General features: G+C 65.0%; 51 protein-coding genes and 1 tRNA gene (2 of these 52 only partly in view). 33 read left to right on the top strand and 19 right to left on the bottom strand.

What is annotated here, in order from left to right; genetic code table 11:
• Positions 1–429: the 5' portion of a cupin domain-containing protein gene (locus tag QFZ40_RS03970; protein ID WP_306902975.1), read on the bottom strand. It extends 63 nt beyond the left edge of the window; the window shows 429 of its 492 coding nt (coding positions 1–429); its start codon is at positions 427–429; its stop codon lies off the left edge, out of view.
• A gap of 74 nt (positions 430–503) precedes the next feature.
• On the opposite strand from QFZ40_RS03970, the gene QFZ40_RS03975 reads away from it, so the two are divergent.
• The 3 genes from QFZ40_RS03975 to QFZ40_RS03985 all read left to right on the top strand — a co-directional run bounded on the left by QFZ40_RS03975 (position 504) and on the right by QFZ40_RS03985 (position 4,196).
• A complete protein-coding gene (locus QFZ40_RS03975; protein WP_306902978.1) occupies positions 504–1,115 on the top strand; it encodes a TetR/AcrR family transcriptional regulator in 612 nt (203 codons plus the stop codon).
• A 238-nt stretch (positions 1,116–1,353) separates the two neighbouring features.
• A complete protein-coding gene (gene cobA / locus QFZ40_RS03980; RefSeq protein ID WP_306902980.1) occupies positions 1,354–2,631 on the top strand; it encodes a uroporphyrinogen-III C-methyltransferase in 1,278 nt (425 codons plus the stop codon).
• Positions 2,632–2,729: 98 nt separating this feature from the next.
• Positions 2,730–4,196, top strand: coding sequence for an FAD-dependent oxidoreductase (locus tag QFZ40_RS03985; RefSeq protein WP_306902982.1), 1,467 nt, complete (start codon positions 2,730–2,732; stop codon positions 4,194–4,196).
• A 93-nt stretch (positions 4,197–4,289) separates the two neighbouring features.
• Here the strand turns inward: QFZ40_RS03985 and QFZ40_RS03990 are convergent, their stop codons facing one another.
• Entirely contained in the window at positions 4,290–5,117 is an 828-nt protein-coding gene (locus QFZ40_RS03990) for a DUF1206 domain-containing protein (protein ID WP_306902984.1), read from the bottom strand.
• Between the two features lie 3 nt (positions 5,118–5,120).
• Positions 5,121–5,411 carry a hypothetical protein gene (locus QFZ40_RS03995; protein ID WP_306902985.1) on the bottom strand — a complete coding sequence of 97 codons (291 nt, stop codon included), beginning with the start codon at positions 5,409–5,411 and terminating at the stop codon, positions 5,121–5,123.
• A 151-nt stretch (positions 5,412–5,562) separates the two neighbouring features.
• Between QFZ40_RS03995 and QFZ40_RS04000 the strand changes: the two genes are divergently transcribed.
• Positions 5,563–6,099, top strand: a complete 537-nt coding sequence (locus QFZ40_RS04000; RefSeq protein WP_306902986.1) for a hypothetical protein — start codon at positions 5,563–5,565, stop codon at positions 6,097–6,099.
• Between the two features lie 117 nt (positions 6,100–6,216).
• Here the strand turns inward: QFZ40_RS04000 and QFZ40_RS04005 are convergent, their stop codons facing one another.
• Complete coding sequence (locus QFZ40_RS04005) at positions 6,217–6,897, bottom strand: FadR/GntR family transcriptional regulator (RefSeq protein WP_306902987.1); 681 nt, start codon at positions 6,895–6,897, stop codon at positions 6,217–6,219.
• Positions 6,894–8,117 (bottom strand): MFS transporter, encoded by a 1,224-nt coding sequence (locus QFZ40_RS04010; protein WP_306902989.1) that lies wholly within the window; start codon positions 8,115–8,117, stop codon positions 6,894–6,896. The genes QFZ40_RS04005 and QFZ40_RS04010 overlap by 4 nt, the downstream gene beginning before the upstream one ends.
• Positions 8,118–8,281: 164 nt before the next feature.
• On the opposite strand from QFZ40_RS04010, the gene QFZ40_RS04015 reads away from it, so the two are divergent.
• Positions 8,282–9,910, top strand: coding sequence for a CYTH and CHAD domain-containing protein (locus QFZ40_RS04015; RefSeq protein ID WP_306902991.1), 1,629 nt, complete (start codon positions 8,282–8,284; stop codon positions 9,908–9,910).
• Positions 9,911–9,971: 61 nt separating this feature from the next.
• Here the strand turns inward: QFZ40_RS04015 and QFZ40_RS04020 are convergent, their stop codons facing one another.
• Positions 9,972–11,411: a PucR family transcriptional regulator gene (locus QFZ40_RS04020; RefSeq protein WP_306902993.1), complete on the bottom strand. Its 1,440-nt coding sequence runs from the start codon at positions 11,409–11,411 to the stop codon at positions 9,972–9,974.
• A gap of 157 nt (positions 11,412–11,568) precedes the next feature.
• On the opposite strand from QFZ40_RS04020, the gene QFZ40_RS04025 reads away from it, so the two are divergent.
• Positions 11,569–12,999, top strand: a complete 1,431-nt coding sequence (locus QFZ40_RS04025) for a gamma-aminobutyraldehyde dehydrogenase (protein ID WP_306902995.1) — start codon at positions 11,569–11,571, stop codon at positions 12,997–12,999.
• 49 nt (positions 13,000–13,048) lie between these two features.
• The gene (gene gabT, locus QFZ40_RS04030) at positions 13,049–14,410 is read left to right on the top strand and encodes a 4-aminobutyrate--2-oxoglutarate transaminase (RefSeq protein WP_306902997.1); all 1,362 of its coding nucleotides are present in this window, start codon (positions 13,049–13,051) and stop codon (positions 14,408–14,410) included.
• A 118-nt stretch (positions 14,411–14,528) separates the two neighbouring features.
• On the opposite strand, the gene rarD is transcribed toward gabT, so the two are convergent.
• Positions 14,529–15,581 (bottom strand): EamA family transporter RarD, encoded by a 1,053-nt coding sequence (gene rarD, locus QFZ40_RS04035; RefSeq protein WP_373427461.1) that lies wholly within the window; start codon positions 15,579–15,581, stop codon positions 14,529–14,531.
• A gap of 86 nt (positions 15,582–15,667) precedes the next feature.
• Between rarD and QFZ40_RS04040 the strand changes: the two genes are divergently transcribed.
• The 5 genes from QFZ40_RS04040 (at position 15,668) to QFZ40_RS04060 (ending at position 21,863) form a co-directional block, all read left to right on the top strand.
• Positions 15,668–16,666: a DNA topoisomerase IB gene (locus QFZ40_RS04040; protein ID WP_306902998.1), complete on the top strand. Its 999-nt coding sequence runs from the start codon at positions 15,668–15,670 to the stop codon at positions 16,664–16,666.
• A gap of 144 nt (positions 16,667–16,810) precedes the next feature.
• Complete coding sequence (locus QFZ40_RS04045; RefSeq protein WP_306903000.1) at positions 16,811–18,244, top strand: FAD-dependent oxidoreductase; 1,434 nt, start codon at positions 16,811–16,813, stop codon at positions 18,242–18,244.
• Between the two features lie 57 nt (positions 18,245–18,301).
• A complete protein-coding gene (locus QFZ40_RS04050; RefSeq protein WP_306903001.1) occupies positions 18,302–18,913 on the top strand; it encodes a TetR/AcrR family transcriptional regulator in 612 nt (203 codons plus the stop codon).
• Complete coding sequence (locus tag QFZ40_RS04055) at positions 18,913–20,226, top strand: glycosyltransferase (protein ID WP_306903003.1); 1,314 nt, start codon at positions 18,913–18,915, stop codon at positions 20,224–20,226. The genes QFZ40_RS04050 and QFZ40_RS04055 overlap by 1 nt, the downstream gene beginning before the upstream one ends.
• Before the next feature lie 68 nt (positions 20,227–20,294).
• Entirely contained in the window at positions 20,295–21,863 is a 1,569-nt protein-coding gene (locus QFZ40_RS04060; RefSeq protein ID WP_306903004.1) for an amino acid permease, read from the top strand.
• Here the strand turns inward: QFZ40_RS04060 and QFZ40_RS04065 are convergent.
• Entirely contained in the window at positions 21,860–24,034 is a 2,175-nt protein-coding gene (locus tag QFZ40_RS04065; RefSeq protein WP_306903006.1) for an alpha-galactosidase, read from the bottom strand. The genes QFZ40_RS04060 and QFZ40_RS04065 overlap by 4 nt on opposite strands.
• Positions 24,035–24,206: 172 nt before the next feature.
• Positions 24,207–25,208, bottom strand: coding sequence for a LacI family DNA-binding transcriptional regulator (locus QFZ40_RS04070; RefSeq protein ID WP_306903007.1), 1,002 nt, complete (start codon positions 25,206–25,208; stop codon positions 24,207–24,209).
• 298 nt (positions 25,209–25,506) lie between these two features.
• Between QFZ40_RS04070 and QFZ40_RS04075 the strand changes: the two genes are divergently transcribed.
• The 5 genes from QFZ40_RS04075 to QFZ40_RS04095 all read left to right on the top strand — a co-directional run bounded on the left by QFZ40_RS04075 (position 25,507) and on the right by QFZ40_RS04095 (position 31,798).
• A complete protein-coding gene (locus QFZ40_RS04075; protein ID WP_306903008.1) occupies positions 25,507–26,778 on the top strand; it encodes an extracellular solute-binding protein in 1,272 nt (423 codons plus the stop codon).
• A gap of 69 nt (positions 26,779–26,847) precedes the next feature.
• Positions 26,848–27,807, top strand: a complete 960-nt coding sequence (locus QFZ40_RS04080; RefSeq protein WP_306903009.1) for a carbohydrate ABC transporter permease — start codon at positions 26,848–26,850, stop codon at positions 27,805–27,807.
• The gene (locus QFZ40_RS04085; protein ID WP_306903010.1) at positions 27,807–28,712 is read left to right on the top strand and encodes a carbohydrate ABC transporter permease; all 906 of its coding nucleotides are present in this window, start codon (positions 27,807–27,809) and stop codon (positions 28,710–28,712) included. The genes QFZ40_RS04080 and QFZ40_RS04085 overlap by 1 nt, the downstream gene beginning before the upstream one ends.
• Complete coding sequence (locus tag QFZ40_RS04090) at positions 28,712–31,060, top strand: beta-glucosidase family protein (protein ID WP_306903011.1); 2,349 nt, start codon at positions 28,712–28,714, stop codon at positions 31,058–31,060. Before QFZ40_RS04085 ends, QFZ40_RS04090 begins: the two co-directional genes overlap by 1 nt.
• A gap of 84 nt (positions 31,061–31,144) precedes the next feature.
• The gene (locus QFZ40_RS04095; protein WP_306903013.1) at positions 31,145–31,798 is read left to right on the top strand and encodes a TetR/AcrR family transcriptional regulator; all 654 of its coding nucleotides are present in this window, start codon (positions 31,145–31,147) and stop codon (positions 31,796–31,798) included.
• Here QFZ40_RS04095 and QFZ40_RS04100 read toward each other — a convergent pair.
• From QFZ40_RS04100 to QFZ40_RS04110, 3 genes are all read right to left on the bottom strand, one after another.
• A complete protein-coding gene (locus tag QFZ40_RS04100; RefSeq protein ID WP_306903014.1) occupies positions 31,783–32,418 on the bottom strand; it encodes a DUF2461 domain-containing protein in 636 nt (211 codons plus the stop codon). The two genes, QFZ40_RS04095 and QFZ40_RS04100, sit on opposite strands and share 16 nt — an antisense overlap.
• Before the next feature lie 139 nt (positions 32,419–32,557).
• Entirely contained in the window at positions 32,558–34,045 is a 1,488-nt protein-coding gene (locus tag QFZ40_RS04105; protein WP_306903016.1) for a catalase, read from the bottom strand.
• A 7-nt stretch (positions 34,046–34,052) separates the two neighbouring features.
• Entirely contained in the window at positions 34,053–34,538 is a 486-nt protein-coding gene (locus QFZ40_RS04110; RefSeq protein WP_306903017.1) for a Fur family transcriptional regulator, read from the bottom strand.
• A gap of 106 nt (positions 34,539–34,644) precedes the next feature.
• On the opposite strand from QFZ40_RS04110, the gene htpX reads away from it, so the two are divergent.
• A complete protein-coding gene (gene htpX, locus QFZ40_RS04115; RefSeq protein WP_306903018.1) occupies positions 34,645–35,511 on the top strand; it encodes a zinc metalloprotease HtpX in 867 nt (288 codons plus the stop codon).
• Positions 35,512–35,571: 60 nt separating this feature from the next.
• On the opposite strand, the gene QFZ40_RS04120 is transcribed toward htpX, so the two are convergent.
• Positions 35,572–36,063 carry a YajQ family cyclic di-GMP-binding protein gene (locus QFZ40_RS04120; protein WP_306903019.1) on the bottom strand — a complete coding sequence of 164 codons (492 nt, stop codon included), beginning with the start codon at positions 36,061–36,063 and terminating at the stop codon, positions 35,572–35,574.
• Positions 36,064–36,290: 227 nt separating this feature from the next.
• Between QFZ40_RS04120 and QFZ40_RS04125 the strand changes: the two genes are divergently transcribed.
• Both QFZ40_RS04125 and QFZ40_RS04130 read left to right on the top strand, forming a co-directional pair.
• The gene (locus tag QFZ40_RS04125; RefSeq protein ID WP_306903020.1) at positions 36,291–36,545 is read left to right on the top strand and encodes a hypothetical protein; all 255 of its coding nucleotides are present in this window, start codon (positions 36,291–36,293) and stop codon (positions 36,543–36,545) included.
• Positions 36,546–36,706: 161 nt separating this feature from the next.
• Positions 36,707–36,788 (top strand) — tRNA-Tyr (locus QFZ40_RS04130).
• 181 nt (positions 36,789–36,969) lie between these two features.
• Here QFZ40_RS04130 and QFZ40_RS04135 read toward each other — a convergent pair.
• Positions 36,970–37,938 carry a LysM peptidoglycan-binding domain-containing protein gene (locus tag QFZ40_RS04135; protein WP_306903021.1) on the bottom strand — a complete coding sequence of 323 codons (969 nt, stop codon included), beginning with the start codon at positions 37,936–37,938 and terminating at the stop codon, positions 36,970–36,972.
• Between the two features lie 471 nt (positions 37,939–38,409).
• Here QFZ40_RS04135 and QFZ40_RS04140 point away from each other — a divergent pair, with 471 nt between their 5' ends.
• The 3 genes from QFZ40_RS04140 to trxA all read left to right on the top strand — a co-directional run bounded on the left by QFZ40_RS04140 (position 38,410) and on the right by trxA (position 41,534).
• Positions 38,410–40,392, top strand: coding sequence for a beta-N-acetylhexosaminidase family protein (locus QFZ40_RS04140; RefSeq protein ID WP_306903022.1), 1,983 nt, complete (start codon positions 38,410–38,412; stop codon positions 40,390–40,392).
• Positions 40,393–40,449: 57 nt separating this feature from the next.
• The gene (locus QFZ40_RS04145; protein WP_306903023.1) at positions 40,450–41,004 is read left to right on the top strand and encodes an acyl-CoA thioesterase; all 555 of its coding nucleotides are present in this window, start codon (positions 40,450–40,452) and stop codon (positions 41,002–41,004) included.
• A 101-nt stretch (positions 41,005–41,105) separates the two neighbouring features.
• On the top strand, positions 41,106–41,534 hold the full coding sequence (gene trxA / locus QFZ40_RS04150; RefSeq protein ID WP_306903024.1) for a thioredoxin: 429 nt from the start codon (positions 41,106–41,108) through the stop codon (positions 41,532–41,534).
• Between the two features lie 90 nt (positions 41,535–41,624).
• On the opposite strand, the gene QFZ40_RS04155 is transcribed toward trxA, so the two are convergent.
• Positions 41,625–41,903 (bottom strand): putative quinol monooxygenase, encoded by a 279-nt coding sequence (locus QFZ40_RS04155; RefSeq protein ID WP_306903025.1) that lies wholly within the window; start codon positions 41,901–41,903, stop codon positions 41,625–41,627.
• A 114-nt stretch (positions 41,904–42,017) separates the two neighbouring features.
• Here QFZ40_RS04155 and QFZ40_RS04160 point away from each other — a divergent pair, with 114 nt between their 5' ends.
• A complete protein-coding gene (locus QFZ40_RS04160; RefSeq protein ID WP_306903026.1) occupies positions 42,018–43,694 on the top strand; it encodes an AMP-binding protein in 1,677 nt (558 codons plus the stop codon).
• Between the two features lie 132 nt (positions 43,695–43,826).
• Complete coding sequence (locus tag QFZ40_RS04165; protein ID WP_306903027.1) at positions 43,827–44,738, top strand: hypothetical protein; 912 nt, start codon at positions 43,827–43,829, stop codon at positions 44,736–44,738.
• Between the two features lie 72 nt (positions 44,739–44,810).
• Here the strand turns inward: QFZ40_RS04165 and QFZ40_RS04170 are convergent, their stop codons facing one another.
• Positions 44,811–46,286 carry a multicopper oxidase family protein gene (locus QFZ40_RS04170; protein ID WP_306903028.1) on the bottom strand — a complete coding sequence of 492 codons (1,476 nt, stop codon included), beginning with the start codon at positions 46,284–46,286 and terminating at the stop codon, positions 44,811–44,813.
• A complete protein-coding gene (locus QFZ40_RS04175; protein ID WP_306903029.1) occupies positions 46,270–46,737 on the bottom strand; it encodes a hypothetical protein in 468 nt (155 codons plus the stop codon). The genes QFZ40_RS04170 and QFZ40_RS04175 overlap by 17 nt, the downstream gene beginning before the upstream one ends.
• Before the next feature lie 172 nt (positions 46,738–46,909).
• Between QFZ40_RS04175 and QFZ40_RS04180 the strand changes: the two genes are divergently transcribed.
• Both QFZ40_RS04180 and QFZ40_RS04185 read left to right on the top strand, forming a co-directional pair.
• Entirely contained in the window at positions 46,910–48,955 is a 2,046-nt protein-coding gene (locus tag QFZ40_RS04180) for a sensor histidine kinase (protein ID WP_306903030.1), read from the top strand.
• Positions 48,945–49,652: a response regulator transcription factor gene (locus QFZ40_RS04185; RefSeq protein ID WP_306903032.1), complete on the top strand. Its 708-nt coding sequence runs from the start codon at positions 48,945–48,947 to the stop codon at positions 49,650–49,652. The genes QFZ40_RS04180 and QFZ40_RS04185 overlap by 11 nt, the downstream gene beginning before the upstream one ends.
• Before the next feature lie 37 nt (positions 49,653–49,689).
• Here QFZ40_RS04185 and QFZ40_RS04190 read toward each other — a convergent pair whose 3' ends face one another.
• Positions 49,690–50,697, bottom strand: coding sequence for a DNA-3-methyladenine glycosylase family protein (locus tag QFZ40_RS04190; protein ID WP_306903033.1), 1,008 nt, complete (start codon positions 50,695–50,697; stop codon positions 49,690–49,692).
• 165 nt (positions 50,698–50,862) lie between these two features.
• Between QFZ40_RS04190 and QFZ40_RS04195 the strand changes: the two genes are divergently transcribed.
• Positions 50,863–51,252: a VOC family protein gene (locus QFZ40_RS04195; protein ID WP_306903034.1), complete on the top strand. Its 390-nt coding sequence runs from the start codon at positions 50,863–50,865 to the stop codon at positions 51,250–51,252.
• Between the two features lie 42 nt (positions 51,253–51,294).
• On the opposite strand, the gene QFZ40_RS04200 is transcribed toward QFZ40_RS04195, so the two are convergent.
• Positions 51,295–51,726, bottom strand: a complete 432-nt coding sequence (locus QFZ40_RS04200) for a VOC family protein (protein WP_306903035.1) — start codon at positions 51,724–51,726, stop codon at positions 51,295–51,297.
• 123 nt (positions 51,727–51,849) lie between these two features.
• Here QFZ40_RS04200 and QFZ40_RS04205 point away from each other — a divergent pair, with 123 nt between their 5' ends.
• The 5 genes in view from QFZ40_RS04205 to QFZ40_RS04225 are tightly spaced (at most 32 nt apart) and all read left to right on the top strand, a layout consistent with a single transcriptional unit that may run on beyond the window.
• Entirely contained in the window at positions 51,850–53,235 is a 1,386-nt protein-coding gene (locus QFZ40_RS04205; RefSeq protein ID WP_306903036.1) for a cystathionine beta-synthase, read from the top strand.
• A gap of 23 nt (positions 53,236–53,258) precedes the next feature.
• Positions 53,259–54,422, top strand: coding sequence for a cystathionine gamma-synthase (locus QFZ40_RS04210; protein WP_306903037.1), 1,164 nt, complete (start codon positions 53,259–53,261; stop codon positions 54,420–54,422).
• Entirely contained in the window at positions 54,419–55,726 is a 1,308-nt protein-coding gene (locus QFZ40_RS04215) for a glycosyltransferase 87 family protein (protein ID WP_306903038.1), read from the top strand. The genes QFZ40_RS04210 and QFZ40_RS04215 overlap by 4 nt, the downstream gene beginning before the upstream one ends.
• Before the next feature lie 32 nt (positions 55,727–55,758).
• A complete protein-coding gene (locus QFZ40_RS04220) occupies positions 55,759–56,301 on the top strand; it encodes a winged helix-turn-helix transcriptional regulator (protein ID WP_306903039.1) in 543 nt (180 codons plus the stop codon).
• Positions 56,298–56,700, top strand: the start of a protein-coding gene (locus tag QFZ40_RS04225; protein WP_306903040.1) for an MFS transporter. 950 nt of this gene lie beyond the right edge of the window; 403 of the gene's 1,353 nt are visible here — the first part of the coding sequence; the start codon lies at positions 56,298–56,300; the stop codon falls past the right edge of the window. The genes QFZ40_RS04220 and QFZ40_RS04225 overlap by 4 nt, the downstream gene beginning before the upstream one ends.

Consider the following 56,700-nt stretch of genomic DNA (forward strand, 5'->3'; position numbering starts at 1 on the left):
GCGAATGCGGTCGAAGTCCACCTTCCCGACGCCGTTCCCGAGGGCAGGTTCACTGGCGCCGAAGTAGAATTCCTGGGCACTGCCGGGGGTGTGCAGACACAGCACCCGGGTCCCCTCCTGAAGGACCTTGAAGGCGTGCGGAACACCTCTCGGTGCGATGGTCACACCGCCCGCCGCGACCCGGTGCTCCGTGCCGTCCATGTGCATCAGGATTTCCCCGGCCAGGATGTACATGGTTTCGTCCGAATCCGGGTGGGTGTGCAGGGGAGTGACCTTGTTGAGGCCCATCTCGTCTTCGAATAGCAGGAACGCGCCCGCCGTCTCCTCCGCTGTGGCCTTCCACGTATGCACCCCGCCCCCGAAGAACCAGCGCCTGGCGCCTTCGCCTGGCTGTCGGATGATTGCTGTTGCTGAATTCTTCGTCTCCATGGTGCTCGCCTCGATGCGTTTGATGGACTTATGGGACTGGAATCCCATAACAAGACTGGTGTACCATGAAGCGCATGTCAAGGACTTATGCGGACGTTGGGCGGACGGGTCAGAAGCGCCGGACGCTGGATGCCCTGGTGGCTGCCGCGCGACAGCTCGTTGCTTCCGGTGCCACGCCTACGGTGGACGAGGCTGCGCTGCTAGCCGGGGTTGCCCGGAGCACCGCTTACCGGTATTTCCCTGGCCAGCGCGAGTTGCTGGGGGCGGCGCATCCGGAAACCGCCCGGACGTCGCTGCTGCCCGCGTCACCTCCTGAGGACGTGGCCGAGCGGCTGGATGCAGTGGTAGCGGAGTTCACTGCCATGATCATCCAAACCGAAGCCCAGCAGCGGACCATGCTGCGGCTTTCGCTCGAGCCCGCCGAGGGGCAACAGGACTTGCCCCTGAGGCAGGGCCGGGCGATCGGCTGGATTGCCGAGGCCCTCTCCCCGCTCCGGGGAAAGATGGACGAGAAGGACATCCACCGGCTGGTCCTGACCATCCGGAGCGCCATCGGAATCGAGGCACTGGTGTGGCTGACGGATATCGGCGGCCTCAGTAGGGAAGGGGCCGTTGCCTCCATGCGCTGGACGGCGGCTGCGCTCCTGTCGCACGCGCTGACGCACGGACTTCCGCCCAAGACCTGACCGCAAGCTCCGCCGTCGGGCTCCCGCTGTTCTGTTTGGCAGCCGCGCAGCAGCCGAAACGGGGCACTTTGACACGGACACGCCGGGTTTTTGCCCCTGAAGGGCCTGATGCACGCCAAAGTGCCCCACGGCGGCGTCCCGCCACGCCCTGGCCGCTAAGTTACGCCGGGTTACCTTACGTGAACTGGTGTTGCTGCCCCCGTTGGTGGGTAATGTGACGCGGCCCTACCGTTGATTCATGGCAATTCAGGATATTTACCCCACAGCACTGCGGCTGCTCGGCCGCCCCGTGCTGGTGGTGGGTGGCGGTCCCGTGGCTGCGCGCCGCGCCAAGGGACTGCTCGACGCCGGTGCCCGGGTCACGGTTGTCGCGCCTGTTGCCTGCCAGGCCTTGGCTGAACTGTCCGACGCCGGCCTCCTCAGTTGGGAGCCGCGCACCTACCGTACGGAAGACGTCGACGGCGTCTGGTTCGTCCAGACGGCCACCGGGGATTCCGCCGTGGACGCCCAAGTCTCCGAGGACGCCGAGGCGCAGCGCATCTGGTGCGTCAACGCCTCGGACCATGAAGCCTCCGCGGCTTGGACGCCCGCCGTCGCCGTCGTTGACGACGTTAAGATTGCCATCAACGCCGGGGGAGACCCGCGCCGCGCGATGGCACTGCGCGACGCCGTCGCCACCGCCTTGGAGACCGGTGACCTGCCGCTGCGCCGCCGCCGCGCTCCGAAAGACAGCGGATCCGTTGCCCTCGTGGGCGGCGGGCCCGGCGACACCGGCCTCATCACCGTCCGCGGACGCCGCCTCCTGGGCCAGGCCGACGTCGTCGTCGCAGACCGCCTCGGTCCCCGTGAACTCCTCAAAGAACTGGCTCCCGACGTCCGTGTCATCGAGGTGGGCAAGACTCCCGGCCACCACCCGGTACCGCAGTCCGAGATCAACCGGGTACTCGTCGAGGAAGCCCTCAAGGGCAACCGCGTGGTCCGGCTGAAGGGCGGCGACCCCTACGTCCTGGGCCGCGGCGGCGAGGAAGCCGAATACTGCCGGCAGCACGGCGTCGAGGTCGAAGTTGTTTCCGGCGTCACCTCCGCCATCTCAGTACCCGCCGCCGCCGGCATCCCGGTGACCCACCGGGGCCTGGCCAAGGGCTTCAGCGTGGTGACCGGCCACGAGGAACTGTCCGAGGTCCCGGCAAGGGCCGATCACACCATCGTCCTGCTGATGGGCGTGGGCCAGTTGCGCGAATCAGCCGCTGCGCTGGCAGGTGCCGGTTTGCCTCAGGACACTCCAGTTGGCATCGTTGAGAACGGGTATCTGCCGGACCAGCGCGTGACAATCGGCACGCTCGGTTCCATCGCCGATCAGGCGGAAGCCATCGGCGTCGCCAATCCGGCCGTAATTGTCATCGGTGACGTCGTGCGCGTGAGCCCGTTCGCGCCGTCGCACTTCAAAACCGCCGACTACGGCACCACCACCCCGAACAGCCCGCGCAGTACCAAGCCCCGAGTCCTCACCACCTAGCCTCCACCCAACTAGGTAGCAGCAGATGTCGTTATCAGCTCTCAAAACGGCATCTACTGCTACCTAGTTGGGCCGGAACGAAGAAAAGGAACACAGCCGTGTCATCAAGCACCACCGTAGGTTCTGCCGAACGTCCGCTGCGCGTCGCCGTCGTGGGCTCCGGCCCGGCCGGCGTCTACGCCGCGGACATTCTCACCAAGAGTGAGGCCGTCAAGAGCGGCGAGCTGACAGTCAGCATCGACCTCTTCGATCGCTACCCGGCACCCTACGGCCTGATTCGCTATGGCGTGGCCCCGGACCATCCCCGCATCAAGGGCATCGTAAACGCCCTGCACAAGGTCCTGGACCGGGGAGATATCCGCTTCTTTGGCAACGTGGACTATGGCACCGACCTCTCCATCGAGGACCTCCGCACCCACTACGACGCCGTCATCTTCGCCACCGGCGCCATCAAGGACGCGGACCTGAACATCCCGGGCATCGAACTGGACGGCTCCTACGGCGGCGCGGACTTCGTCTCCTGGTACGACGGCCACCCGGACGTTTCCCGCGAATGGCCGCTGGACGCCAAGGAGATCGCGGTGATCGGCAACGGCAACGTGGCGCTCGACGTGGCCCGCGTCCTGTCCAAGCACGCCGATGACCTGCTGGTCTCCGAAATCCCGGACAACGTCTACGCCGGCCTGAAGGCGTCCCCGGTCACCGATGTGCACGTCTTCGGCCGCCGCGGCCCCGCCCAGGTCAAGTTCACGCCGCTGGAGCTGCGCGAGCTGTCCCACTCCAAGGACGTGGACATCATCCTGTACCCGGAGGACTTCGAGTTCGACGAGGAATCGGACCGCCAGATCCAGACCAACAACCAGACCAAGACCATGGTGGGCACGCTCACCAACTGGATCGCCGAGCAGCCCGAGGACCTCTCCGAGCTCACGGCCTCCCGCCGCCTGCACCTGCACTTCCTGCACAGTCCGGTGGAAATTTACGACGACGCCGAGACGCCAGGTCGCGTCGCCGGCATGCGGTTCGAGCGCACCGAGCTGGACGGCACGGGCAACGCCCGCGGCACTGGCGAGTTCGTCGACTACCCGGTTCAGGCCGTGTACCGCGCTATCGGCTACTTCGGTTCCGCTCTGCCCGAGGTCGAGTTCGACCACAAGAAGGGTGTCATCCCGAACGACGGCGGCCGCGTCCTGGATGCCGCCGGCACCCACGTTCCGGGTATCTACGCCACCGGCTGGATCAAGCGCGGACCGGTTGGCCTGATCGGCCACACCAAGGGCGACGCCCTTGAGACTGTGACCTACCTGCTGGAAGACCGCGAAAACCTTCCGGTGGCCAGCGTTCCCGAGGCGGACGCCGTCGTCGAACTCCTGGACGCCCGCGGCGTGAAGTTCACCAGCTGGGAAGGTTGGCTGGCCCTGGACGCGCATGAACTCGCCCTGGGCGCTGCAGCCACCGAGGCCGGCGGCTCTCACGGCGTCGAGGTCAAGCGTGAGCGCATCAAGGTAGTGCCGCGCGAGGATATGGTTGACATCTCCCGCGACGGTGTAGCCGCCGAGGTCTAAGCAACAGCAACGCGGGGTCACTTTTCGCCCAATAAACTCGATTTATTGGGCGAAAAGTGACCCCGCGTTGCATTTAACCCGGCACTGGGGAACCTACATCCGTCCGAACCGCGCCCGGACCAGCGCGAAAATGCCGTAGCAGATGAACCCGGCGCCGATGGCGAGGAGCAGGTACGGGCCGAACGGGTGGTCGCGGAGCGCCTTCAGGCTTCCGTCCAGGCCGGTGGACTCTTCCGGCCTGTGCTTGGCTGCGGCGATCACAAAGAGCAGTCCCGTCAGGTTAAGCGCTATGCCCTTGGCCGCATGCCCCGTGATCGCCAGCGAGTCGATGATCCTTCCGCGGCGCGTGCCGTCGAAGTGGAAGAGTTCCTCCTTGAATCCGCGTCGCACGCCCTTCACCACAAAGTAGACCCCCACCCCCATGACGGTGAGGCCGAGGGCTACCAGGACCCACAACCCGTACGGGGAGCCCACGAGTGCAGCAGTGAAATCCCGGGTGGAGTCCCCTGAGTCGCCACGGAGCCCAAGAGCGAAGCCGGCGAAGGTGAGTCCCACGCTTCCATAGGCCAGTCCCAGGAAGCCGGAGGAGACTAGTTTTCCAAGCCGTTGCTTGCGCGGAAGATGACGCGCCCGCAGCGTGGCTTCACTTAGCTGCCAGAGCGCCAGGCCGCTGCAGGCGATCACGCAGGCCCACATGACAACTGGACCCCAGGGGCTGGCGTCCAGTTGTTCGATGGCGCCGGTAGGTTCCGCCTCCCCGGGCTGACCGAGGGCTAGGGCGATGGAAATGGCGCCGACAATGATGTGCAGCAGGGCCATGACGGCGAAACCTGAACGTGCGACGACGTCGAGCGCCTTGGCATTTGATGCCTCCTCGACAGCGTCGGCGGCGTCGCTGATGGGGGATTCCCCGTCTGACATGGGCTAGCCGTTCATGGGTCCTTCGGCGTGGAGCTTGTCGGCTCCGGGACCTTCAACGTGCACCGTGGCCCGGACAACCAGGCTGTTCGGTGCCGTATCCAGCTCCACCAGGGTTTCGCGGGCGTTCAGGATAGCGAAGGCCTCCGAGCCGGTTTCGACGGTCAGGCCCCTGGCCTCCGCCGTTTGCCGGGCGTTTTCCAGCGCCTCATGCTGAAGCTCTTGCACGTACCCGGCGTCGGCTTCCCGGGCGGCGTCTCCAAAGGCCCAGCCGAACAGGGTCCCTGTGTTTTCCATGGCAGCGATACTACGCGTAAAGGCCTACTAAGACGGGGTTCCGTAACATTAGTAAGTGTGCTTACCATAGCCTGACCATGACCTCGATGGGACACAGTGAAGTCCGCAGATGCGGCATTTTCGGAACCAGTTCAACGTTAGGAAGCACATCATGGCAGGAAATCTCATTGCCCGGTCAGTTCACGATCTCACGGCCGGAGCCTGGTTCGGCGGGTCGCTGATGGGCGCTATTGGACTCAACGGTGCGGCAGCGGAAGCGACGAATCCGGCCGAACGCACCCGGCTCTCCAGTTCCGGCTGGATGAAGTGGGCACCGATCCAGACGGCCGCTTTCGTGTCGCACCTGCTGGCCGATCTCGCCATTGCCTGGGAAAACAAGGAGCGCATCGCCAAGCAGGACGGGGTGGCGCGGGACACCGCAATCAAAACGGTGGTGACTGTGGCGGGTGCCGCTGTGACTCTTTACGCGGGCGTTCTGGGCAAGAAGGTGGAGAAGCTGGCGGACCAAGGAGCCCGCGGTGCAACCGAACCAAGCCCCGAGGCGTCGGAGGAGCTGAAAACCGCCCAGCAGCAGCTGAAGATGCTGCAGTGGGCCATCCCCGCTTTCGCCGGCCTGGTCATCATCCTCGGCGCCAAACACGGTGAGATGCAGCGGCCCAAGAATGTGTTCGCCGGTTTGAAGTCATAGGCGGTTTGAGGTCATAAGCAGCAGCCCCACCTAGGAACAGGCAGGGGCTGGCAAACGCCCGACGGCGGTCGGCACCAAAGTGCCGGGCCGCCGTCGTCCGTGTCTGCGCCAGGCGGCCTAGGACCGCAGCCACTCCGCGCAGGAGTTGAGGTTCTTGTTGACGCTGGCCACCGCAGCTTCAATGTCGTGGGCCTCGAGGGCGTCCACCAGGGCGCCGTGTCCTTCGTGCGGAAGCCCGTCAAAGCCTGGTCGGTCCTGCTGCCTGAGCAGGTCTGTATGGAACACCTCGCCGAAACTGATGTAGAGCTCATGCAGCAGCGGATTCCCGGAGGCCTGCGCCACCCGTTCATGGAAGCCCCAGTCGGCGCGGGCCCAGGCAGGGTAGTCGCCGGCGTTCCAGGCCGCGTCGCGCTTACTGAGCAGCGCGCGCAAGGCCTTGACGTCGTCGGGCGTGGCGTTTTTGGCCGCCAGCCGTGCCGCCTGCGTGTCCAGGCCTACCCGGACCTCCAGGATGTGCACCTCCGTGTGGTCCCGGTAGAGGCGGCGGGCGGCGCCGGACATCTCGCTGGTGGCCCGGACATAGGTGCCGTCCCCGCGCCGGACTTCCAGCATGCCGCTGTGGGCCAGGGCCTTGACGGCCTCCCGGAGGGTCCCGCGGGACACCCCCAGGCGGGCCATCAGCTCAGTCTCGGAAGGAATCCGCTGCTGCAGCGGCCACTCACCCGACTGGATCATGTCCCGCAGCTTGCCCGTGACTTCGTCGGCGAGCGGCTGGCGGTGCGAGGTGCTCAGGGTCATGGCTGCTTCCTTCCGGCCGGGCGGCCGGTGATCAGGTGCGCCACGACAATCTGGACCAGCGCGAGGGCCAGAAGTATGCCGAGCGGCAAGGTCCAGCCGCCGGTGGCACTGTGCAGCAGCCCGGTGCCGAAGGGTCCCGCTGTGGCCAGGAGGTACCCGGTGGACTGCGCCAGCGTGGACAGCGCCGTGGTCTCCGCGGTGTTCGCCCCGCTGCGGCTGATCATCACCATCACCAGCGGGAAGATGCCCAGCCCGAATCCCAGGAGCACGGCAGGAATCAGCGCGAGGCCCACCGGCAGGAACAGCAGCGAGGCGACCCCCGCGGCCATGGCCACGGACACCAGGTAAAAGGCAGGCCGCAGCATCCGGGGCCGGGAGCCGATGGCGATGAGAATCATCCCGGACGGGACGGATACCAGCTGCATCAGCCCGTACATCAGGCCACTGTCGGAGGCGCTGAGGCCCATGGTGGTCAGCATGTACGGGAACCAACTCAGCAGGGCGTAGGCGAGCAGCGCCTGGAGCGTAAAGATGGCCGTGAGGAGCTGGCCTTTGCGCGTGCGCAGCAGGGGCCAGGGGGAGATGCGGAGGGCTGCGGCCCGGGCACTATTGCGGTGTGCGTGCAGGGCGACGGGCAGGAAACCCAGGAACGCGGCCAGGGCCATGATGCCGATGGCGCCAACGGCGGCAGAAGGCGAGCCGAGCGCCTGCGCCAGCGGGACCACGGCCACGGCTGTGGCTGTGGCGCCGGTGGTCATGGTCACCGTATACAGCGCCGTCATGAGTGACGTCCGCGCCGCGAAATGCTCGCGGATGAAGGAAGGCATGGCCACGTTGCACACGGCCAGGCCGGACATCCCCAACACGGTCCCCGCCACCAGTGCGCCCGTGGCAGGAATGCCCCGGACCAGGAGCCCGGCCGCGAGCATCGCCAGGGACAGCAGGATGGACTTCTCGACGCCGAGCCGTCCCGTGAGCCACGACGTCGCCGCTCCCGCCACCGCGAAGCAGAGCGTCGGAATCGACGGGATGATGGCCGCCACCAGCGGCCCGTATCCCAGCACCATCTGCAAATCGTGGAGCAGGGCAGAAGCCCCCGTGATTCCGGCGCGAAGGTTCAGTCCGATCAGCACGAGCGCAATGACGGCCAGCACGACGGCGGCGCGCGGTTTGGGCGGAGCGGTATCAACTGTAGGGGGAGCGGAGGTTGCGGCGGTCATCCGTTAACGTTAGACGTTAGACGTTTGATGTTTCTAGTTTTGTGGCCAACCTCTCCCCGTGCCAGGGGAGCTGGCCATAGACTCGGGGCCACGGAAGGTTTCCGGCACCAGGGCTTAAGTGGTCTCTACGCCGGTGCTGCGCTGATGTGGAAGGACGGCCTGCCATGGCATCCCAGGGGATTGAGATCGAGAAGAAGTACGACGTCGATGATGCCGCCGTAGTGCCTTCGCTGGCGGAACTGCCAGGTGTTGCCCGGGTGGGCGAGCCGCATGTGGCCACCCTGGAAGCTGTCTACTTCGACACGGACCGCCACACTCTCGCGTCCCGGCACATCACCCTGCGGCGGCGGACGGGCGGCGCCGACGCGGGCTGGCACCTGAAGCTGCCGGCCGTCGTCGGCGACTCAACTGCCGGCGACTCTACTGCCAGCGATTCCACTTCCAGCCACAACGGGGCAGCCCCGCAGCGCCGTGAAATCCACGCGCCGCTGGGCCAACCCGCCGTCGTGCCTGAAAGACTGCTCGCGCACCTGCAGGCCTACCTCCGGGGTGCTGGGCTGATTCCGGTAGTCCGGCTGGAAACCCGGCGCACCACGTACCCTCTCTACGGGGAGGACGGAGTGCACCTGGCGGACCTGGCCGACGACAGGGTGCAGGCGTCTGCACTGAATGGAGACGGCCTCTCTGCCAACGAGCAGAGCCAGCAGTGGCGTGAGTGGGAACTGGAGCTCGTCCACGGCAGCCCCGATCTTTTCCCCGCTGCTGAGGAAGCCCTGGCCGCAGCCGGAGCCCGCCCGGCGAGGCACGGGTCCAAACTTGCCCGCGCGCTGGGTGACGCGGTAACCGGAGACGCCCAGGATGCCGGGGATGAGGCCGATGCCACCGGGCTGCCGACGGCGGAGCCGGGCAAGAAGTCCCCCGCCACCGCCGTCGTGACCTTTTACCTCGCCGCGCAGATCCGGGAGATCCTGGCGCATGATCCCGGGGTGAGGCTGGAAGAGCCGGATGCGGTGCATGCCATGCGCTCGGCTGTGCGCAGGACCCGGTCGGCACTGGCGGCCTACCGCCGGTTGTACAGTGCGGTGGCGGTGCGGCGGCTGCTGGACGAGCTCAAGTGGCTTGGCCGGATCCTCGGGGCGCCGCGTGATGCCGAAGTCATTCTGGAGCGCCTGCGCGGGCAGGCGGACGAGTTGCCGGAAGGGCCTGCTGCGGCGGCGGTGAAGAGCAGCGTCGAGCATGAACTTGGCGGCAGGTTCGACTCTGGTTACCGGAAAATGCAGGAAGTGCTGATGTCCGGCAGGTACTTCCGGCTCCTGGATGACCTCGAGGCCTTCCGGGATCATCCTCCGGTGCGGCCGCAGGCGGAAGCACCTGGCCGGAAGGTTGCCGCCAAACTGGTGGACAAGGCCGCCAAGAGGCTGCGCCGGTCGCACAAGGCCGCGAAAGGTGCCCGGCTGGGAGCGCCGCATGAAACCGCCCTGCACCAGGTGCGCAAGGATGCCAAACGGCTGCGGCATGTGGCGGAGGCCGCCGCACCCGTCCATGGCAAGCCGGCCGCAAAAATCGCCAAGGCCGCCCGCCGGCAGCAGAAGATCCTCGGCGAGCTGCACGACAGCGTGCTGGCGAGGGATCTGCTGGCCCGGCTCGGCGCCGCGCCTGACCTTCCGGAGGCTGTTGCTTCGGCCTATGCCACTCTCGGGGAACGGCAGGAGGAGCTCGGCGCGGCGGCAGAGTCCAAGTATCGGAAGGCGTGGAAGAAATCTCGCAAGTTCCTGCAACGCGGGGTCATTTAACGCCCCTTCCGGCCGCCAACATGGGCGTTAAGTGACCCCGCGTTGCGGTCAGGAGTTGCGGTCAGGAGGAGGGCTGGCGGGCGCTGAGCCGGGAAACCGCCAGCGCCAGCCACAGCTGCACACGGTCGGCGGTGACGGCGGGATCGTAGCCTGTCAGTTCGGTGATCTGGGCCAGCCGGTACCGCACGGTGTTCCGGTGCAGGGTCAGGGCTTCGGCGACGGCGGCGACGGAGCCGTTGTTGTTGAGGTAGCTTTCCAGCGTGGTCATCAGTTCGGAGCCGTGCGCGGCATCGAAGGCCCGGAGCGGGTTCAGGGACTCGTTGGCCATGTCGGCGAGGGGCACATCCTCGCTGGCCAGCAGCAGCGAGGTCAGGCTGAGCCGTTCGGGCTCGTTGACGGGCAGGCCGTGGTTTGCGGCCTCCCTCGCCTCGAAGTAGCTCCAACGAAGGCCGTTCGGCTTGGTGTAGGCCCCGCCGATGCCGATCGTCGCGTGGATTCCGGCCTCCGCCAGGTGATCACTCAGCTTCCGCGCCAGCGCCGCCGCGCCGCTCCCGTCGTCGTTGATCACCACCACCAGATCCTTCCCGACGGCGGCGGCCACCGCGCCCTCCAGCTGCTGCGGTACTGAGGTGCTCGCCAGGGCCTTATGATGCGCGGCGGAAACGGCCAGCAGCACGACGTTCTTGCGCGTGCTGTTGATGCCCACGCCCGCCAGCCGGCGCTGCGCCTCGCTGGTCTCCAGTGCGCCGTGGATGACGTCCTCCAGCACCTGGCCGCACAGCGCCCGCTCTGCCTGCCGCTGCTTGACCATGTTGTTCAGCTCCACGCTGATCAGGTTCTGGGCATAGCCCACGATGCCCGAGTCCTCGAAAGGCTGGCGGACCCAGAGCGTGCAGGCATCCCGGCGTCCGGTGGGGATCGGATAGGAAGCCCAGGTGTCAGCGGAGGGGTGGTCCTTGGCGCTGTTGTACAGCTGCGCCGCGAATTGGGTGAGTGCAATGTCGGTCCGGAGCATGCTGCCCAGATGTTTGAGGAGCTCAGTCAGGCCGCCGCCGGTCAGGAGTGCGCGGGCCAGGACCTGGTGCCCGGCTATTAGGCGCTCCAGCTTGGAGTAATGGTCAGCGGACTGGGCGTCGGCCACGAGTTTGCCGATAGCGATGAACGGGGTCTCGTAGGGGACCTCGACTACCGGAAGTCCCCAGCGGTTGGCCTCGGCGATCATGGCTGGCGGGACGACGTCGTGCGACAGTCCCACGCCGAAGCCGATGCCCACTGCGCCTGCCCGCTGGACCTGGCGGACGAAACGGCGCTGCTCCGGTGCCGAGCGAAGGCGCAGCCCGGTGGTGAGCACCAGTTCGCCGCCGTTGATGAAGCGCTGCGGATCCTCCAGTTCGGTGACCGCAACCCAGTTAATGTCCTGGTGCGACGTGGTCTCGGCGAGGCCCGCCTTGGACAGGTTCAGGGAGTTCACACCCAGGAGGGCAGCGAGGGAAATGGCCATGAGCCAAGGATAGTCCGGTACTGGGCAACCGCACTAAACCATTCCGGTCTGGGTGTGCAGGTGGCTATTCCCTGGGTAAGGGTGCTGGCATAGGCTCGAGGCAGTCGCATCCATCCGCTTCACGGCTGATGGTTCCCTATGAAAGAGGTTGCACACCGTGGTTCAAACCTTGCAGAACTTCATTAACGGTGAGTTCGTCACGCCCTCCGGCACCGGCCTGCTGGACATCGTCAATCCGACGAACGGCGAGGTGGTGGCGCATTCGCCCATCTCCGGCCAGGCCGACGTAGACGCCGCCATGACCGCCGCCAAGGCTGCCTTCAAAACCTGGAAGCACGTCACCCCCAGCCAGCGCCAGCTGATGCTGCTCAAGCTCGCCGATGCCATCGAAGCGAACAGCGACGAACTGGTGGAGGCCCAGCACCGGAACACCGGCCAGGTCCGCTCGCTGATCGCCTCCGAGGAAGTGGCGGCAGGCGCGGACCAGCTCCGTTTCTTTGCCGGCGCCGCGCGTATCCTCGAGGGCAAGTCCGCCGGGGAATACTTCGAGGGCCACACGTCATACGTCCGCCGTGAACCGATCGGCGTCGTCGCCCAGGTTGCTCCGTGGAACTACCCCTTCCTCATGGCCATTTGGAAGATCGGCCCCGCGCTCGCCGCCGGCAACACCGTGGTCCTCAAGCCGTCCGACACCACGCCGGAATCCACCCTGGTCCTGGCCCGGCTGGCAGGCGAAATCCTCCCGGCCGGTGTGCTGAACGTCGTCCTGGGCACCGGGGAAACCGGCGCCCTGATGGTCGAGCACAAGGTCCCGGGCCTCGTCTCCATCACCGGCTCGGTCCGCGCCGGTATCGCGGTCGCATCGGGTGCGGCCAAGGGCCTCAAGCGGGCCCACCTGGAGCTCGGCGGCAAGGCCCCGGCCATCGTGTTCAAGGACGCCGACATTAAGAAGAGCGCCGCGGCCATCGCAGAATTCGCCTTCTTCAACGCCGGCCAGGACTGCACTGCCATCACGCGCGTGCTGGTGGAGGACTCAGTCCACGACGACGTCGTGGCGGCCATGGTGGAGCACACCAAGACGCTCCACACCGGTTCCCAGAACGACGAGGAAAACTACTTTGGCCCGCTGAACAACGTCAACCACTTCAACCAGGTGACTTCCGTCGTCGAGCACCTGCCGGCGAACTGCAGGATCGAAACCGGGGGCCACCGCGCGGGGGACAAGGGCTTCTTCTTCGAGCCGACCATCATTACCGGCGCCAAGCAGACCGACGACATCGTGCAGCAGGAGACGTTCGGCCCGGTCATCACCGTGCAGAAGTTCAGCTCGGAGGAGGAGGCTGTGGAGCTGGCGAACGACGTCGACTACGCCCTCGCTTCCAGCGTCTGGACCAGTGACCACGGCACGGCCATGAGGCTGAGCCGGGACCTCGACTTCGGGGCCGTCTGGATCAACACCCACATCCTCCTGACCGCCGAAATGCCCCACGGCGGCTTCAAGCAGTCCGGCTACGGCAAGGACCTGTCCATGTACGGCGTCGAGGACTACACGCGCATCAAGCACGTGATGAGTGCCCTCGATGCGTAACCAGACTTCCGGTCTCCTCGTCCCAGGTTTTCAAGAAAGGCTTTCACCCATGACCACCACCGCAAACGAAATCACTTACCGCCTGGAGCAGAAGCGCCGCGTCCAGGCTGACTTCCCGGGTCCCAAGTCCGTAGCCCTGGGCGACCGCCGGCGGGCCGTCGTCGCCGCCGGTGTCGCCTCCACCGTGCCCGTCTATGTTGCGGACGCCGACGGCGGCATCATCCACGACGTCGACGGCAACGCCTTCATTGACTTCGGCTCGGGCATCGCGGTGACCAGCGTCGGCGCGTCCGATCCCGCCGTCGTCGGCGCCGTGAAGGAAGCTGTAGAGCACTTCACCCACACCTGTTTCATGGTGACGCCCTACGAAAGCTATGTGGCGCTGGCAGAGCAGCTCAACCGCCTCACCCCGGGCGACCACGAGAAGCGCACCGTGCTCTTCAACTCCGGCGCCGAGGCTGTGGAGAACGCCGTCAAGGTGGCGCGCCTGGCAACCGGCCGCGACGCCGTCGTCGCCTTCGACCACGCCTACCACGGCCGCACCAACCTGACCATGGCGCTCACCGCCAAGGCCATGCCGTACAAAACCAACTTCGGCCCCTTTGCGCCCGAGGTCTATCGCATGCCCATGAGCTACCCCTACCGCGAGGAAAACTCCTCCATCACGGGCGCCGAGGCGGCCAAGCGGGCCATCACCATGATCGAAAAGCAGATCGGCGGCGACCAGGTCGCTGCGATCATCATCGAGCCCATCCAGGGCGAGGGCGGCTTCATCGTTCCGGCCGAGGGCTTCCTGCCGGCGCTGGCTGACTGGGCCAAGGAAAACGGCGTCGTCTTCATCGCCGACGAGGTTCAGTCCGGCTTCTGCCGCACCGGCGAATGGTTCGCGGTGAACCACGAAGGCGTTGTCCCCGACATCATCACCATGGCCAAGGGCATCGCCGGCGGCATGCCGCTGTCCGCCATCACCGGCCGCGCCGACCTGCTCGACGCCGTCCACCCCGGCGGCCTGGGCGGCACCTACGGAGGAAACCCCGTAGCGTGCTCCGCAGCTCTCGCCGCCATCGGTTCCATGGAGGAATACGACCTCATCGGCCGTGCCCGGCACATCGAGGAAATTGCTATCGCCCGGCTGACCGAGCTGCAGAGCCAGCTCTCCTCCGGTGTGATCGGTGACGTCCGCGGCCGGGGCGCCATGCTGGCCATCGAGCTGGTGAAGCCGGGAACCACGGAGCCCAATCCCGAACTCACCAAGGCCGTGGCTGCCGCCTGCCTGAAGGAGGGTGTCATCATCCTCACCTGTGGCACCTACGGCAACGTCATCCGCCTCCTGCCGCCGCTAGTCATCACCGACGACCTGCTGAACGACGGCCTGGACGTCCTGGCCGCGGCGATCAAGGCCAACGCCTAGGAGTTCCTCCCGGAACCGGGATCACCCCACAACACCGCGCGAACTGGCAGCAGATACCCTGAAATTCAGAATTTGGGGTCATCAGCTGCCGGTTCGCGCTGGTTTAAGAGGGGTCGCGCTAGGCGCGGGCCAGCTTCTTCGCCACCGAGTTCTTCCGTGCGGCGCTGAGCATGTCCACCGTGAGGACCAGCAGTGCCAGCCACACCACGCCGAATCCGATCCAGCGGTCCAGCGTCATGGCCTCCCGGAAGACAGCCACGGCCACGACGAACTGCAGGACCGGGGCGAAGTACTGCAGCAGCCCGATGGTGGTCATCGGCAGCCGGCGGGCGGAGGCGCCAAAGGAAAGCAGCGGTACGGCGGTGATGACGCCGGAGGCAACCAGGAGCCAGAAATGGCCAGGTCCTTGGCTGGTCAAGGTGGCAGAACCCGTCAGACCCAGGAAAACCATGGTGGCGGCCGCGAGCGGGGCAAGGACCATCGTTTCCACGCTGAGGCTTGTCACGGCGTCGACCTTCGGACCCACGCGCTTCTTCACAAAGCCGTACAGGCCAAAGCTGACGGCCAGGGTCAGGGCGATCCACGGCAGTTTGCCGTAGGACACAGTTAGCACCACAACTGCCACGAAACCGATTCCGACGGCGGCCCACTGGAGCGGACGCAGCTTCTCCTTGAGGACAAACACGCCCAGCAGGACGGACACGAGCGGGTTGATGAAATAGCCCAGTGACGCTTCAACGGCCTGCCCGGTGGTCACGCCGTACGTGTAGGTCAGCCAGTTAACCGCAATGAGGGCGGCGGCGATGGTAAGGGTGCCAAAGACCGAACGGTCCCGGAAGGCTGCCCGCAGCAGGGGCCAGGAGCGGGTGGCAGTGATCAGCAGGACGCAGAACAGCAACGACCAGACCACGCGGTTCGCCACGATCTCGACGGCGTTGGCCGGCATCAGCGCAAGGAAATACAAGGGCAGCAGCCCCCAGGCACTGTAGGCCGCGACGCCGAACAGGATTCCCGCCGTCGTCTCTTTGTCTACCGGCTTAAGGCCGGCCTGGCCGCCATTCGCAGCCTTGCCCGGCTTCCCTGTTCCAGGGGCCGGTTCGCCGGACAACCCGGGAGCGGCGCCGGCGGCAGTGGAGGAGACGGATCCATGGGGAGTAGGCACGAAACCAATAACACCAGTTCCAGGATCTCTATTCCAACGTTCGGGCAAATAGTCAGTAGGCTTTCTTTTATGTGTAGGAAGCAGGATGCCGGGCCATGAGGCTCCGGCGCAGCAACGCCTCAGGCCGGGGCTACCGCAGGGTACGCGTCGGCCGGGGTTTCAGCTACCGTGACCTGGATGGTTCCACCCTGCCCCCGGGGCCCGTCCGGGACAGACTGGAAAGCATCGCCATCCCGCCCGCCTGGACTGACGTGTGGATATCCCCTTTCGAAAACGGGCACATCCAGGCGACGGGCCTTGACGCGGTGGGGCGGCGGCAGTACATCTACCACCCGGAATGGCGCGAGCGGAAGGACCGGGTGAAGTTCGACCGCGCCCTCCAGCTGGCCGAGTCGCTTCCCACGGCCCGCCGGCTCGTGACGCTCGACCTTCGAAGTGACGGCATCTCGCGGGAGCGTGTGCTCGCTGCGGCTTTCAGGATGCTGGACAGCGCGTCCCTCCGGGTGGGATCGGAACGCTACACCAACGAGAACGGCAGCCACGGCCTGGCTACCCTGCTGTGCGCCCACGTCCAGGTGCGGAAGGACTACTTGTTTTTGAGCTTTCCGGCCAAGAGCGGAAAGGACTGGGAATCGGTCATCCGCGATGCCGATCTCGCCCCGCTGGTGCGCGTGCTCAAACGCCGCGGAGGCAACGCGCGGCTCCTGGCTTACAAGGACGGCCGGAGGTGGAGGCCGGTCACCAGCGCCGACATCAACGCCTACGTCAAGGAGCGCACGGGATCGGACTTCACCGCGAAGGACTTCCGCACGCTCCGTGGAACTGTCGCCGCGGCAGTGAGCCTGGCCCGCAGCGGCCCGCAACGAACCGAGGCTAAACGGAAGCGGGCCATCAGCGTGGCGATGCAGGAGGCCGCCGTCGTCCTGGGAAACACGCCCTCGATCGCACGCAAGAGCTACGTGGATCCAAGGCTCCTGGACCATTTCGCGGCCGGAGAGACCATCGATCCCAAGCGGCTGGATTCGGCAGAGGCGGAGCTCCGCGCACTGCTCTATCGCGAGGGGGACGTGGTTCCGTTGCGGAAAAGCGGCTGACGTTGCGTCACCGTTACCGACTCCCTCACATCAGCCAATTAGAATGGAACACTGCGCGCTACCTGCATTTTGTGCGCTATTGCACTGAGCGCCACTGCATAGTGCGCCTCCGGCACATTTATCCACGTTCCAGAAGGGCTCCCGGTGTCCAACCCAGGCGAAACCACCTCCAAGCGTCCGCTCCGTGTTGCCATAGTCGGCGCAGGACCGGCGGGGGTCTATGCTGCGGATATCCTCACCAAGTCCAACGAGGTCAAGGACGGCGACTTCGAGGTCAGCATCGATCTCTTCGAGGCCTACCCGGCGCCCTATGGCCTGATCCGTTACGGCGTGGCCCCGGATCACCCGCGCATCAAGGGGATCGTCAACGCGCTGCACAAGGTCCTGGACCGCGGCGATATCCGCTTCCTGGGCAATGTCACCTACGGCCGGGACCTCACCCTCCACGACTTCCGCGCGTTCTACGACGCCGTCATCTTCTCCACTGGAGCCATCAAGGACGCCGACCTTCCCATCCCCGGGATCGACCTGGAAGGGTCCTTCGGCGGTGCTGACTTTGTTTCCTGGTACGACGGCCATCCGGACGTTCCCCGCGAGTGGCCGCTGGACGCCAAGGAAATAGCCGTCATCGGCAACGGGAACGTGGCTCTGGACGTTGCCCGGATGCTGGTCAAGCATCCGGAAGAACTGCTCAGCACCGAGATCCCGGATAACGTCTACCGCTGCCTGAAGAGCTCCCCGGTCACGGACGTGCACGTCTTCGGCCGCCGCGGGCCCGCCCAGGTGAAGTTCACGCCCCTTGAACTGCGTGAGCTGAGCCACATGAACGACGTGGACATTGTGCTGTACCCGGAGGACTTCGAATTCGATGACGCCTCCGATGATGCCATCCGCAGCAACAACCAGATCAAGACCATGGTGAACACGCTGACCAACTGGCTGGTGGAGGAACACGCGGAGTCGGATCAGCCGTCGTCCCGCCGGCTGCACCTGCACTTCCTGCACAGCCCTGTCGAGATATACGACGACGGCGGGTCCGGGAAGGTGGCAGGGATCAAGTTTGAGCGGATGCAGCTTGACGGTACCGGGAACGTCAAGGGGACCGGCGAGTTCGTCGACTATCCCGTCGAGGCTGTCTACCGGGCCATCGGCTACCACGGCTCCCCGTTGGATGAACTGGAATACGACGCCAAGCGCGGAGTGGTTCCCAATGAAGGCGGCCGGGTGCTGGACCCCGAGGGCAATCCGGTTCCGGGGATCTATGCCACGGGCTGGATCAAGCGCGGGCCGGTCGGACTGATCGGCCACACCAAGGGCGACGCCTTGGAGACCATCGGCTTCCTGCTGGAGGACCGGCTGACCCTTCCCCCGGCGCAGAACCCGGATCCGCAGGCGATCATCCGCCTCCTCGAGGAACGGGGGATCGAGTACACCACGTGGCAGGGCTGGATCAAGCTGGACGCCCACGAGGCTGCGCTGGGCGCCGAATGGACGGACTCGGATGAGACTGACGGCGTGGTCCGGGAACGCATCAAGGTTGTGCCTCGCGAGGAAATGATCAACATCTCCCGCGGCTAGAGGAGTCCCAGACAGACCTCTAGACCTGCCCTCCATATTCGGGTTAATCTGGTTAACATGAATGTGGAGGGGGGAACAACCCGACGCTATGACAACCGGAGACGGGCTTCCACCGCCGCTGACACCGGGCGTCGGATCCTCGAGGCGACACGAGACCTTTTCGCGGAAAGACCGCTCTCGGATATCACCCTGATCGCGGTGGCTGACCATGCCGGAGTCACGGTGCAGACGGTTATCCGCCGCTTCGGCGACCGCAGTGGGCTTATCGATGCGACCGTCGAGCACGCCGCTGCGCAGGTGATGGCCCAGCGCGATGCCGCGCCCGTCGGCAACGTCCCCGCCGCCGTCGACAACCTGCTGGAACACTATGAGACCACCGGCGCCCTTGTCTTGAAGATGCTGGCCGAGGAGGAAACCTCCCCGGCCGTGGCGGAAATGACGGAAACCGGCAGGCGCCTGCACCGCCGGTGGTGCGAGCGGGTTTTCGCCCCGTTCCTTGAGGGCGAATTCCTGCCGGACGGGGCGGATCGGGACCGCCGTCTTGCCCAGTTCGTCGCTCTCTGCGACGTCTACACCTGGAAACTGCTCCGCCTGGACGCGGGCCTGAGCCGTGACCAGGTGGCCCTTTCCTTAACCGAAATGCTTGAGTCCTTCACCCGGAGGCCATGATGTCCACCGTTCTCGCCTACACCTCGCCCGCCATCGGGCATCTCTTTCCCATGGTTCCCCTCTTGCTCGAATTGAAGGCGCGCGGACATGACATCCACGTGCGGACGATTCCCCAACAGCTCCCGGCGCTGCGCAGTGCCGGCCTCCGCGCCGAATCCGTCGACCCGCGGCTCCTGGAGATCAGGCACCGGGACTATCTGGCGAAATCGATCAAGGACGGGCTGGCCGCGAGCACAGAGACCTTCACGGCGCGTGCACGCTTCGACGGCCCTGACCTTCGGCGGGCCATCGGTGAGGTCAGCCCGGACCTCCTGCTCGTGGACATCAATGCGTGGGGCGCCCGTATCGTGGCTGAGGATATCGGGCTGCCGTGGGCAAGCTTCTGCCCCTACACCCCGCCACTCACGTCCAGGGGAACCCCGCCGTTCGGACCGGGGCTGGATCCGATGCCGGGCCCGCTGGGAAGGCTCCGGGACGCGCTCATCCGCCCCCTGGTGACTGGCGCCGTCGAAAAGCTGATGATGCCAGGGATAAACAGGGCCCGGGCCGGAATCTCCGGCGGCAAACTTCCGCCGTCCCGGAACGTGGATGAATTCTTCAGCACCGCCCCGCTCCTCCTCGTCAGCAGCGCCGAGCCGTTTGAATACCCGCACCCGGACTGGGGACCAGGCGTCCGGATGATCGGGGCGCTGTCATGGGACCCGCCGCTCCCTCCGCCGGATTGGCTTGAGACCGTCAGGGAGCCGATCATCCTGGTGACCACGTCGTCCGAGTACCAGGCCGACGAGGACTTGGTGCGTACAGCGCTCCAGGGCCTGGCCAACGAACCCTTCACCGTCGTCGCCACGCTGCCGGCAGCGGTGACCGGACAGGAAGGAGACCAGCGGGCCGCCGGACCGGGGGATTTTGGCCCCCTTCCCGCGAATGCGCGGCTGGAACGGTTCGTGCCCCACGGAGAGGTGCTGGAGCGCGCCGCTGTTGCCATTACCCACGGCGGTATGGGAGCCACCCAAAAGGCACTGTCCAAGGGAGTTCCTGTGGTGGTGGTTCCCTTCGGCCGGGACCAGCATGAGGTTGCGGCGCGGGTGGTGGCCGCAGGCGCGGGTGTGCGGCTCAGCCGGAAGAAGCTCACTCCGGAGAAGCTTCGTGCCGCAGTTCACGAAGCCCTGACAAAGAAGGAAGGAGCCCGGCGGGTTGCAGTTGGTTACGCGGCTGCCGGGGGTGCTGCGGCGGGCGCCGACGCCCTCGAGGAGCTTCTCCGGATTCCGCACCCGACGGACCCTTCTTCGTCTCACGATGCGGGACAAATATGAGGGTCCGGGTGGTGGACACTACGGTTGATAGGTCTGTTTCCATCACCAACCAGGATTGTGGATCCCCTATGAACCTCCTCCGGACCAAATCAATCGAGCAGTCAATCGCCGACGCCGATGAACCCGGACGCAAGCTCAAACGGTCGCTGAGCACCTGGGACCTGATGATTATGGGAGTTGCCGTCGCCGTCGGCGCCGGCATCTTCTCTGTCGGAGCCAAGGCAGCGGCCAACTTCGCCGGTCCCGCCGTCACCGTGTCCTTCGCGATCGCCGCCGTCACCTGTGCCCTGGCCATCATGTGCTACGCCGAGTTTGCCACCGCCATCCCCGTCGCGGGTTCGGCCTACGTGTTCACGTACGCCACCATGGGAGAGGTGCTGGCCTGGATCATCGGGTGGAACCTGATCCTCGAGCTATTCACCGCCGCTGCCGTGATCGCCAAATACTGGGGGATCTACCTCAGCAAGGTCTTCGCCCTGATGGGTGCCGACGTCCCGCCCGCCCTGTCCTTGGGCGGGGTGGACCTCTACTGGGGCGCGTTCCTGATCGTGGCAATCTTCACCGTGCTCCTGGTGCTGGGAACCAAGCTCTCCGCGCGCGTCGGCAACATCTTTACCCTCATCAAGATCGCCGTTGTCCTTTTCGTGATCGTGGTGGGCTTTACCTACGTGAAGTTCGAAAACTACACTCCCTTCGTCCCGGCGGCTGAACCGACCGGCACCGGCGGAACCGGAGATGTCCTCAAGCAGTCGTTCTTCGGCTTCCTGACCGGAGCGGCTCCGGCCCAGTACGGGACGCTCGGCATCTTTGCCGGCGCTGCGCTGGTCTTCTTCGCCTTTATCGGTTTCGACGTCGTGGCAACCTCCGCGGAGGAGGTCAAGAATCCGCAGAAGACACTGCCGCGAGGCATCTTCGGTGGCCTGGCCGTGGTGACGGTGCTGTACATCCTGGTGTCCCTCGCGCTGACCGGTATGGTGTCCTACACGGAGCTGGCCTCCGCCAAGAACCCGACGCTGACCACCGCCTTCGAGGCCGTCGGCGACACGTCAGCGGCCAAGGTCATAGCCTTCGGATCGCTGGTGGGCCTGACCACCGTGATCATGGTGCTCCTGATGGGCCTGTCGCGTGTGGTGCTGGCCATGAGCCGCGACGGCCTGCTGCCGCGCGCCCTGTCGAAGACCAGTGAAAAGCGTTCGACGCCGGCACGCCTCCAGGTGATTTGCGGTGCCGCCGTCGCACTCGTCGCGGGCCTGACCAACGTGGACCTGCTCGAAGAAATGATCAACATCGGCACTCTCTCGGCGTTTGTCATGGTGAGCCTGGGCATCCTGGTGCTGCGCAGGAAGCGCCCGGACCTCAAGCCTGCCTTCCGTGTGCCGTTCGGCAAGGTCCTGCCGGCGGTCTCCGCTGTGCTCTGCCTCTACCTGATGACCAACCTGGCTGTTGAAACCTTGATCTTCTTCGCCATCTGGCTGGTCATCGGCATTGTCATCTACTTCGCCTACGGCCAGCGCCACTCACGCCTCAACGAGCGCTTCCTTGAGGCCAAGGAAGCTGTCAACGGACCCGCGGACGCAGCCGTCTCCCCTGAAGCCGCAAAATCCGCCTACGACGAGGACGAATTCACCCACGCCTAGCAGAACCCCTGTTCCGCGGTCAGGCGTCGATGCGGACAAGCCTCAATACGAGCGCCCGGTCCGGGTGGAATGTCAGCAGGTCCAGACCCGCCTCCCGGAGAAGGCTCCCGGAGTAGGACGGCACGTCGGCGTCGGAGTCGAGACCTGCTGACTGGTCCAGCCAGCGGGCTGAGCCACGAGGGGCCGAGCGAGCCGGGGCGGCCGGACTCGATGCGGTACCGGGCCTCTGCCAAAAGCCCTGGCAGGCGGATTCGACGTCGCGAATCCGGGGACAGCGGCGGCGTCACGATCGTGTAGATCGCCTCCGAGCAGTCGGCGGCTACGACGCCCCGCAAGGTTGGTGCGTCTGGATCAAAGTCGCCGTCGTTGACGACGCGGCCGGTGCTGATGAGTTGCCGATGCTCCTGATACGAGGAGATCCATTGGGAAAGGATGACCGCCTCCGCGTCGTTTAGCTCTCGGATATCCCACTCGATGCCGAAATGACCGAGGAAAGCGATGGCGCAGCGGGTGTGCAGGTCACTCGTCCGCCCGGTGACGGAGGAGACCGCTGAGGCGACGTGAGAACCGAGCATCTCGGGCGGGACGAGGAGCCCGGTCCACCGGAGCATCCGGGAGCGGTCGAGGGGGTCGTGATTGTCGGAGGTGTGCACGCGGTCGGTGCGCTCAAGGATCCCGAGGTCGACGCGACCGCCTCCCGACGCGCAACTCTCGATCTCGAGCTCAGGGTGCAGCTGGCGTAGCTGATCGATCAGGTCGTACACAGCGAGTGTTTGATCGTGCACGGCCGACGCTCCTGTCGCCGGGTGGCCCGCATCGATCAGGTCGCGGTTGTGATCCCACTTGAGGTAGGTCACGGAGTGGTCGGTCACCAGCCCGTCGAGGACGCGGAGAATATGCGCGAAGGCCTCGGGGTTGGTCAGATCGAGCACCTGCTGATTGCGGAAACGCGGTGGCAGTTCTGGACGGGCCTGAAGGATCCAGTCGGGGTGCGCGCGGGCGAGGTCTGAGTCCTCATTGATCATCTCAGGCTCGACCCACAGGCCGAACTCCATTCCAAGGCTGCGGACGTGCTCCGCGAGAGGGGCGAGACCGTCCGGCCAGGCCACCGGGTCCGGGATCCAATCGCCCAAACCGGCGGTATCGTCGGCACGGCCCAGGAACCAGCCGTCGTCGAGCACGTAGCGTTCGACCCCGAGGCTGGCGGCGCGGGTCGCAAGCTCTGACAGCGTGTCGAAGTCCTGGTCGAAGTACACGGCCTCCCACACGTTGAGCGTGACGGGGCGGGGACGACGGGAAGAACGTGAGCGCTCCCGTAAGAAGCCGTGGTAGCGGGCGGCGGCAGCGTCCAGGCCCACTCCGAAGCTGCCGTAAACCCAGGGGGATACGTAGCTCTCACCGCTGGCAAGGCGCACTTCACCGGGCAGGAGCAGTTCGCCGCCGCGGAAGGCCAGATAACCGTCGCTCCGCTCGACTGCGTGCTGGTGGTTACCGCCGATGCCGACATGGCAAAGCCATACGCGGCCGGCGCCGGCGTCGAAGCCTGGCGTTCCGATGGCGATGACCGTCGTTGCATCCAGACCGGTGCGGCCGCGGCGGGACTCGCGTGTGTGGGAGCCGAAGACGACAGGGTGACGCTGCGGGATCTTCTCGGTGCCCCAGCGGCCCGAGAAATCCAGTATTTCGCGCGCATCGTTGGGCACGCGCAGGGCAGGGTCTACTCCGACTACATCAAGATGTTCGCGGTTATCGCCATCATTGCGCAGGGTCACCCTCGTCCCAAGCAGGCCAGAATCGGAGAGATCGATCTCCAATGTGACTCGAATTCCCGCCCATTCGTCGTTCGCATCAATGATTACCAAGGCGCTCTCCCGCTGCACCCCACCACCCTCGGCAAGCGTTTCGCCGTCCACAGCCACCGAGACAACATCCAGCCGCGGTGACCACGCGCTGCCCCCGCGATGGACCCTAATACCCGGAAGACCGCCCCAGCCGTGCGAATGCTCGGGCAGGATGCCGGCCTCGTAGGGCACGTCAGATAGCACGTTCATTCCTGTCCTGGCGCCGGTTCCCGCGTATTCGACGAGGTCATGGTCACTCGCGTGGATCCGAGGGCCCCAGTGCGCAATCACGGGCAGCGCACCCTCCGTCTGGGTTAGGAGAACTGACACGTCATCAGTGGCGAGGTGAATCACCCGGGGGGATCGCATAGGGATATTCATACCGTCAATCGGCATGTGAGTAAAGTCGGAGATCGATATCTGATATGAAGGCAAGTTCCTGTGGATGACCCAGCTCGCAGCGCAATGCGGAGCCGGCGCGAGGTGGAGGCACCTCCTCCGGTCAGGCCGACTCTCGCTGAACGAGGGTGGTCGTGAGAATCGGCTGCCGGTCTACTTCGCGCCCCTGCACGACCGCGAGGATGGTCTCTGCGGCGACCCGCCCCATGTCCTCCAGTGGCTGGCGGACTGTTGTGAGTGTCGGATCCATGGTCGTGGCGATTGCGACGTCGTCGAAGCCAATCACGGCGACGTCGGACGGGACGCTCCGGCCGGCAGCCTGGAGGACCCGAATCGCTCCGTTCGCCATCAGGTCGGAGGAGGCGAAGACGCCGTCGAGGTCCGGATATCGCTTGAGGAGGCGTGCCATCGCTGCTGAACCGCTCACAAGAGTGAACTCGCCATGCACGATCGGGCTGGGGTCGATGCCGAGCTGCGCGAGCTCGTCCCGCCAGCCCCTGATGCGGTCGCGGGCGGGCTCCATATCGCGCGGCCCGGCGATGATGCCAAGCCGGCGCCGTCCGGCGTCAGCCAGCGCCCGCGCCGCGAGCCTGCCGCCTCCATAGTTGTCGGAGTCGATGACGATCGCGTCGGGGGCGAGAGCGACGCGGGGGCGCCCAACCCACGCGATCGGCACGGGGGAGTCGACGAGCGCCTCCGCGAGATGGGTGATCTCGTGCTGAAGGATGATGATCGCACCGTCTATCGCCCCCGAGCGCAGAAACCGCGGGATGCGGTCTCCCTCATCGTGGTCGGCCGGCAACAGGACGGGTTGGACCTCGCCGGCGTAAAGGCCTTTCGCAGCGCCCTTGAGCACCGAAGTGAAGAACGTACCCGTCAGGCTGTCCAACTCATTGAAGGCGACGATGAGCGCGATCGCCCCCGCGCGTCCGCCTCGCAGCATACGGGCGGCGCTGTTGGTCTCATAGCCGAGCTCCTTGGCGGCATGCTCGACAGCCGCCGACATCCTGGCGTCGACTTTCGTCTCGCCCGCGAGTACCCGCGCGGCGGTGGCGCGGGACACGCCCGCAACCCGGGCAACATCCACCAGCGTGGGTCTTGTCATTGCGCATCCTTCTGAGGGGTTGTCGACGATGGGGCTCGTGGGTCGACGGCAGGCCCGGGAGCTTCATGCTTCGATCTCCGGATTTCTGCGAGAACCAGCACTCGTCTGCCGAGCCCTTCCAATTGACGAAACTTTCCAGTCTCAGTATAGAGATCGATACTCCGGGTCAGCCAAAGGCGGCCTGATCCGCTATTGCATGGCGGCGACCCGCAGGCTACCGTTGTCGCCAGAGATCGTTCTCTAGGCTGGAGTTTGAAGCTCTGGATCCCCTTGCAAGTCCCGACGTAGAGGAATTGTCGTGAAAAGAAGCTTGACGGCGATAGTCGCCACAGCAGCAGCACTTGCCGTCGCTCTGACCGGATGCTCGTCCGGCGGCGGTGGCACACCGAAAGACCCGAACGCCGAAGTCTCGTTCTGGTCCTTCACAGGGATCAACGCGAAGGACGGCGTCAACGAGTACGTCAAAAAGGTGCCCGACGCGAAGGTCAAGCTGACCGAGGTTGGCAGCACGACCGAGACCGCGACCGCCCTCACAGCCGCGTTGGCCGGGGGAAAGGTCCCCGACCTCGTCATGATCCAGAATGACGACTTGCCCAAGTTCGTCGAGAACAGCTCCAACTTCCTCGACCTGCGCACCCTCGGCGGCGACGACATCGCCGATGACTACCTCGGCTGGGCCGCCGATGCCGCGACCGCGACGGACGGCTCGGTCATCGGCATCCCGACGGACGTCGGTGGACTGGGCTTCGCGTACCGCGCCGACCTTTTCAAGCAGGCCGGTCTGCCCACAGAGCCCGACGAGGTGGCTGCCATGTGGAAAGACTGGCCCTCATTCATCGCAATGGGCGAGAAATACACGGCAGCCACCGGCAAGCCGTTCGTCGACAATATCGAGACCAGCGTCTTCTTTTCGACCGTCAACCAGGTTAGCGAGAAGTACTATTCCCCTAAAGGCGACCTCGTCTACGACACGAACCCCCAGGTGAAAGAAGCATTTGACGTTGCCGTGAAAACCCATGACGCCGGCATCAGTGCGGGCATTGCCGCGTGGTCCTCGGGCTGGGCTCCAGGGCGGGCGAACGGTGCCTTCGCTGTGACCATCGCACCCTCATGGATCCTCTCGGGCATCAAGACCGACGCTCCCGACACCGCGGGCAAGTGGCGCATCGCCAGTGTGCCCGGCATTGGCGGCAACTGGGGTGGCAGCGTTATCGCAATCCCGGCCCGCGCCGAGCACCCCGAGGCCGCCTGGCAGTACATCAAAACGATGATGTCGGCCGAGGGCCAGGCGGACCACTTCGCGAAGTCGGGCACCTTCCCGGCCGCGACCTCCGCTGTCGAAAGCCAGGCGGTCCTCGACTATACCGACCCCTTCTTCGGAGACTCGAAGATTGGAAAGGTCATGGCCACTTCCGTCCAGAAGTTCCCGTCGTTCTACAACGGCCCCGACACGACCCCGATCAACGGCGCGCTCCTGAACACCCTTGTCCAGCTGGAAGCCGGCGGTGTCACCTCGGATAAGGCCTGGACGACCGCCCTCGACACGGCCAAGCAGGCCATCGGCGGCTGACCGTCCCACCCACCTGAGTGGCCCGGCGCGGACAGCGCCGGGCCGCACCCATCGACGGAGGTACCACCCGTGTCAACGGCGACAGCCACTCGTTCCCGCAAACAGCGCAAAGCCCCGATTCAGGAAGCCATGCGGATCCGCTACTCGCTCTCAGAGCGAGTCGCTCCGTACGCGTACGTCGCGCCCTTCTTCATCATCTTCATTGTCTTCGGACTTTTCCCGCTTCTCTTCACCTTCTACGTTTCGCTGTTCGACTGGAATCCCATCGGAAAGCAGACCTTCGTCGGCCTCGCGAACTTTGAGAAGCTCTTCGCCGACGGACGTTTCTGGAATGCGCTCCTCAACACATTCGGGATTTTCCTGATCTCGACGATCCCGCAGCTGATCCTCGCGCTCTTTCTCGCGCACCTGCTCAACCACGCGCGTCTCCGCTGGGCGAACTTCTTTCGCATGGCCCTGCTGGTGCCATACATCACCTCAGTCGCAGCGACAGCGATCGTTTTCGCGCAGATCTTCGACAGGAACTTTGGCCTCATCAACTGGGTCCTGGGGCTGTTCGGGCTCCCGTCGGTGAACTTTCTTGCGACCAACTACGGTTCCTGGATCCTCATCTCCGCGATGGTCATGTGGCGCTGGTTCGGATACAACACGCTGCTCTACCTGGCCGGGCTGCAGTCGATGCCCCGGGAGATGTTCGAGGCGGCCTCCGTCGACGGCGCCACGAGCTGGCAGCAGTTCAGGCACCTGACGATCCCGTCGCTGCGCCCCATCATCGTCTTCACGGTCATCATGTCGACCATCGGCGGACTGCAAATCTTCACGGAGCCGCTTCTCGCATCGCCCGAATCAGGCCTCACTTGCGGCGCGGGCCGACAGTGCCAGACGCTGGCCCTCTTCCTCTACGAGCAGGGCTTCGGCCTATATAAGTTCGGTTACGGTTCAGCGATCGGCGTCGTCCTGTTCGTGATCGTCGTTCTGGTATCGCTCCTTAACTTCTTCCTGTCCACACGTACGAGAAAGGCCAGCTGATGTCCGATGTGATCGATCAGGTTATCCCGCAGGCGCCGACCACACGCGGAGCCAAGCCGGCCCGCCTCCCCAAGCGTTCCGGCACAGGCGGTAGAGTCGGCTGGCCCGTGTACGTGTTCCTCGCACTCGCCGTCGTCGTGTCAGTGTTCCCGCTGTACTACATGTTCGTCATTGCGTCCGCCGGAGCCACGGCCGTGACCTCGATCCCGCCACGAATGTATCCGGGCACGCAGTTCTTCGACATCGCGGCCAAGGTGTTCGACACCGTCCCGTTCTTCGCCTCGCTGATCAACAGCGTATTCGTCTCGCTCACGATCGCCGTCGTTTCGGCGATCATGTGCTCTATGGCGGGTTTCGCTTTCGCCAAACTGCAGTTCCCCGGCCGGAATCTGTTGTTCCTCATCGTCCTGCTGACCATGACCGTCCCTGCGCAGCTCAGTGTGATTCCGCAGTATCTGATCGTCTCCGGGCTCGGCTGGGTCGACACGCTGCAAGCAATCATCGTGCCCGGGCTGGCCAGCGCGTTCGGCATCTTCTGGATGCGCCAACACATGGCGACCACCGTCAGCGACGAGCTCATCCAGTCAGCCCGCCTCGACGGTGCCAATTCGTGGCAGCTGTTCTGGGCGATCGCGTTCCCGGTTGTTCGCCCGGCAGCGTTCGTCCTGGGCCTGATCACGTTCACCGGGGTGTGGAATGACTTCATGTGGCCGTTCATTGTCCTCAAATCACCGGAGCTGTTCACTGTGCAGATCGCCCTGAAGCAACTCCAGGCCAACCGCACGATCGACGTGGCTCTGGCCATGGGCGGATCATTCCTGGCTACACTGCCTCTGCTGGTCGTGTTCTTTTTCGTCGGCCGGCGCATGGTGTCGGGGATCATGGACGGGGCGTTCAAGGGCTGATGCCGCACGACACCTCCACCACACCAACCGATACTCCCGGCGAGGGCTGGCGGGACCGGTCGCTCCCTCCCGGGGAACGTGCTCGCCTGCTCACCGCCGAGCTGACCCTTGAAGAGAAAGCGGCCCAGCTCGGATCCGTCTGGCTTACCGATTCGGCAGACGACTTCGCGCCAAAACTGGAGGGTGGTCCCGAGACCGCCGCCGATCCGTTCGAGGGCGGCCTTGGCCAGCTCACTCGGGTCTTCGGCACGGAACCGGTCACCGTCGCGGAGGGAGTGCGCCGCCTTCGCGAACTGCAGGAGCGTGTCGTCGCCTCCAACCGCTTTGGCATTCCTGCGATCGCGCACGAAGAGTGCCTCACCGGGCTTGCAGCCTACGGCGCGACGGCGTTCCCCACGCCCCTCGCCTGGGCGGCGACGTTCGACGAGGAACTGGTCCGCCAGATGGCGGAAGCCATCGGCTCCGACATGCGCGCACTCGGCATCCACCAGGGACTCGCCCCCGTGGTCGATGTTGTGAAGGACTACCGCTGGGGCCGTGTTGAGGAGACCCTCGGTGAGGATCCCTACGTCGTTTCGCAGCTCGGTGCCGCGTACGTCGCCGGGTTGGAGAGCGCGGGGATCATTTCGACGCTGAAGCACTTCGCCGGATACGCTGCATCCCGCGGAGCACGCAACCACGGCCCCGTCAGTATGGGTATGCGCGAGTTCGAAGACACAGTACTGCCTCCATTTGAGGCCGCACTGCGGTACGGCGGAGCCCGCAGTGTCATGACGTCCTATACAGATATCGACGGGGTCCCCAGCAGTTCAAACCGCTATCTGCTGACGACCTTGCTGCGCGAGCGATGGGGCTTCGAGGGCACGGTGGTTGCTGACTACTGGGCCGTGCCCTTCCTTTCCGCGATGCATCACGTCGCGGTGGACACGGCCGACGCCGGCCGGCTTGCCCTGCGAGCAGGAGTCGACGTCGAGCTTCCGCGGACGGCAGCCTACGCCGAGTTGCCGCGTCTGATCCGGGAGGGCGTAGTCGATGAGCGCGACCTTGACCGCTCGGTGCAGCGCCACCTTCGGCACAAGTTCGAGGTGGGACTGTTCGATGACTCGCCGCTTGTCCCAGCCGAGGCTGAACGCGTCGATCTGGACAGCAGCCCTAATCGGGAAATCTCCTCCCGCATCGCCGAGGAGTCGGTAGTGCTGCTCCGCGATGAGGAGGCGCTGGCGCTTCTCAACTCGGGGAAAATCGCGGTCCTCGGCCCGGCGGCGGACCAGTTCCGCAGCCTCGTCGGATGCTATGCGTTCCCCAACCATGTGCTGTCGAAACACCCCGGACACGACCTCGGCATCAAGATTCCGACGGTGCTGACCGCTATCCGCGAGGAGTTCGGCACGGACCGCGTACGATTCGAGGCCGGTGCTGACATCACCTCCGCCTCCGCCTCCGCCTCGGCCACCGCCTCGGCCACCGCCTCGGCCACTCGCGCCGCAGCCGTTGCGCTCGCTCGCGACTGTGACGTGGCAGTTGTGGTCGTCGGTGACATTGCCGGGCTGTTCGGCGATGGTACTTCAGGTGAAGGCTGCGACGCCGCGGACCTTCGGTTGCCCGGCGGACAGGACGCTCTCGTCTCGGCCGTCCTCGACACCGGAGTGCCGACCATTTTGGTCGTCTTGTCCGGTCGCCCGTATGCCCTCGGCGGCTACGGGAAGGCACGTGCCATTGTCCAGGCGTTCTTCCCCGGAGCCGACGGCGCCGCCGCGGTTGCCGGAGTGCTCTCCGGCCGTGTCCCGCCAACAGGACGCCTGCCCGTGCAGATCCCGCGCTTTCCGTCAGCCTCGGCGACATACCTGCAGCCGGCGCTCGGGCTCTCGAACCCCGCGATCACCGCACTGGACAACACGCCGCTTTACCCGTTCGGGTTCGGGCTCACACGGGGCGCGATAGTCTACGAAACAATCACCGCCGCCGCGACCCTTGACACTGAAGGCTCGCTGGACGCGGCCGTGACGATTCGCAACGACGGCGACAACACCGTCGAGGTCGTCCAACTCTACGCGGCCTTCCCGTCGGCGCCGGTGGTTCGCCCGGCCGTGCAACTCATCGGATTCGCCCGGATCTCGATCGGGTCCGGTGAATCGCGGACGGTTTCCTTCCACCTGAACGCTGCCCGGCTCGCTATCACCGGCGAAGACAGGGCGCTAGGAGTGGACCCCGGGCCGCTGCGGCTCATCGCCGGCCCGTCGGCTGCGGAGGCCGCGGTGACGGCTGATGTGAGTATCGTCGGCGAGCGGCGACTGCTCGCAGAACGCGCGCTGCGCACGCCATGGTCGTTGGGGGCCCCGATCACCTAACTTCTCATGCCGGTCACCCCAATCGCCTGCTCCTGCGGTCAACGGTGCAGGCGGCGCCAGCCCCCTGTTACCTAAGATGGACGAATGGCGCGCTCGGCAAAACCAGAACGCAAGGCTGAGCTGCTGTCCGCGATCCTTGACTATCTGATGGACAGAACCCTGGCAGAACTGACCTTCCGGAGCCTGGCGGAGGGACTTGGCATCAGCACGTATGTCCTGGTGTACCACTTCGGCAGCCGGGAGCAGTTGGTCAACGAGATCATCCACTCGGTCGAGTCCAGGCTGGACAGTATCCGCAGCGCCGATATCCGGGATATTGACCGGGAGTCCTGGAGGACGTACCTGCTGGACTCGTGGCAGTGGACCATGGTGCAGCGGAACCGGCAGCTTGCCAGGCTTGAATTCGAGGCCACGGCGCAGGACATTGTGGCGGCCGAGCCCCGGGGCACGTCACAGGAGAATTTCCGGATGCTCCATCAGATGACCAGGGACTGGCTCGTGGTCCAGGGCATCCCGGACGAGTTTGCAGACACGGACGCCAGGCTTTTCACCTCCACCTTTTACGGCCTGCAGTTCGACTATGTGGTGATGAACCAGGCCGAGGCCGCAACCAAGGCCTTTGAATTGATGCTGACTGTGTTTTTCAACAATCTGGAAAGCCGCCTGGCCGCGGCGGCGGGCCAGGAGCCGGCAGGAGAGCCCGTGACCCCAAGGGCGCATGGTCAGGGCGCAGCGTGACGGCCGACCCAGTCCACCAGCGGGCGGAGCTTCTCCCATAGCGAGGCGATTTCCTGCGCTGCCTCCGGAGTGTCCAACCACTCAGGTTGGCCCAGCTCCATGCCGACCGACAGGGACTTGTGCTTGAGCAGCTCTCCGCGTGGATGGTCGCGGTCGTAGCCCCGTGGCACGGTCTTCAGTTTTTCGCCACCGATGGCGAAGCCAGCCGCGGCCACAGCGTCGATGATGTGGCGGAGGGGCTCACCCGTTCCGGAGGCGTCGACAGAGTTGCGGAACCTGACCAGCTGCGCAGGGGAATGGGAATGATAGCCCCCGCCTACCAACAGGCCGTCGGCGCTCAATTGCAGATAGTAGCCCACGCCTTCCTGGGCTGATGCGAAGGCGCCCTGTGCTGTCTTGTACGGCGATTTATCCTCGGAGAAGCGAATATCCCGGTTGGGCCGGAAGATCTTGGCCGGTCCGAAGCGCGGTTCCAGCTCCGCGAACAATGCCACCAGGGGATCCCGGACCAGGCTGTTGTAGCTCTCCTTGTGCTCCAGCCACCACTCCCGGTTGTTGTTGTCCTCAAGCTCTGCATAGAACGCGAAGGCTCCCGCTGGGATGCCCTGGAATGTAGTCATGCAGCGATCCTATGGACCGCACCGGCCCGCGGCTACCATGCTCAGCCCTTATGTGGAAAACACCCCGCCCCGTCACGGAGTCCGTGGCGGGGCGGGATGTTCAGGTTGGCGCAGGGCCAACCGGTGCAACAGTAAGGGACTAGCCGATCTTGTTGGCGGCCTCAGCCTCGGAGGCTGCGGCGGGAGCAGTACCAAGGTTGGCGCGCAGTTTCGCACCGAGTTCGGCGTCGACGTTGGTCCAGTACTGGATGGCGCGTTCCTTGATGTCGGCGCTCTTCACGCCGCCCACGGCACCGGTGATGGTGTCCAGCAGGCGGGCCTTGGCGCCGTCGTCGTAGACCTCGCGGTACAGCGTGCCAGCCTGGCCGAAGTCGCTGTCCTCAGCGTGCAGGGTGTGCGCGGAGAGGGTCAGCTCGCCGTCGTTCTCCCAGCCGCCGCCAGCAACAGCAGGCTCAACAGCAGCCGGGCCGCCAACGGAGTTCGGCGCGTAGACCGGGACCGAAGGAGCGTTGAAGAGGTAACGTCCTGAGCCGTCCTGGCTGTAGTTGTTGACCTGGTTCTTCGGCTGGTTGACCGGGATCTGGGCGTGGTTGGTGCCTACGCGGTAGCGGTGCGCGTCCGCGTAGGAGAAGATGCGGGCCTGCAGCATCTTGTCCGGGGAAGCGGCAATGCCCGGCACGAAGTTCGACGGCGCGAAGGTGGCCTGTTCGATCTGCGCGAAGTAGTTCTCCGGGTTCCGGTTCAGCTCCATCGTGCCCACCTTGATCAGCGGGTAGTCAGCGTGCGGCCATACCTTGGTGAGGTCGAACGGGTTGAAGCGGTACGTCTTGGCGTCCTCGTAAGGCATGACCTGGACGTGCAGGTCCCAGGACGGGAGGTTGCCGGCGTCGATGTTCTCGGCCAGGTCGCGGATGTAGAAGTCCGCGTCGGAGCCGGCAAGCTCGGCGGCTTCGTCTCCGGAGATGGTCTTGACGCCCTGGTTGGACTTGAAGTGGTACTTGACCCAGAAGCGCTCGCCCTCGGCGTTGATCCACTGGTAGGTGTGCGAGCCGTAGCCCTGCATTTCGCGCCAGGAAGCCGGCAGCCCGCGGTCGCCCATGAGCCAGGTGACCTGGTGCGCAGACTCAGGGGAGAGGGTCCAGAAGTCCCACTGCATGTCGGCGTCGCGCAGGTGCGTGCCCGGGAGGCGCTTCTGGGAGTGGATGAAGTCCGGGAACTTGATGCCGTCGCGGATGAAGAAGACGGGGGTGTTGTTGCCTACGAGGTCGTAGTTGCCCTCGGAGGTGTAGAACTTGACAGCGAATCCGCGGGGATCGCGCCAGGTGTCCGGGGAACCGTTCTCGCCTGCGACGGAGGAGAAGCGGATGAGCATCTCAGTTTCGACGCCCGGCTGCAGGAACGCGGCCTTGGTGTAGGCCGAGATGTCCTCGGTTGCCTTGAACGTACCGAACGCGCCGCCGCCCTTGGCGTGCACTACCCGCTCCGGCACCCGCTCGCGGTTGAACTGGGCGAGCTTTTCCACCAGGTAGTGGTCAGTCAGGATGATGGCACCGTCGGCACCAACTGACTTGGAATGCGCGTCGGAGGTGACGGGCGCACCTGACTGGGTGGTTGAAATTGCAGTCATGTTTCTCCTATTTCTCGATTACTTGTGATTGACGTTGGGGAGGAAGTTTCTGGGACTGCTGGCAGTCCTGGCAGATGCCCTGGTACATGACGTCTGCGATCTGGATGGTCATGGGACGCGAGTTTTTGTCCCAGTGCGGTGTCAGGCAGGGGGCGTGGCCGACGGCGCATTCCACATCCTCCACGCGGCCGCAGCTGACGCAGATCGCGTGGTGGTGGTTGTCACCTACCCGTGTTTCGTACAGGGCGGGGGAATGCGGCGGCTCGAAGCGGCGCAGCATCTGCAGATCGGTCAGGTCTCCCAGGACGACGTAAACGGACTGGGCGGTGAGTTCGGGGAGTTCGGCGCGGGCAGCAGCCAGGATGCTCTCCGCCGGGGAGTGCGGGTGATGTTCGACGGCGGCCAGCACGGCGAGCCGCTGTTTGGTCACCCGGCGGCCGTGGGCACGCAGGGCGGCAGCCCAGGCATCATGGCCTCCAAAGTCTTCCGTCATGACTCCATTGAAGCACTTATTATGAATATCTCACAATAAGGCTTGGCTAACCTCTTGCGGGCTAAGATTTTGAGTGAGACCGATCCGGGGAGTTGGAGGGGTGAACGTGCACAAGCATTACAACGGCCTGAAGACGGCGGCGCTCTTCGGCGTGCTCTGGGCTGTCCTGTTGGGCCTGGGCGGACTGATCGGGATCAACACCCGGAGTTCAGCGCCTATCTGGATCATGGCTGTCCTTGGCGTGGTCACCACGTTCTACGGATACTGGAACAGCGACAAGATCGCCATCCGCTCCATGGCTGCGTATCCGGTCACCGAGGTGCAGGCGCCCAATCTGTACCAGATAGTCCGCGAGCTGTCGGTCCGCGCAAACCAGCCGATGCCGCGCATTTATCTCTCGCCCACCATGAACCCCAACGCCTTCGCCACGGGCCGGAACCCCAAGAACGCGGCGGTCTGCTGCACCGAGGGGATACTGCAGCTGCTGGACGCCCGTGAGCTCCGGGGTGTCCTGGGGCACGAACTTATGCACGTCTACAACCGGGACATCCTGACGTCCTCGGTGGCAGCGGCAGTGGCAGGCGTGATCACCTCAGTGGGCCAGATGCTGCTGTTCTTTGGCGGCGACCGCCGCAACTCCAACCCGTTCGCGATGCTGGCGATGGCGCTGCTCGCGCCCTTTGCGGCCTCGCTGATCCAGCTGGCCATTTCCCGGACCAGGGAGTTCGACGCCGACGAGGACGGTTCGCAGCTCACCGGCGATCCGCTGGCGCTCGCCTCAGCCCTGCGCAAGATCGAGCAGGGTGTCAGGATCGCGCCGCTGCCGCAGGACCAGAAACTGGTGAACACCTCGCACCTGATGATCGCCAGCCCATTCCGTGGCGGTGCGATGACCAAGCTGTTCGCCACCCACCCGCCGATGAAGGACAGGATTTCCCGGCTCGAACGGATGGCGGGACGGCAGCTGAACTGAGGTTGACTGACAAACAGGCCTGCCGCCGTCGTACCCTTCCTTACCGTTAATGCAGCTGAACTAGCTGCGGAAGTTCACGAACTGCAGGTCGGCCTCGTCGAAGTCCTTCAGCAGTGCCATGGTGGCCTGCAGGTCGTCGCGGGACTTGGACGTGACGCGCAGTTCGTCTCCCTGGATCTGGGACTTGACCGACTTCGGGGCTTCGTCGCGGATTAGCTTGTTGATCTTCTTGGCCAGGTCCTGGGCGATGCCCTCCTTGATGGAGGCCTCCAACCGGTACTCCTTGCCGGAGGCGAAGGGCTCACCGGCATCCAGGGACTTGAGCGAGATGCCGCGGCGGATCAGCTTGGACTGGAGGACGTCCAGTACGGCCAGGACCCGTTCCTCCGAGTTGGCCTTCATGAGGATCTTCTCGCCGCTGAAATCAACCTCCGCGCCGACGCCCTTGAAGTCGTAGCGCTGGGCCAGTTCCTTCTGCGCCTGGTGCAGTGCGTTCGCGACTTCCTGCTTGTCCACTTTGCTTACGACGTCGAATGTTGACTCGCCTGCCATGACTCTCCTTGTGCTGGTGGGTGCCCGCTCGGGCGGTGCCTCTGAGGTTGCGCCTCTGAGTTTGCGCCGGTACAAGGGGCGTGGATACCTGCATTCCAGCCTAGTACGGATGCCTGCCTTGTGAACTTGTTTCGGTGTTCACAGTTCGTTCATAGCGGAAGCACGGCGGGAACGAAGCTCGGACGCGGAGAGTTGGACGAGTTGGAAGACGCCTGAAGGGAAAGAAGATGCACCGCAAAGCCGTCCGTTACGTCACCCGCACCACGTCCGCTGCCGCAGGGGCCGTTGCCACTGCAGCCACCTCAGTCGCCGCGGCAGCGCTGGCAGCGTCCATCATCCTCAGCCCGGTGGCCGACGCTTCCGCGCGCATGGACGGCGTGAGCGAGGACCTGCTGCGGGCGGTCCAGCTGAATCAGATCACCGAGGAGCAGGCAGTGAAATTCGAGGCCCGGCTGGCAGGCCGAATCCTCGGCGGCGCCTGATTCCTGCCCGTACTTCAGGGCTTTTTGGAGCCGCGAAGCCCCGATTCGATTCTTCGGCGGAAGTTCTGTAAAGTTGTCTTGCCCGCGGTTACTGGAAGCGGAACGGCCCGGAAACGGACGTTCCGGAGACTGCAGCCGGGGGTGATCTTCTTTTGAAGTTCGGCAGATTACCCGAGCGGCCAAAGGGGGCTGACTGTAAATCAGCTGGCAACGCCTACGGGGGTTCGAATCCCTCATCTGCCACCCAAGTGGTGAGTCGAGACATCTTTACGGATGAGTCGAGTCACCGGTTACACCCCGGTCTTCGGACCGGGGTGTTTTTCTTTACCCGGGTGCAGCCGGGCCGTTCCCCTCCACATGGTCTATTCCCCCCGGCATGCCAGGGGGAGTAGACCATAACAGGGGGGAAGCTGCCAGGGGCCGGTCAGTTCAGCGCGATCAGCAGCATCTGGCTGGTGCCCGGGATACACGTCTGCAGGATAGCCCTGGGGAAACCGCCGAATACTGAGATGACGTCGTTGGTGGTTCCGGGATTCGGGACCTGGCCCCGGGCCGTCGCTGTGAACGTTCCGTAGCCGGGGATGCTGATCGTCTCGCCAACCCCGATGCCCGAGAAGCGGGCCCAGCCCCCGCAGAAGTCGTGTTCGGTGATGAACAGCGAGTATCCGTCATTCGGGGTGTAGTGGATCGGACCGATGCAGGCGTCCACCATGGACTGGCCGCCCGAACCGGCCACGTAAATGGTCCGGACAGCGGGTGCCGCCTGAACCTGGGCAGGCGCCGGTGCCGGGGCTGCAGGGGCCGGGGCTGCCGCGGGAGCAGGCGTCGTCACCGCGGGTCCGGTCAGCTTCAGGGTCTGACCGGGAACGATGATGCTGTATCCGCCCAGGCCGTTGGCTGCGAGCATGGCGTTCAGGTCCACGCCGAAGCGGGCCGCAATGGAGCCGACGGTATCTCCGGCAACCACTGTATAGAGGTTGGCGTCGCCGGCAGGCGGGGCGGGAGGCGCCTCGGCAGCTGCTGGGGCAGGAGGTGCCTCGGCCGCCACGGCGACCGGTGCCGAAGCTGCAGCCTCCGCGGAAACCTCGCCTTGAGACACCGTGCCCGCGGCACTCGTTCCCGGACCCGCATCAGGTCCGTCCAGGGGCAGGTCGACCAGAGGCGGGGCCAGCCGCACAACCGGAGCGGCCGCCGTCGGGCTCTCCGCTGCCGGTATACGCACGGTACCCGCCAGGGCACCAACGCTGACCGCGGCCACCACTGCAGCTACCGCCATGCCTGCCCAGAGCCTGGCGCTGACCGGCCGGCGGCCCGCCGTCAGATCGGCCCTGGGGATATCCGTTACAAAGTTCCTGCGAGGCAGTTCCGGGCTTTCCGGTTTCAGCTGATACATGGGTGGCCCATCGGGGTTCGGTCCGGCAAACGCAGCAGGGCGTGCAGGACGGATCGAGGTGGGTGCGCTGCGCGTTCCGGTCAGCGACCGGAACGGTGCAGAGGTGCGCACGATGGGAGGCGCCGTAATCCAGAAAAAACGGAAGCTCCACTATGAAGCGGCATCATCCACCCCAGCTCGGAGGATGCGCCAACAACATTCGGCCCTAGGACTTTTGAGTCTAGGAAGTGCCCTCAGGCGCGGCACGAGTAGGGATTACCCGAATATTTCCGCCCACTACTTGTGCAGGCGTGGATCGGATACCTGCTCTTCGTGCGGCCGGATACCTGTGGTCGGGCTGTAGGGCGTAGGGCCTGTGAGGCCGCGGGGATTGTCCGGCTATGCTGACTCCCAAAGGAGATGTCACGGGCCGGTCAGCCAGCCGGATCAGGCTGGAGGCCAGGCCTTTGTAACGGGGAGAAGGTGCCATTCATGGCGACAGGGCGCAATCCTTTGACGAGGCCCGTCAGGACGGACGGCGCCAAGGTGCTGTCGTTTCTGCTGATCGGCGTCCTGGTCCTTCTCACCTGCGCCGCAGACCAACTCGCTGACCTCTATCCGCTTCCACTGTTCCCCGCATCCGTGCGGGTATTTCCAGCCCCGCAGAGCATTGATACCGTCGGGACTGCCGTGTCGCTGCGCGGGCGTGTAGTAATCGATAGGGGACCAGAGACTGATAGCGCGGCGCTTGAGATCGTCAGGCAGACCGTTGCCAAGGCTGGCGGCACCTTGGAGTCAGACCATGCCGCCGGATCAGGGCTTACCAGGGTCTTCATGGGCACGCCTGAAGACAACCCGCGCATCAAGACGGCTTTGGTCGCCATGGGCATGGATGGTTCTGAAGCCCTGGGAAAACCCGAGGGCTACGTTCTGGCCGCAGGACTGAACGGTCGCCAACAGGCTGTTGTACTGGCCGGCCATGATCAGGATGGTGTCTACTATGCTGCGCAGACCCTGCGGCAGGTGGCAGAGGATTCCGGCGAGGTGCATGTGGTGATCAAAGACTGGCCCCTGATGAGTATTCGCGGGGTAGTGGAGGGGTTTTACGGCTTTCCATGGACGCACCAGGCCCGGCTGGATCAGCTGGAGTTTTATGGCCGGCAAAAGCTGAACACCTACATGTTCTCTCCGAAGGACGACCCCTTGCTTCGCGAAGAGTGGCGGCAGCAATACACTGCCCGCCAGCTCGAGGAGTTGTCGGAAGTAGTCAGGACCGCCACGAGGAACCATGTGAGATTTGTTTACGCCCTCTCGCCGGGAATGGACATCTGCTATTCCAATAAGGCGGATCTGGACACAGCATTGGACAAGCTGCAGACCCTGTATCAGTTGGGGGTCAAGACCTTCGTTATTGCCTTGGATGACATCGATCTGAGCCTGACATGCCCAGAGGACCGTGAAGGGAATGTGGAGGGCGAACGTGGAGTCGCCGCAGCCCAGGCCTCCTTCCTCAACAGGATCAACCGGCAATTCGTGCGGGAAAATCCGGATGTCAGCGCGCTCGCAATGGTGCCCACGAAATACTATGGGACAGAGAAGGATCCCTACAAGGAGGAGCTCGGCGCCAAACTGGACGCCGACGTCCTGGTGCAATGGACGGGCCCTGACATCGTGTCCCGGGCCATCACGTCCGGCTCGGCGGAAGCGGCCACCTCGGTGTACGGCAGCCCGGATCAACCTCGACGGATTTTTCTTTGGGACAACTATCCCGTCAATGATTTTGCCCCCGACCGGCTGTACCTGGGACCAGCAGTTGCCCGTGATCCGCACCTGCATGACGTGGTAGCGGGCATCACCGCCAATCCCATGGTCCAGGCTTATGCCTCCATGCCGGCGCTTGCCAGCTTCGCGGACTACATGTGGAATGGTCCGGGATCCGATCGGGAGGATTCATTGAATGCGGCCTTTGAATGGATTGCCGGACCGGACGCGGATGTCCAGGCCGGGGTGAAAGCGTTCGCTGACCTGAACACGTCCTGGGACATTGATGAGCTGAGTGTCAAATCGCCGCTGCTCAAGGCGGACATGGAGGAGTTCTGGCGATCCTACGAGGCCGGCACGGTTAACGACTCGGCGCTGGAACGGCGGGCAGCCATGATCAGCAGCCTCCCTGAGGTCCTTTCACGCGTTTCTGTCCAAGGGTTCTATCACGACGCGCTCAACTGGATTGAGTCAGCAGCCAGCTACGGCGAGGCCGTGCAAGACGCCATCACCATTCTGGCAGCAGCAAAGAAAGGCGATGAGTCGGCGGTGGCCGCTGCCCGCTCGGGGCTGGATGCCGCGCGCGAGAGGGCAAGCCAGGCCACCCAACAGGCTTTTGACCATCCGGATGTCAAGCCAAGGGTTGGTGACGGTATGTTCGAGGCCTTCCTTGAGCGGGCAATCCGTGAATCGGACCACGCGCTCGGCCATTAGTTGATCCAATAGAACAGCCGGACTTGCCCCTAAGTTACCTGTGGGTAACATTGATGGATGCACCTGCTTCTGCGCACCCTCCTCATGCTGTTCACCTCGGCACGCCGCTCCGCGTTGTCCATCTGGGACATCTCGTCGCTGCCGCTGCGGGTCCTGCCCACCGACATCGACATCGCCATGCACGTCAACAACGGCATGTACTTTTCGCTGATGGACCTGGGCCGGTTCGACCTCATGGTCCGCAGCGGCGTGTGGAAGAGGATGCGCCGGCTTGGCTGGAGCCCGGTGGCGGCGGGCGAGACCATCGCCTTCCGCAAGTCCCTGCAGTTGTGGCAGCGGTACGCCATCGAATCCAGGATCATCGGGCTGGACGCGAAGGCCATCTACTTTGAGCAGCGCATGGTGTCCGACGGCGAGATCTACGCCCGTGCCTACATCGCCACCCGCCTTGTAAGCAAGGGCAGGCCGGTCAGCCAGGAGGAGATCCTGAAGGAGTTCGGTGAGCCGCCGGCGGATCTGGAACTTCCTGAGTGGATCCACGAATGGCGCCAGACAAACGCACTGCCGGGCAGCCGCACGCCCGCACCACACCTCTGGGGAACCAGGGTCTAGGTTAGGCAACCGCCCCCTGCCCACTTATTCCCGATGACGCGGGAAGCGAACAAGCCTGTTCCGGCGGCGACATCGCGGACACCCTCGCGTACCGTTAAGGGATGGCTACCGTTGACATCACAGGTGAACAGTTCGCGTCGACCATCGAGGGCAACGATATTGTTCTTGTCGATTTCTGGGCCGAATGGTGCGGACCGTGCCGACAGTTTGCGCCCACGTACCGGACGGTCTCGGAGAAGCACTCCGATGTCCTGTTCGCAAAGGTGGACACCGAGGCCGAGCAGCAGCTAGCCGCGGAGGCCGGGATCACGTCCATCCCCACGCTCATGGCCTTCCGCGAAAAAGTGCTGGTCTTCTCCCAGCCGGGAGCACTGAACGCCCAGCAGCTCGAACAGGTCGTCGACGCCGTCAAAGCACTGGACATGGATGAAGTCCACGCCCACGTTGCACGCGCGCAGGCTGAAGCCGCCGCTGCCAGCCAGGGTGCGGGTGCCGCTCCGCAGGACGGCAGCCAGATTCCGGATCTCTAACCCTTCCTTAACTGCAACGCGGGGTCACTTTCCGCCCAAAAACCTCGGTTCTTTGGGCGGAAAGTGACCCCGCGTTTTGCGTGGCCAGGACTAGATGCGCTCGAGCTTGACCGGCTCCGCCAGCAGCGCACTTAAGGATTCGTTCAGGTCCTGGACCGCGGTGCCCTTGGAGTGCTTTTCGAGATCCTCCTCTGATGCCCACTGCTCCGTGAGGACCAGCTTGTCCTCGGTGGCCTCCGTCAGTTCGTACCGGAGGCAGCCGGGCTCGCTGGCCACCTCGTCGATGGCTATTTCCAGGGCGAGTTTGACGCGGAAAAACTCGCCCTCGTTGGGGATGAACGTTGCCTGCAGATCGATGGGTGCACTCATTGACCTCACATTACCGGCCGCTGCCGCCCCAACCTGACTCGCTTACTCCAGGACCACCTCCTGTTGCATAGCAATGTGCTTTCAATGGCCGTGGCCGCTTGGTAGCGTGCCATCATGCGCGCTTACACAGCCGGGGACACTGACGTCCCGCTACTCGAGGAAACCATCGGCCAGAACTTCGAACGGATCGTGGCCCGGTTTCCCTTCCATGACGCGCTAATTGAGGCCGCGCCCGTTCCCGGCGCTGACGCCCGGCGCTGGAGTTACACGAAAATGAACGACGACGTCGACCGGCTGGCGCGTGCCCTGCTCGCCTTGGGCATCGCCAAGGGGGACCGGGTGGGGATCTGGAGCCCGAACTGCGCTGAGTGGACCCTCCTGCAATACGCCACGGCCAAGGCGGGGGCCATCCTGGTCAATGTGAATCCCGCGTACCGCAGCCACGAGCTTGAATTTGTGGTCAAACAGAACGGCATGCGGATGCTGGTCACGGCGCCCTCGGACCGGAACAGCGATTACGTGGGCATGGCACGGCAGGCGTTGGCGGCCTCCCCGGACCTGCGCGAGCTGGTGTTCCTGCCGGATGCCGGGATGGAAGGGCTCGACGGAGGCATCCCGGAAAGCGACGCGGAACTGACCTACGCCGAACTGCTCAAGCGGGCTGACGACGTCGGGCATTCCGGCCTGAAGGCCCGCATGGCGGAACTCGGTCCGCACGACCCCATCAACCTGCAGTACACGTCCGGGACCACTGGCTTTCCCAAGGGCGCCACGCTGACGCACCATAACATCCTGAACAACGGCTACTCCATCGGGGAGCTGCTGCGGTACACCGAGCACGACCGGGTAGTGATTCCGGTGCCGTTCTACCACTGCTTCGGCATGGTCATCGGCAACCTGAACGCGCTCAGCCACGGAGCCGCCACCATCATCCCGGGCAGGGGTTTCAACCCGGCGGCGGCCCTGGAGGCGGTTCAGGACTTCGGCGGGACGTCCCTGTACGGCGTGCCGACCATGTTCATCGCCGAGCTGGCGCTGCCGGACTTTGCCTCTTACGATCTGTCCACCCTCCGGACAGGCGTCATGGCGGGTTCGTTGTGCCCGATCGAGGTGATGAACCGGGTCATTTCGGAGATGAACATGAAGGATGTGGCCATCTGCTATGGCATGACCGAAACGTCGCCTGTATCCACCATGACCCGCCAGGGGGACACGTTGCAGCACCGGACGGAGACGGTGGGCCGCACCATGCCTCAGCTGGAGAGCAAGATCGTGGACCCGGGCACGGGCGAGGTGCTGGAGCGGGGCCAGATCGGGGAGCTGTGCACCCGCGGCTACGCCGTGATGACCGGCTACTGGAACCAGCCGGACAAGACGGCCGAGGCGATCGATGCTGAGGGCTGGATGCACACCGGTGACCTTGCACAGATGGACGACGACGGATACGTGATCGTCGAAGGGCGGATCAAGGACATGGTGATCCGCGGGGGAGAGAATATCTACCCGCGGGAGATCGAGGAGTTTCTCTACACGCATCCCGCCATTCAGGACGTGCAGGTGATCGGTGTTCCAGACCCAAAGTACGGTGAGGAGCTCATGGCCTGCATCATCCTCAAGCCGGGAGCGGAAGCCCTGGACGCCGCCTCGATTGCGGAATATTGCCGGGGAAAGCTGGCGCACTTCAAGATCCCGAAGTACGTGGACGTGCGCGAAAGCTTCCCCATGACCGTGTCCGGCAAGATCCGCAAAGTGGAGATGCGTGAGGAAGCCGTCGCCCGGCTGGGACTCTAACGGCAACGCGGGGTCACTTTCCGCCCAATATTTGGCGTTCTTTGGGCATTAAGTGACCCCGCGTTGGGTGGGAGGACGGAGGCCTGTGGATAACTCCAGCGGAGGTTCCGCCGAACGTGCACACTTGGTGCCATGGTTACCGCCAAGCCACTTCCCGAGGAACTCGGCAAGCCGCCTTTCACGATCTATCAGGCACGGGAACTGGGTGTTACAACAAAGCGATTGCGGGCCCAGGATCTGGTTGGTGCCGGACGGTTGATTGGCGCCCACGCCGGGCAGGACCCCGACATGCATGACAGGGCACGCGTGCTCTGCTCGGCCACTCCGGATGCATGGGTGTCACATGAGACTGCGGCTGTCATCTGCGGTTTGGGTCTTCCTCCCTGGCTGGGTGTGGAACCGCGTATCCATCTCAGCAAGCCGCACGGGTTGCCGCGGGTCCGGCGGTCCGGCGTTATCGGTCACCGCGTGCACGTGATCCCTGGTGAAATCACGGAAATTGATGGCATCAGGGTCAGCGGGCCCGCCCGGACGTGGCTTGACCTGGCCCACGAGCTGCCGCTCCGATATCTCGTGGCCATGGGAGACCAACTGATCCGGGTTCCACGGTCGGAGCACGAGTTTCGAAGCATGCCGTTTGCCTTCAAGGACGGGCTGCGCCTGCTGATCCGGCAGCATCCCAACATGAAGGGCGTGGAGAAGGCGCGGCTGGCGCTGGATGAGATGCGGGTGGGGGCGGACTCATTCCCGGAAACATTCCTCCGGCTGGCGTTGCTGGACGCCCACCTGCCCGAACCTGAATTGCAGCTCCGCATCGATCGGAACGATCCGCGGTCGCCGGCAGCCGACCTTGGCTACCGGAAGCACCGGATTGCGGTGCAGTACGACGGCGAGCATCACCGGTCGAGGGAGCAGCAGTCGCGCGACAACCGCCGCGACGAATTTTTCATCAATGCCGGCTGGTCCTATTTCAAGCCGAACGCAGACGACCTAGCGGACGGTTTCCAGGAGCTCATCGGCAGGATGAAACGAGCCCGACGGTAAGCTCCTGGAACGCGGGGTCACTTACGGCCCGATGATCGGTGTTTTGAGGGCCTAAAGTGACCCCGCGTTGCTTTATTCGGGTTGGTTCCCTGCGGCGCCGTTGATGGTGAACGGGGTTGAGACCCCCTCGTACATGACGTGGGCGACGAGGCCGTCCACGGCATGCGCGAGCGTGTGGCAGTGGTCGCTCCAGATTCCGGGATTGTCGGCGACGAAGGCGATCTGATACGACTCGGCAGGGCGGACGTCGAGCGAATCGGCCCACCACGGGCTTCCCGAGGCGTGCTCGCCGCCGCGTGAAAGCACCAGGAAATGGTGGCCATGAAGGTGCATCGGATGCACCTCGCCCGTCTCGTTCACCAGGCGCATCAGGACGACGTCCCCCTCGCGAACATGGAACATCGGCACGTCGGGGAACAGTTGCCCGTTGATTGTCCAGAAGTTGCCGGGGCGCCCATCGATGAGGCCGAAGCGGCGGCCGATCACGTAGTCGAACGTCCGGTCCGGCGACTGCGGGTCGAAATCCAGCGGGGCAGGGTCACCGTACGACAGCAGGTCGAGGGTTTCCGCCGGTTGACGGGCCGGCGGCGCGGCCACCGCGGGATCGCCGACGGAGATGCTGCGGGCCCCGCCGACCTGGAGGCGCACCGAGCCCTGGGCGGGGGCCTGCACCGCAATATCGGCCCGTCCGCCAGCGGGAATGAGCACTGTCCGGCCTTCGACCATGGCTGGGGCGTTCACGTCGTGCCCGTCAACGGACACCACCAGGAATGGGGCCGCAGACCACACTGCGGCCGTGCCTTGGTCGGTGTTGATGATCCGGATCCGCACGGTGGATCCGGGCTCGGCCGCAACCTGTTCGTCCTGCACCCGCCCGTTGAGTGTGTGCTGGCCGCCGTACACATGCAGCAGCGCGAGGACGTCCGTATCAAAGGCCCGTGCCGGCTGCTCCGCAGGTTCGATGACCACCGCACCGAGCAGCCCGCCCTCAACCTGCTCATGGGACACCTGATGGGAGTGGTACCAGTACGTACCGGAGTCCGCTGCTACGAATCGATACACCTGGCGCCCGCCGACGGGGACGGCGTCCTGGGTAACGCCTGCCACGCCGTCAGCCGCATTAGCCACATCGATGCCGTGCCAGTGAAGGGTGGCGCCGGCCGGAACCGACTCGTTCACGAACACGGCCTCGACAAGGGAGCCCTGCCGCGCCCGAATGGTCGGTCCCGGGGATGTGCCGTTCACGGTGTAACCCTCGACCGGATGGCCGCCGGGCACCTGGATCGTCTGCTTCCGGGCGATCAGCTCGACGCGCACATCAGGGGGCCGAAGCGGGTCCGCGATGAGCTCGGTCACGCTGACTCCGGTGGCCGGGACTCCGGTGCCCGTGCCAGAGCCGTGGACATGGCCGGCGTGTCCGCCACCCATGTCCATCACCGAGTACTCGCCGAGCAGCGTCGAGGCCCAGCCGAGCGCGCCGACGCCAAGGGCGATGATGACAGCCATGCCCATGGCAACGCGCCGGGAGAGGTCATGTCGCGATGGCATCGGAGGTGGTTTTCTCGGCGCGGATGAAGTTGCGACGGCTGAGCCGCAAAGCCGTGTAAACGGCGGTGAGCAGCACAGCCAACGCGTTAGCTCCGTGGATCAGGCCGAGGTAGGGCACGTCGGCGATGGAGTAGCCCAGGGTGATCTGCAGGGCGACCAGGGCAAACACGATGCCGGCCCACAACAGCGCACCCTTCACTTTGACGAAGAAGGCGACGATGAGCAGCGCGATGGCGGCGATCGGAATGACCATCCCGCCGACAATGCCATGGATGGGGAAGCCCAGGTCACCGGTGAAGGTTGCCTGATGGCTTTCGACGATCGCCTTGTCGACGACGCCGCCCTCCTGGACGTAGTGCACCATTCCGCCCAGTCCAAAGGCGATGGATGCTGCCTGCACAACCACGCCTCCGGCAATGATCCAAGCGATGGTCGAATAGATCCTGCGCATGATGTCCTCCAATGAGTGTGGTTGCAGTTCCGCGGTCTCCACGTGACCCCACGTTAGGAGCCCGCGGACGTGAGCAGAACGCGGATGGCCACAACGTGCATGGGGGCTAGCCACCATGACGTGTAGGGAGGACCCCCTCCCGGGAACCGCGGCGGAGGCGGATCATAGGACTGTGCTCCGGAGATGGGGATTGCTCGCAGCGCTTGCTCCAATCGGAGTGGCGTCGCTGCTCTACGTCGTCATAGTCCGCGGATTTGTCGACTCCGCCGGGGACCACCAACTTGGCTGGCCTTTGCTCGGCGTGCTGCCGACGCTCGTGTTCGGCATGTGGCTGCTCACCGTTTCGTCCGCTCCGTCCGCTGTCTTCATCGCGGTGGCAGCCACCTCCATGGCTGTCGGCTCGGCCTGCGAAACCCTGGTCCTGACCAACGTCGGATTGATCCAGGAGCCGTGGTTCCCGCTCTTCAACATGATCGGGCTGACCGCGGATGCGGTATCGACCGCGGCCTTCCTGGCTATGTTTGCCACCTACCCCACCGGAACCCTGGAGCGGAGATGGCAACGGATCGCCGTCGTCCTGATCTGGGTGCCTGTGGCAGTGGGCCCGCTGACAGTGCTGACGACGCCGCATGTGGTCATGCAGCCATACATCGGCATCAGCGGCGACGCCGTTCCGAATCCGTTTGCGGTGCCGTGGCTGGAATGGGCTGCCCCGGCGATGCACTACCTTATTTACCAGCCTTGGCCGAGCGTTGTGCTCGGGCTCGCCGTGCTCTACTCCAGGGCGATCTTCGGCGCCGTGGAGGTTCGCGCTCGCATGCGCGTCATGACCTGGGTGGTCACCGTGTCACTTGTCAGTTTCATCCTGTGGACTGTCACGCCGCCGCTGTGGATCACCTCCGTCATCGTCTTCGCCTCGCTCATCGCAATGCCCCTTGCGGCTATCCACGGCATCTTCCGCTACGGCGCCTTCGATATCGCCCCGGGTGACCGTGGCCGCCTCGTGGCACGCTCATCCGGCCTGCTCATCACGGTCCTGTACGGAATCGCCGTCGCAACGCCGGGGGTGCTCCTCGCCGATAACATGACGATCGTCGGGGCAGTCCTCCTCACCACGCTGCTTGCCGTCTGCCTGCTGCCGCTGCGTGCTTGGCTGCAGCGCTGGATCCAGCGCACCGTCTTTGGAGACCGGGACCGCCAGCTGATGCTGCTCAGCGAACTCGGCTCCCGGTTGGAGCAGTCGGTGGAGCCCGGCGATCTGCTCACCCGGCTGGCGGTGGCCGTGCGTACTGGCCTCGATGCGTCCTGGGTCCGGATCTTCCTGGCTGGGCCCGATGGCAGCTTCGCGGCGTCGCCCGCAGGAGTTGCGGGTGATGCCCGGGGAGCTGCCGTGGCCTCCTGCGACCTTGAGCGGGCGGATGAGACGCTTGGGCGGATAGAGGTGGGTCCCCGCCGGCGCGGGGATTACAGCGACGCCGAACGTAGCCTGCTGCGTACGGTTGCCAGCCAGGCCGCCGCATCAGTTGCCAACGTCCGCCTCAGCGCTCGGCTCGCAGAGCAACTGATCGATCTCACCGCATCGCGGGAGCGCCTGGTCGCCGCGCAGGACGACGAACGGAAGCGCCTGGAGCGGGACCTGCATGACGGGATCCAGCAGAACGTGGTCGCACAGATCGCCGGGCTCCGCCTGGCGCGCAACCGGCTGCAGCGCGGACAGCTTACGGCTGACGAACTGGCCGCTTTGCAGGATCAGGCCCGCGAAACGCTGACCGACCTCCGCGAGCTTGCACATGGCATCCACCCGCCCGTGCTCAGCGATAACGGCCTGGTGGCGGCGATTGAGTCGAGTGTGGGGAAGTTCCCCATTCCGCTGACCGTCGACGCCGATGATCACTTGCGTGCCGAGCGGTTCCCTGAGGACGTGGAGACGACGGCCTACTACGTGGTCCGGGAGGCGCTGGCGAACACTGCTAAGCACGCCAATGCCAGCCTCGCCTCCGTCCAACTCGTCCAGGATGACGGGCATCTGCGGATCGCGATCAGTGACGACGGATGTGGCATGGGCGGCCCGGCGCCCGTATCGAGCGGCGGCCTGGCGAACATCCGCGACCGGGTGGCAGCGTTGCGCGGGAGCGTGAATGTCATGGACAACGATCCATCGGGAACAAGAGTCGTGGTTGAGCTTCCGGTGCAGCGAGGGGTGGACCGTGTTGGATGAGCCGGGCATGCTGCGGGTGGTGATCGCGGAGGATAACTATCTCGTACGCGAGGGGGTCCGCCGTCTGCTGGAGGACTCCGGTGAAATCGATGTGGTGGCCTGCACGGGTAACGCGGCCGAGTTGCTTGATGCCGTGCGCCGGTTCTCCCCTGATGCTGTCCTCACTGACATCCGGATGCCCCCGGGCCACCACATGGAAGGCATCGAGGCGGCGCGGGCCATTCGTGCCACATACCCGGACACTGGTGTGGTAGTGCTGTCACAGCACGCCGACGAGAGCTATGCCCTCGCCCTTTTCGCCAACGGCTCCGCCGGGCTCGGCTACCTGCTGAAGGACCGCATCGGCGACCTCGAAGACCTCGTCCACGCACTCCGTGAGGTGCGGGTGGGCGGTTCGGTCATCGACCCGCAGATCGTCGACACGCTCGTGCGCCGCCGCCGGACCGTCGCAGCAAGCCCACTCGCCGACCTGTCTCCGCGGGAGCTCGACGTGCTGCGGGAGATGGCGCAGGGTCGGACAAACGCCGGCATCGAACAGTCGCTCTACCTGTCCTCCTCCACGGTGGAGAAACATGTCAATGCGATCTTCACCAAGCTCCGGCTTCCCGCGGCGGGGGTGCACCGTCGCGTTGCTGCCGTGCTCGCATTCCTGCAGAGCGACAGCAACCCGGCAGCAGTGGAGGAACGCGATCGGTAGTAGTCCGCGCTGGCGCGAATACCGGCGGGCACGCTTGTCAGTGCTGGCGGTGGTCCTGGATGGTCATCCGGGGACCGAAAACGGGTTTACGGAAGCCGCTCAGTCCGATCATGCGGACCACCCGCTGCCGGTGGCCAGTCCACGGTTCCAGCAGGGCCAGCATTCCCGCGTCGTCCGTTCGTCGCCCGGTCAGGGCAGCACCCACATACCCGGCGAGATGGTAGTCGCCCACCGCGATCGAGTCCGGGCATCCGTGGGTCCGCTGCACAACTTCGGCGGCCGTCCACACCCCGATCCCGGGAATGACCTGCATTTTGGCTGCCGCTTCCGCCGCCGGCAGCGCCGCCAGCCGTTCCAGTGCGACGGCGGAACGCAGCGCCCGCATGACGGTGGCCGAACGCTGCGGTCCCACTCCGGCCTTGTGCCACTCCCATGACGGGATCCGCAGCCACTCCTCAGGGGTGGGCTGGACCAGCAGGCCGGAGGGAACAGCGGTGCCGCCCGGGGCGGGCGAGCCGAAGCGGTACATCAGGTAGCGGTAGCCCCGCCTCGCCTCGAGGACCGTGACCTTCTGCTCGAGGATGGTGGGCACCAGGGCATCGACCATGCGCCCGGTGGAGGGCAGGCGGACGGCGGGGTTCCGGCGCCGTGCATCCCGGACCATCCGGGGGAGCGTGGCATGGAATACTTCCTCGTCAAACCCCGACCAGTCGTCCTCTGCTCCGAGCAGGCGCGGTACGCCGTCCAGCGCCGCACGGGAGCCTGCTCCCCACGCCTGCACGTCAATGTGGGGTTCGCCGGCGCCATCCGCGCCGGAGGAGACGCCGCCAGGGCCGCCGGCGCTGGTCAGGTGCAGCGTAACCGGCCCGGCCGGCGTCGTAAATGCCGTCCATAGCCCGTCCGGCCGTGAACTGAACGTGGGATCTCCGGCGCCGCGGAGCAGGATGCCCAAGGTCTGGGCCAGGCTGTAGGGACTGCCGGGATGCCACCGAAGGGACGCGTCCGCCGCGGCAGCCAGCCGGGCAGGTGCGTCAGCGATGGTCATGCAGCCATCGTCCCACGCACGGCTGACAAAGAGCATTCTTCAGGTATGAGCCGCACAGCCAGGGTTCCTAAAGGCAGCCCTTAACCCCGCCGCCGTCGAGGACTAGAATCCCGAGTGTGGCGCGGGCCGGCCGCGTCTTCCCTTCAAGAAGTCAGGGTGAACACCATGGGTGGAGTAGTACATTTCGAAATCCCGGCGGACGACCAGGAACGGGCCAGAAACTTTTACTCGGAAACCTTCGGCTGGAAGATCGACCCCATGCCGGAGATGAACTACAACATCATCAGCACCACCGCGACGGATGAAACGGGCCGGCCAACCGAGCCAGGAGCCATCAACGGCGGACTGATGGGCAGGGAAGGCGAGCTGAAAAACCCGGTCATCACGGTGGACGTGGACGACATCGATGCCACGCTAAAGACGGTGGAACAGCTCGGCGGTTCGATCGTTGCCCCGAAAGACTCCATTCCGGGCATGGGCTTCTTCGCCTACTTCAAGGACACCGAGGGTAACATCATGGGCCTTTGGGAAAACCTCCCGGCGGAACAGGGCTAAGGGCAGCCGCAGCGGACGTTACAGAGCCGGAGGGCCGGGCAGCTACTCCTCGCCGAACCGGCCGCGGGCTTCCAGCGGAATGAGCGGCTTCTCCGCCCGGACCTTCAGTTCCTGCACTGCCCAGGTATTGCCGTCCGGATCGCTGAATCCAAAGAAAGTCCCGCCGTCGCGTTCGTCAAAGACAGTGATCTCACTGGCATCCACGCCGCGTCCCACCAGTTCCTCGCGTGCAGCCCGGGCGTCGGAAACCACCAGCTGCAGCCCGCGCATGGACCCGGGGGCCATCTCCCGCTGCGACGGAAGGTCCCCGATCACTATGGAACAACCTGAGCCCGGCGGGGTCAGCTGGACCACGTGCATGTGCTCGTTGGTGGTGTTGTGATCCAGGTGGAAGCCCACTTTGTCCCGGTAAAACTCCACGGCACGGTCGATGTCACTGACCGGGAGCACAACCACTTCCAGGGTCCAATCCATGGCAAGGTTCCTTTCGACAAAAATGCAGGGGAGGTCCACTACAGCTTGCCGTCTCATGGCGATGATGGCTAGGCCACACCGGCGGAATGAGGAGTCCAAAGAGGAAGCGGTAACTTTGTACCTATGAAGTACGCCCAGTCCATTCTGGACCTCATCGGCAACACCCCGCTCATCAAGCTCAACCACGTGACGGACGGCCTCAAGGCCACAGTCCTGGTCAAGCTGGAGTACCTGAACCCCGGCGGATCCATCAAGGACCGCATCGCGGCAAAGATGATCGAGGAAGCCGAACGGGACGGCAAGCTCCTTCCCGGCGGAACCATCGTGGAGCCCACGTCCGGCAACACGGGTGTGGGACTGGCCCTGGTCGCCCAGCAAAAGGGCTACAAATGCATTTTCGTGGTGCCGGACAAGGTGGGCGAGGATAAACGCGCCGTCCTCCAGGCCTACGGCGCGGAAGTAGTGGTGACGCCCACCTCTGTGGCGCCGGACAGTCCGCAGAGCTATTACAGCGTTTCGGACCGGATCGTCGCCGAGACCCCCGGCGCCTACAAGCCCGACCAGTTCTCCAACCCGGCCGCCCCGGGAAGCCACTACGAGTCCACCGGGCCGGAGATCTGGCGCGACACCGACGGCAAGGTTACCCACTGCGTGATCGGCGCCGGCACTGGCGGGACCATCACCGGGACCGGGCGGTTCCTCAAGGAAGTCTCGGCAGACCGTCCGGAGTCCGACGGCGGCCGCGTCCGGATTGTGGGGGCCGACCCCGAGGGCTCGGTCTACTCAGGCGGGACGGGGCGGCCCTACTTCGTGGAGGGCGTCGGCGAGGACATGTGGCCGGCGAACTACGACAAGTCGGTTCCGGACGAGGTCATCGCCGTCAGCGACGCTGATTCCTTCGCCATGACCCGGCGGCTAGCCAGGGAAGAGGGACTGCTCGTGGGTGGCTCCTCCGGCATGGCCGTAGTGGCTGCCATGCGGACCGCCAGGGACCTGCCCGAAAACGCCGTGGTGGTAGTGATCCTGCCCGATTCGGGCCGCGGTTACCTGGCCAAAATATTCAACGACCAGTGGATGCGCTCCTACGGTTTCCTCTCCGGGGGCGAGGAATCGTCCGTGGGCGAGGTGATCAAGTCCAAGACGGGAGAGCTGCCTGACCTGGTGCACATCCACCCGAACGAAACGGTGCGCGACGTCATCAACATCATGAACGAATTCGGCGTCAGCCACATCCCGGTCCTTTCGCAGGAACCTCCCGTGGTGATGGGCGAGGTACTCGGTGCCGTGGATGAGCGGACCCTCACCTCCAAGCTGTTCCGTGGCGAAGCCAGGCTGACGGACAAGATCTCCGAGCACATGGGGCCGAAGCTCCCGGTGATCGGTTCGTTGGAAACGATTTCGGCAGCCCGTGAGTTGCTCTCCGACGTGGACACCGTGATGGTGACGTTCGTCGGCGCCCCCGTGGGCATCCTGACCCGGCACGACCTCCTTGCCTACCTCAGCAACTGAATAGTCCATTGAACAGGAGCATCATGTCCCTCTCTGAAAACCAAGGATTCAACACCCGAGCCATCCATGCCGGCCAGGCTTTCGAGCCCCGCACGGGAGCGGTGGTCCCCCCGCTGCACTTCAGCTCAACGTATGCCCAGGACGGCATTGGCGGGCTCCGCGACGGCTACGAGTACGGCCGTGGTAACAATCCCACCCGCGATTCGTTGCAGGAACAGCTCGCGGCGGTGGAAGGCGGGACGCATGCCTTCTCCTTTAGTTCCGGACTCGCCGCCGAAGACTCCCTGATCCGGGCCCTCACCCGCCCGGGGGACCACATCGTCCTGGGCAACGACGCCTATGGCGGCACCTACCGGCTGATCAACGGGATACTCGGCGAGTGGGGGATCGGCAACACACCAGTGGACATGTCCGACCTTGACGCCGTCAGCGCGGTGGTGGCGGCCAACAAGACAAGGTTCGTCTGGGTGGAAACGCCCTCCAACCCGCTGATGAAAATCACCGACATTGCCGCGCTTGCCGAACTGACTCACGACGCCGGTGCCCTCCTGGTGGTGGACAACACCTTCGCCTCCCCTTACCTTCAGACCCCGCTCGCCCTCGGCGCGGACATCGTCGTGCACTCCACCACGAAGTACATCGGCGGCCACTCCGATGTGGTGGGCGGCGCCATCGTGGTCAAGGACGCGGAACTGGCAGGAAAGATCGGCTTCGTGCAGTTCGCAGTGGGCGCCGTCTCCGGGCCCATGGACGCCTTCCTCACTACCCGCGGGCTGAAGACCCTGGGCGTCCGGATGGACAGGCACAGCGAAAACGCGCAGGCCGTCGCCGAATGGCTGCTGGAGCGGCCGGAGGTGGAGGCTGTGCTCTACCCGGGACTGCCGGACCACCCCGGCCATGAGCTGGCTAAGAAGCAGATGAAGAAGTTCGGCGGAATGGTGTCCGTCCAGTTCAAGGGCGGGGAAGCTGCGGCCCGCAAGGTTGCCGAGGCCACCTCCGTGTTCACGCTGGCCGAATCCCTGGGCGGCATCGAATCGCTCATGAATTACCCCTCGGAAATGACCCACGCCTCGGTCAAGGGCACCGAGCTGGCCGTTCCCGTGAACCTGATCAGGCTGTCGTGCGGGATCGAGGACGTGGAGGATCTCATCGCGGACCTCGACCACGCCTTCAGCTTCATCCAGTGACTGCATCCTCCCCGGCCATGGCATTGGGAACCGCCCGCGGCTGGATCGCGACGGCGGCAGGAGGCGCCGCCGTCGTCATCGCCCTGATGGTCCTGTACTCCTCCTACATTCCCCTGATGAACGACTTCGAGGTGTACTACTACGGCGGCGGCCGGGTGCTCCAGACCGGCGAGGCGGGCATCAACGAGCTGTACGCGCTCCGTGACGGCCTGCCGTTCACCTACCCGCCGTTCGCGGCGCTCCTGTTTGCCGGGCTGGCACTGCTGCCCTTCGGCACCAGCATTCTGGTTTTCATTACGACGGCGCTCGCCGGGGCCGCCGTCGTGGCCGCCTGGCTGGCCCGGCACTATTTCCGGCTGACCGGGTGGCGGGAATCCTTCGCCGACTGGCGGTTCAGGACTGTGGCGCTCGCGGGGACGGCGGCCATCCTGCTGCTCGGGCCGTGGCGTGACACGTTCGACTTCGGACAGATCAACATCATCCTGATGGGGCTGATCCTTGCCGACTTCGCGCTGTATGGAAAGGACCGTGCAGGGGAGATCCGCTGGCCTGCCGGACTGCTGATCGGGATGGCGGCCGGAATCAAACTCACGCCGCTGGCGTTCGGCCTCTATTTCCTGGTGCGGCGTGACTTCAAGGCATTGGCCTGGATGGCTGCGGGATTCTTCGGGACCATCGCCCTGGCATGGGCCGTCCTCCCTCACGCCTCCCTGACCTTCTGGACCAAAATCCTTCCCGACACCGGCCGCATCGGCGGGCCCGCTTACCTGGACAACCTCTCAGTCAAGGGCCTCCTGCTGCACATCGGCCTGCCGGACTCGGGCCTGACCAGCGTGCTCTGGCTGGTGCTTTCCCTGGCGCTGGCCGCTGTGGCGGCGCTGGTGATCAAGTGGGCCGTGTCCGCTGAAGAGAACTTTGTGGCCGTCTCTGCAAACGCCGTGCTGATGCTGCTGGCCAGCCCCGTTTCCTGGTCCCACCACTGGGTGTGGATGGCGGTGGCGCTGCCCTCCATGGCCTTCGCGATGCACCGCGTGCCCTCCCGCCATGGCAAGACGCGCGCGGCCGGCTGGGCAATCGTGGCCTTTACCCTGGTGGCCTTTTACCTCACTCCCAAGTATCTGGCGATGATGGCGGGGGCGCGGGAATGGGGCAAGGATCCGCAGACCCAATGGCAGCTTGCCGTCACCAGCCTGGGCGTGGTGTGCGGCGTCGCGCTGCTGGTCTACTGGGCCATCGCCTACCGCCCGTCACGCGCTGCGCTGCGGTTGCCACAGCCAGGAGTTGCGGCAGGGCAACAAGGCTAGCTTTCTTCAAGCGAGTCAGCTAGGGTGCCTGTATGGCGCTCCGTTCAGACTGGTCCCAGCGCATGTGCAGCATGGCGCGCGGCCTCGATATCCTGGGCGACCCCTGGAGCATGCTGGTGCTCCGCGAGGTCTTTTTTGGCAACCGGCGCTTTGACGCCATCAAGTCACGGCTGGAAGTCGCGGATTCGGTGCTCACCAGGCGCCTGTCCGGCCTGGTGGAGTCGGGGCTGCTCAGCAAGGAAGCGTACGACGACGGCGGCCGCATCCGCCAGGAGTACGTCCTGACTGCCAAGGGGGAAGACGCCTTGCCGGTCCTCAACGCTGTGGTGATCTGGGCCGAAAAACACCTGCCCGCGCCGTCGGACCAGGCTCACATGTACGTCATCCACTCCGGCTGCGGCCAGCGGACCAGTTCGGCTGATACCTGCACCCGATGCGGCGAGCCCCTGACCGCGGCCAACACCAGCTGGCACAGCCTTACCCGGACCACTGATCCCGTTGAACTTGCCACCGCCATGCCATCACCCGCTGCGCCATCGCAGTCAACGCCCGCACGGAACGGAACAGCCGCATGAGCGCCACTGAACCAGCTGAGCTGGAATCTGCGCAGCCCGCCCTCGCTCCACAGCAGCCCAGACGCCGGCTGCACCCCGCCTGGATCGTGGCGGCGGTGGCCTTCCTGGCCCTGGTGGGCGCCGCCGGGTTCCGGGCTGCGCCGGGCGTGCTGATGATTCCGCTGCAGCAGGAGTTCGGCTGGTCCACCACAGTCCTTTCAGCAGCAGTCAGCATCAACCTTGTGCTCTTCGGCCTCACCGCCCCCTTCGCAGCTGCCCTCATGGAACGCTTCGGCATCCGGGCGGTGACGGCAACGGCCCTCGTGCTGATTGGTGCCGGCAGCGCACTGACGGTGCTGGTCAACCAGTCCTGGCAGATCCTGCTGACATGGGGCCTTCTCATCGGGCTGGGGACGGGCT

Source organism: Arthrobacter pascens (assembly GCF_030816475.1).
Lineage (GTDB): Bacteria > Actinomycetota > Actinomycetes > Actinomycetales > Micrococcaceae > Arthrobacter > Arthrobacter pascens_B.

What these genes read in the sequence shown, in the direction of transcription:
- QFZ40_RS03975 (WP_306902978.1), top strand. Translation starts at nt 504, where the DNA reads ATGTCAAGGACTTATGCGGACGTTGGGCGGACGGGTCAGAAGCGCCGG.
- cobA (WP_306902980.1), top strand. Translation starts at nt 1,354, where the DNA reads ATGGCAATTCAGGATATTTACCCCACAGCACTGCGGCTGCTCGGCCGC.
- QFZ40_RS03990 (WP_306902984.1), bottom strand. Translation starts at nt 5,117, where the DNA reads ATGTCAGACGGGGAATCCCCCATCAGCGACGCCGCCGACGCTGTCGAG.
- QFZ40_RS03995 (WP_306902985.1), bottom strand. Translation starts at nt 5,411, where the DNA reads ATGGAAAACACAGGGACCCTGTTCGGCTGGGCCTTTGGAGACGCCGCC.
- QFZ40_RS04000 (WP_306902986.1), top strand. Translation starts at nt 5,563, where the DNA reads ATGGCAGGAAATCTCATTGCCCGGTCAGTTCACGATCTCACGGCCGGA.
- QFZ40_RS04005 (WP_306902987.1), bottom strand. Translation starts at nt 6,897, where the DNA reads ATGACCCTGAGCACCTCGCACCGCCAGCCGCTCGCCGACGAAGTCACG.
- QFZ40_RS04010 (WP_306902989.1), bottom strand. Translation starts at nt 8,117, where the DNA reads ATGACCGCCGCAACCTCCGCTCCCCCTACAGTTGATACCGCTCCGCCC.
- QFZ40_RS04015 (WP_306902991.1), top strand. Translation starts at nt 8,282, where the DNA reads ATGGCATCCCAGGGGATTGAGATCGAGAAGAAGTACGACGTCGATGAT.
- QFZ40_RS04020 (WP_306902993.1), bottom strand. Translation starts at nt 11,411, where the DNA reads ATGGCCATTTCCCTCGCTGCCCTCCTGGGTGTGAACTCCCTGAACCTG.
- gabT (WP_306902997.1), top strand. Translation starts at nt 13,049, where the DNA reads ATGACCACCACCGCAAACGAAATCACTTACCGCCTGGAGCAGAAGCGC.
- QFZ40_RS04040 (WP_306902998.1), top strand. Translation starts at nt 15,668, where the DNA reads ATGAGGCTCCGGCGCAGCAACGCCTCAGGCCGGGGCTACCGCAGGGTA.
- QFZ40_RS04050 (WP_306903001.1), top strand. Translation starts at nt 18,302, where the DNA reads ATGAATGTGGAGGGGGGAACAACCCGACGCTATGACAACCGGAGACGG.
- QFZ40_RS04055 (WP_306903003.1), top strand. Translation starts at nt 18,913, where the DNA reads ATGTCCACCGTTCTCGCCTACACCTCGCCCGCCATCGGGCATCTCTTT.
- QFZ40_RS04060 (WP_306903004.1), top strand. Translation starts at nt 20,295, where the DNA reads ATGAACCTCCTCCGGACCAAATCAATCGAGCAGTCAATCGCCGACGCC.
- QFZ40_RS04070 (WP_306903007.1), bottom strand. Translation starts at nt 25,208, where the DNA reads ATGACAAGACCCACGCTGGTGGATGTTGCCCGGGTTGCGGGCGTGTCC.
- QFZ40_RS04085 (WP_306903010.1), top strand. Translation starts at nt 27,807, where the DNA reads ATGTCCGATGTGATCGATCAGGTTATCCCGCAGGCGCCGACCACACGC.
- QFZ40_RS04090 (WP_306903011.1), top strand. Translation starts at nt 28,712, where the DNA reads ATGCCGCACGACACCTCCACCACACCAACCGATACTCCCGGCGAGGGC.
- QFZ40_RS04095 (WP_306903013.1), top strand. Translation starts at nt 31,145, where the DNA reads ATGGCGCGCTCGGCAAAACCAGAACGCAAGGCTGAGCTGCTGTCCGCG.
- QFZ40_RS04100 (WP_306903014.1), bottom strand. Translation starts at nt 32,418, where the DNA reads ATGACTACATTCCAGGGCATCCCAGCGGGAGCCTTCGCGTTCTATGCA.
- QFZ40_RS04105 (WP_306903016.1), bottom strand. Translation starts at nt 34,045, where the DNA reads ATGACTGCAATTTCAACCACCCAGTCAGGTGCGCCCGTCACCTCCGAC.
- QFZ40_RS04110 (WP_306903017.1), bottom strand. Translation starts at nt 34,538, where the DNA reads ATGACGGAAGACTTTGGAGGCCATGATGCCTGGGCTGCCGCCCTGCGT.
- QFZ40_RS04120 (WP_306903019.1), bottom strand. Translation starts at nt 36,063, where the DNA reads ATGGCAGGCGAGTCAACATTCGACGTCGTAAGCAAAGTGGACAAGCAG.
- QFZ40_RS04125 (WP_306903020.1), top strand. Translation starts at nt 36,291, where the DNA reads ATGCACCGCAAAGCCGTCCGTTACGTCACCCGCACCACGTCCGCTGCC.
- QFZ40_RS04135 (WP_306903021.1), bottom strand. Translation starts at nt 37,938, where the DNA reads ATGTATCAGCTGAAACCGGAAAGCCCGGAACTGCCTCGCAGGAACTTT.
- QFZ40_RS04140 (WP_306903022.1), top strand. Translation starts at nt 38,410, where the DNA reads ATGGCGACAGGGCGCAATCCTTTGACGAGGCCCGTCAGGACGGACGGC.
- QFZ40_RS04145 (WP_306903023.1), top strand. Translation starts at nt 40,450, where the DNA reads ATGCACCTGCTTCTGCGCACCCTCCTCATGCTGTTCACCTCGGCACGC.
- trxA (WP_306903024.1), top strand. Translation starts at nt 41,106, where the DNA reads ATGGCTACCGTTGACATCACAGGTGAACAGTTCGCGTCGACCATCGAG.
- QFZ40_RS04155 (WP_306903025.1), bottom strand. Translation starts at nt 41,903, where the DNA reads ATGAGTGCACCCATCGATCTGCAGGCAACGTTCATCCCCAACGAGGGC.
- QFZ40_RS04160 (WP_306903026.1), top strand. Translation starts at nt 42,018, where the DNA reads ATGCGCGCTTACACAGCCGGGGACACTGACGTCCCGCTACTCGAGGAA.
- QFZ40_RS04165 (WP_306903027.1), top strand. Translation starts at nt 43,827, where the DNA reads ATGGTTACCGCCAAGCCACTTCCCGAGGAACTCGGCAAGCCGCCTTTC.
- QFZ40_RS04170 (WP_306903028.1), bottom strand. Translation starts at nt 46,286, where the DNA reads ATGCCATCGCGACATGACCTCTCCCGGCGCGTTGCCATGGGCATGGCT.
- QFZ40_RS04175 (WP_306903029.1), bottom strand. Translation starts at nt 46,737, where the DNA reads ATGCGCAGGATCTATTCGACCATCGCTTGGATCATTGCCGGAGGCGTG.
- QFZ40_RS04190 (WP_306903033.1), bottom strand. Translation starts at nt 50,697, where the DNA reads ATGACCATCGCTGACGCACCTGCCCGGCTGGCTGCCGCGGCGGACGCG.
- QFZ40_RS04195 (WP_306903034.1), top strand. Translation starts at nt 50,863, where the DNA reads ATGGGTGGAGTAGTACATTTCGAAATCCCGGCGGACGACCAGGAACGG.
- QFZ40_RS04200 (WP_306903035.1), bottom strand. Translation starts at nt 51,726, where the DNA reads ATGGATTGGACCCTGGAAGTGGTTGTGCTCCCGGTCAGTGACATCGAC.
- QFZ40_RS04205 (WP_306903036.1), top strand. Translation starts at nt 51,850, where the DNA reads ATGAAGTACGCCCAGTCCATTCTGGACCTCATCGGCAACACCCCGCTC.
- QFZ40_RS04210 (WP_306903037.1), top strand. Translation starts at nt 53,259, where the DNA reads ATGTCCCTCTCTGAAAACCAAGGATTCAACACCCGAGCCATCCATGCC.
- QFZ40_RS04220 (WP_306903039.1), top strand. Translation starts at nt 55,759, where the DNA reads ATGGCGCTCCGTTCAGACTGGTCCCAGCGCATGTGCAGCATGGCGCGC.